The sequence below is a fragment of the Nocardia anaemiae NBRC 100462 genome (assembly GCF_001612725.1).
Lineage (GTDB): Bacteria > Actinomycetota > Actinomycetes > Mycobacteriales > Mycobacteriaceae > Nocardia > Nocardia anaemiae.
Map to the genome: position 1 here is coordinate 1 of NZ_BDAZ01000061.1, position 56502 is coordinate 56502.

The window sequence follows — 56502 nt, forward strand, 5'->3', positions numbered from 1 at the left end:
CGCAGACCGCGGCCGCCAGCGCTGCCGCGGCGGAATCCGCGCAGTTGGCGGCGAACAAGACCGCGCAAGCCGCGGAACAGTCGGTGGCGCAGCAGATCGCGGCCGGGTACGCGTTCGATGGAGCGGCACTGGAATTGGGCACCGTTGTCGTGGACGGGTCCGTGGATCCCACTGCGCGCGTGCGGATTCCGATGCGCACCATGAATCGGCACGGGCTGGTCGCCGGTGCGACCGGTACCGGCAAGACGAAGACGCTGCAGTGCATCGCCGAACAGCTCTCGCGGGCCGGGGTTCCGGTGGTGCTCGCCGATATCAAGGGTGACCTGTCCGGGCTCGCGCAGGAGGGGCAGGTCGATGAAAGGCTCAGCGCCAGGGCCGCCGAGACCGGTGCGCCGGATTGGGCGCCCACCGGTTATCCGACCGAATTCGTCTCGCTCGGTACCGGTGGTGTCGGGGTCCCGATCCGCGCGACCATCACCGCATTCGGGCCGGTGCTGCTCAGTAAGGTGTTGGAGCTCAACGAGACTCAGGAGTCCACGCTCGGACTGATTTTCCACTGGGCGGATAAGGCGGGTCTCGGTCTGCTGGATCTGAAGGATCTGCGCGCCGTTATCACCCATCTCACCAGCCCGGAGGGCAAGGAAGATCTGAAGGGCATCGGCGGGGTTTCGGCGGCGACCGCGGGTGTCATCTTGCGCGCGCTGGTCAATCTCGAGTCCGATGGCGGTGACACCTTCTTCGGTGAGCCCGAACTGGATCCGGCCGATCTGCTGCGGACCGAGGGCGGGCAAGGCGTGATCACGCTGTTCGAACTCGGTGCGCAGGCCGCGCGGCCGGTGATGTTCTCGACCTTCCTGATGTGGGTGCTCGCCGATCTGTTCCAGACGCTGCCCGAGGTCGGTGATGTCGAAAAGCCGGAGCTCGTCTTTATTTTCGACGAGGCGCATCTGCTGTTCGCGGATGCCTCGAAGGCATTCCTGGAGCAGGTGGAGCAGACAGTCAAGCTGATCCGATCCAAGGGGGTCGGCGTCTTCTTCTGCACTCAGCTGCCGACCGATATCCCGAATTCGGTACTCTCCCAATTGGGTGCGCGCATTCAACACGCACTGCGTGCCTTCACTCCCGACGATCAGCAGGCGCTGTCGAAGACGGTGCGGACCTACCCGAAGACCGGTGTCTACGACCTGGAGCAGGCGCTCACCTCGCTGGGAACCGGTGAGGCGATCGTGACGGTGCTTTCGGAGACCGGCGCCCCAACTCCCGTGGCGTGGACCAGGATTCAGCCGCCGCGCTCGCTGATGGATACCATCGGTGCGGATCAGATCAAATCACGGGCGCTGTCCAGCGCATTGGCCGCGAAGTACGGTCAGACCATCGATCGCGAGTCGGCCTACGAGATCATGGCCGCGAAAGTCGCTGCGGTAGAAGAGAAACCGGAGGCCGCTCCGGCGCCGGGGCGTTCGAAGGCCGCCCCCGAGGAGGAATCCGCCGTCGAACGCATCATGAAGAATCCGGCGGTGAAGAGCTTCCTGCGTTCGGCCGCGACCGCCGCGGGACGAGAGATCAGCCGCAGCATTTTCGGCACCCGTAAGCGCTGAGCGCGAGCACCGCCGAGCAGTGCCGGGCGGGCGCTGGTCTGCGGATAAGGAGACGGTGGACCTGCAAATGGGGCGCTGTGAGGATCAGGTAGCGCTGCGCAGCGAGTGCTCCACCATCGCGAAGCCGTAGGCCAGCATTTCGGTTTCGTAGGCGTGGACCGCGTCGCGCAGTGAACCGGTCCGTTCGGTAATGCGGCGGCACAGCAGTGCGGCGTCGCGCAGGGCTGTCCCCGCGCTGCTCCCGGCGGGGATCATGGTGTGGATGGCGTCGCCCATCAGCGTGACCGGACCGGTTTCCCAGTGCGGCAACGGTTTTGCCGTCCGGATCGTGGTGTTGTGGACGGATTCCGGATCGGCGTGGCGCACGAGTGCGGCGAGATTCTCGGGCCAGTCGGCGATCAGTTCGGTGGCGGTCTGCTGTAGTTGCTGCCTGGTCATTGTGGACAGGTCGGCCGGAATCGTCGCGGTCGGCGCGGCGACCACCCACATCAGGTAGTCATCGCCGTCGCCGGACGCGAATTCGTGGGCGGCCAGCGACATGAACCGGCCGTCGGTACCCGCGACCACGCTGAATCCGTCCAGTGCGGCGTCCGGGGTCAGCCCGCGGATCGCGCTGGTCAGCGCTGTCTTGCCATAGATCTCCGCCTGGCCGGTTTCGACCACCTCGGCGTCCGGCAGCCATTGGGTACGGATGCGGGAATGGGTGCCGTCGGCGGCGACCAGCAGATCCGCATCGGTGACCGTGCCGTCGTCGAAGTAGGTTCGGACCCGTCCGTCGTCGAGCAGCTCGAAGCGTTCGAAGGATGCGCCGTGATGGATGTCGATGCCGGTGAGCAGGATCTTGCGCAGTGTGAGCCGGTCGACGGTCAGATGCCGTCCGTGCACATCCTCATCGGCCGTCGGCGGCACCAGCATCTCTCGGACGACGCGCAGTTGCGGGTCGAGCCACCGCACCCCCGTACCGCGCTTGCCCGCGGTAGCCACGATGCGTTCGTAGCGGTCCGACGGCAGACAGGCGCGCAATGCGAGGTCGCCCTCCGGTTCGAGGGCGATCCGATAGCTCTGGCTGTGCTTACCCGCGGCTTCGCGTTCGTAGAGCTCGACGGTGATTCCGGCTTGGCGCAGTCCCTGGGCGAGCAAGGGTCCGGCCAGCCCGGCGCCCACGATGACAATCTTCATGTGTGCAAACTATCTGAATTCAGACGATCTGTCATCAGTTATAGTTTGCTCGTGGACACTTCGGAGCAGCTCGGCGCACAGATCGGTGGTCAGCTCTACCTCGCGCATCGCTATGCCCGCGCGGCGGCCAATCGTGCACTGCGCGAACAGCAGCTCGAACTGCGTCATCTCGGCGTGCTCGGTTGTCTTGCCGAAGCAGGGCCGCTCAGTCAGCGCGCATTGGTCGACCGACTGCAGCTGGACAAGTCGTCGATGGTCTACATCATTGATGAACTGGAGCGGCAGGGTCTGGCGGAGCGGCGCAAAGACGAGCGAGATCGGCGCAGCTATGCCGTGCACATCACACCCAGCGGGCGTGAGCGACTAGCGGCCGCCAATCGCACCGCCGATGCGGTGGTCGTCGAATTGCTCGCGCCGTTCTCGGCGGCCGAACGCCGACGGTTGCACGACCTGCTCGGCCGGTTCATCGAATACGCCGCCGGACAAGTCTGAGACCGTGCCCGTCAGTTGCCGATATCGCGGGCGAGTAGATCGGCGGTGGTTTCGCGGCGGATCAGCTGGCGGGCGCGTCCGTCGCGTACCGCGATAACCGGCGGGCGACCGACGCTGTTGTAGGACGAGGCGAGGCTGTGGTGGTAGGCGCCGGTGCATGGCACCGCGAGCACCTCTCCGGGGCGCAGATCGGCCGGGAGTTGGACGTCGGTGGCCAGCACATCGCCCGCCTCGCAGTAGCGACCCGCAACCGTCGCGGTCATCTGCGGGCCGCATGGATGCCGATTGGCAACGACCACTTCGTAATTCGCGCCGTAGAGCGCGACGCGCGCGTTATCGCCCATACCGCCGTCGACGGTGACGTAGGTGTGCCCGCCCTCGATGTGCTTGACCGAGAGGACGCGATACAGCGTCACGCCCGCGCGTGCGACGATGGCGCGACCCGGTTCCAGGGCGATATTCGGGCGCGGGAAGTGGTTTCGAGCGCAGGCCGCGTCCAGGGCATCGTCGATGATGTCGGCGAGTTCGTTCGGATTCATCTCGGCATCACCGCTGCGGTAGGCGACCGCATGACCGCCGCCGAGGTCGAGATCGGTGAGAATCCGGCCGTAATCGTCACGAATCCTCGCCATTTCGCCGATCATCCGGCGCACCGCCTCGCCGTAGTGGTCGGGATCGTGGATCTGGGAACCGAGGTGGCAGTGCAAGCCGATCAGCTCGAGGTTCGGTTGGCGCATAATGCGTTCGACCGCCTCGTCTGCCATTTTGCTGCCGAGCGGAAAGCCGAATTTCTGGTCCAGCACACCGGTTTTCACGGCCAGATGCCCGTGCACATCGATGCCGGGCGACAGTCGGAGCAGGACCTGCTGCGGTTTGGTGGCCAGTGCGGAGAGCAGGGTGATCTCGGTCAGCGAATCGACCACGATCCGGCCTACGCTGCTCTTCAGGGCGACTTCGAGTTCGTCGAAGGATTTGCCGTTGCCGTGTAACACGATTCGCTTCGGATCGACACCGGCCGCTGTCGCGATGGCGAGTTCGCCCGCTGAGCATACGTCGACCGAAAGTCCCTCCTGGGTAACCCATTCCGCGACCGCGCGGATCATCAGCGCCTTGCCCGCGTAGATGATCTCGGCCTCCGGAAAGGCCTTCCGGTAGGTGCGACAGCGGGTGCGGACCTCATGCTCGTCGAGCACATAGGTGGCGGTGCCGTACTGGTCGGCGATATCGGCGAGGGCGACCCCGCCGAGGGTGATTCTGCCGTCGTCGTCGTAGTGGGTATCCCGCGGCCAGACCGCGGAGTCGAGGCGCGAAGGCATTCCCGAGCGCAGCGACGGGAAGATTTCGAGCAGCGTCACGTGGTTCTCCTGGGTGCCCCCCGCTTTCTCGGCATGCGGGGCCGATATCAGGACTACGCCGCAGCCCGCAGCTCATGGGTGATGCTGACGGATCCTTGACACACCCGAGATGTTTCCTGACAGGTTGCTGACCGCGACTGTGATGCGCCCGCGCTCGCTGAATCCCGCGGATTCCGGCGTTGGCGGCTGTACTCAGCCGCCGAGCTTCTTGTAGAACGCGCCTGCTACGGGGGCGGTGAGGGCGCGGGGGCCGTATTGCCCCGCGACGCTCATGCCCTTGCTGATCAGGCCGGGGACCACGCGCATCTTGTTGCGGGCCAGGGCGTCGATGGAGATTTTGGCCGTGTACTCGGAGGTGACCCACATGAAGTCGGGCACCATGCGGTCGACGATGGAGGCATCGGCCGCGTCGGGGATTTCGGTGCGAACGGGCCCCGGGGCGAGCAGGGTGACGTGCACGCCGGAGCCCTTCAATTCGCCGCGCAGCGATTCGGAGAAGGTATTGGCGAACGCCTTGCTCGCCGCATAGGTCGCATTGTTCGGAATCGGCATATTGCCCGCCGCCGAACCGCTGATCAGGATGCCACCGGCACCCCGGGCGATCATGCCCGGCAGCACGGCCAGGGTGAGATCGTGCACCGCGACGGCATTGAGCTCCATCTGCGCCCGCTCATACGCCGGATCCAACTCGGCGACCGCACCGAACGTCGCGATACCGGCGTTATTGCACAGGATCGAAATATCGCGCGCCGCCAACTCCTCGACCAGCGCCGCCCGCGCCGTCCGATCGGCCAGATCAACCGCACGCACCTCCGCGGCAACCCCATGCGCCAACGTCAACCGCTGCGCAAGCTCGGTCAACACCTCACCCCGCCGCGCAACCAGGATCAACGAATACCCGCGCGCAGCAAGCTCAGCGGCAAGCGCAGTCCCGATGCCAGAAGAGGCACCGGTAACAACCGCACGATTCTCAGAGGTAGCAGACGGCAAACTCACAACAGCAGCCTAAGCGACCCACCCCACCCACCACCCCACACCCCACCGTCGAGTTGGATCGAGAATCTACCCCTCGGGGGCAGCTCTCGACATTCGCCTCCACCAGCACATTCTGATCAAGAGTCCAGGATCCCACCGCAGGTGCCGCGGGTCGAACGGCCACGCTCGCTCAGCACCTGCCGCCCCCTTTGCTGTGGCGTCGAGAACGCGCTGGTGGCGGGCACTCTCGAAATTTGCCTGCACCAGCGCATGGTGATCAACGGCCCAGGGCTGCGCTAGAGGCGCGCCGCTAGGCGGGTGCCTTGGTCGATGGCGCGCTTGGCGTCCAGTTCGGCGGCTAGGTCGGCGCCGCCGATCAGGTGGATGTTGGCGCCCGCGGCGCGCAGCGGTTCTTCGAGTTCGCGGACGGATTCCTGGCCTGCGCAGATGACAACGTTGTCGACCGGGATCAGTTGGGGGCGTTGGCGTTTCTCGCCGAAGCTGATGTGCAGGCCGTTGTCGTCGATACGTTCGTAGTTGACGCCGCCGACGTGCTCGACGCCTTTCGCCTTCAGCGCCGCCCGGTGCACCCAGCCGGAGGTCTTACCGAGGTCCTTGCCGAACGGGGTCGACTTGCGTTGCAGCAGAACGACTTCGCGGGCAGCCGGTGCGGGCTTGGGCTTGGTGAGCTGGCCGCGTGCCTGTTCGTCCGCGGAGTCGACGCCCCACTCTTCCTTCCACTCGTCGAGCTTGAGGGTGGGATGTCCCTCGACAGTGAGGAATTCGCTCACGTCGTAACCGATGCCGCCCGCACCGATAACGGCGACGCGCTTGCCGACCGGCCGTTCCTCGCGCACCAGTTCGGCATAGGACAGCACCATCGGGTGGTCGATGCCGGGAATACTCGGAATGCGCGGGCGCACGCCGGTGGCCAGCACGATCTCGTCGTAGCGCGCCTCGAGCAACTCCGCCGCGGTGACCCGCTTGTTCAGATGCACGGTCACGCCGGTGACCTCCAGCATCCTGGTGTAGTAGCGGATCGACTCGTTGAACTCCTCCTTGCCCGGAATCCGGCGCGCGATATCGAACTGCCCGCCGATCTTGTCGTCGGCCTCGAAAAGATCGACCCGGTGCCCACGTTCGGCGAGGTTCACCGCCGCCGACAGTCCGGCCGGGCCCGCGCCGACCACCGCGACGTGCTTGGTGCGCCGTGTCGGCAGCAGCTTCAGTTCGGTTTCGTGGCCAGCGCGCGGGTTCAGCAGGCAGGAGACGGTCTTGTGCTGGAAGGCGTGATCCAGGCACGCCTGGTTGCACGCGATGCAGGTATTGATCTCGTCGACCCGATCGGCGGCAGCCTTGTTCACCCATTCCGGATCGGTGAGGAACGGTCGCGCCAGCGAAACCAGTTGCGCTTCACCGCGAGTGAGGATCTCCTCGGCGATCTCGGGCATATTGATCCGGTTGGACGCGCAGACCGGAATGTTCACCTGCTCGGTGATCTTCGCGGTGAATTCGACGAAGGCGGCCCGCGGCACCGAGGTGACGATGGTCGGCACCCGCGCCTCATGCCAGCCGATATCGGTATTCAGAATGCTGGCGCCCGCTGCTTCGAGTTCCTTTGCCAGCGCGACGATTTCGTCGAAAGTCTGCCCGTTCTCGACCAATTCGGCCATGGATAAACGGAATATGATGATGAAGTCCGGCCCGACCGCCGCGCGGGTGCGCCGCACGATCTCCACCGCGAGCCTGCGCCGGTTCTCCGGCGAGCCGCCCCACTTGTCGGTGCGCTTATTCGTCCGCGGCGCGAGGAACTGGTTGATGAAATAGCCTTCACCGCCCATGATTTCACAACCGTCGTAGCCCGCGAACTGTGCCAACTTCGCGCAGCGGGCGTAGTCGTCGATGGTCTGCTCGACCCCGCGTGCGGACAGCTTGCGCGGCCGGAACGGATTGATCGGCGCCTTGATCGAGGATGCCGAAACACTGCCCGGCATATAGGAATAACGGCCCGCGTGCAGGATCTGGATGGCGATCTTGCCGCCCTCTTCGTGTACGGCCTTGGTGATCACCCGGTGCCGGTAGGCCTCGGACTTATTGGTGAGTTTCGCGCCGAACGGCAGCAGCCATCCGGTGCGGTTGGGGGCGTAGCCGCCGGTGATGATGAGACCGACACCGCCGCGGGCGCGCTCGGCGAAATAGGCGGCGAGCCGATTTGTATCCCAGGCGCGATCTTCCAGGCCGGTATGCATCGACCCCATGATCACGCGATTGCGCAGTGTGGTGAAGCCGAGATCGAGGGGCTCGAAAAGATGGGGGAACGAACTCATCGCTGAGTCTCACCTTTCTTCGTGTCCGCGTGCGGGGCTGTCGCACGTGGTTGCAGGGCTTGCAGTACTTCGTCGCACCATTCGACGAATCCGGACTCCACCCGGATGCCCGCGCGCAGCACGAGGTATTGGTGCAGTGGGGTACCGGAAAGCTGATCCGGAGCCCCGAAATCGCGTTTCTCGATGAGCCGGAACAGCTCCAGGCGCTGATTGTGCTGCTCGCGATGCCGGACGACCTCGTCGCAGAGCGCCGCGATATCGCCGTGCGCGGCGGCGCGGATCTTCACGCCGAGTTCGTTTCGCGGCATCGAGGTATCGGTCGGCGCGGCGATCCAGCGCGCCAGTTCTGCCCGGCCCGCCTCGTTCACCGAGTAGACCTTCTTATCCGGCCTGCCCTCCTGGGCCACCGCCTCGCTGCTGAGCCAGCCGGATTCCTCCATGCGCTTGAGCACGCGATAGATCTGCTGATGGGTTGCGCGCCAGAAGAAGCCGATGGACTTGTCGAAGCGGCGCGCCAGCTCATAGCCCGAACCGGCGCGCTCGGTCAGCGATACCAGCAGCGCGTGTTCGAGTGCCATGTCGCCAGGTTATCGTTACACTCGGTACTATGCAACTGAGTGCATAACCGCCTGAAGTGTTGGCCCGCCTGTCGAGGAGTTCCGCACTAGGCTGCGCCCATGAGCGCCGCAGCGATTCGATGAGGGTGGTGGCCAGGTGATGGATGAGCCGGAGATCGACGCGCGGGCGACTGTCGGGCAGGCCGCAGGGCGCGGCCAGGTGGTGGCTTGGGGATTGTGGGACTGGGGCTCATCGGCATTCAATGCCGTGATCCTGACCTTCGTATTCTCGGTGTACCTCACCGATAAGGTCGGCGACGATCTGCCGGGCGGGGTATCACCGAGCGCGTGGCTCGGCTGGGCCCTCGGCATCGCGGGTTTCGTGGTCGCGCTCACCGCGCCGATCAGCGGCCAGCGCTTCGATGCGAGCGCGAAACGTAAACGCTCACTGGGGATGTTGACCGCGCTGACCGTCCTGTCGATGGCGCTGATGTTCTTCGTGCACGACGACTACCACCACTTCTGGTTCGGCCTGGTCCTACTCGGCTTCGGTTCGGCATTCTTCGAATTGGCAGGCGTGCCCTACAACGCCATGCTGCGCCAGGTCTCCACCCCGGCCGATGTCGGCCGAGTCTCCGGATTGGGTTGGGCCATGGGCTACTTCGGTGGGATCTTCATCCTGCTCATCAGTTACTTCGGCTTCATCTCCGGCCACGGCGATAACCGCGGCCTACTGGCCGTGCCCATCGATGACGGTACGAATATCCGATTGGTCGCGATGCTGGCCGCGGTCTGGTTCGCCGCCTTCGCGCTGCCGGTGCTGTTCGCCGTACCAGAATTGCCGCACACCAATGCCGATCCCGGTGCGGCCAAGGCCGGATTCTTCGGCTCGTACCGGGTGCTGTGGCGGGATCTGCGGGAGCTGTGGGCGGTGGATCGGCGCACGGTCGGCTTCCTGATCGCCAGTGCGATCTTCCGCGACGGTCTGGCCGGGGTTTTCACCTTCGGTGCGATCCTGGCGGTGCGGGTCTACGGCATCGCCGACTCCGATGTGCTGCTGTTCGGCATTGCCGCGAATGTCGTTGCGGCACTCGGTGCGGTCACCGCTGGCCGGTTCGATGATCGCCTCGGTCCGAAGATCGTCATCGTGATATCGCTGGTCGCCATGGTGGTCTGCGGTATTGCGCTGCTGCTCGTGTCCGGTCCGGTCATGTTCTGGATCTTCGGCCTACTGCTCACCATCTTCGTCGGCCCCGCCCAATCCGCCGCCCGCTCGTTCCTCACCCGCCTGGCTCCACCCGGGCGCGAGGGCCAGATGTTCGGCCTCTACACCACCACCGGTCGCGCCGTATCCTTCCTCGCCCCAGCACTTTTCGGCTTCTTCGTCTGGACCTTCGACGCCGACCGCGCCGGAATTGTCGGCATAGTGCTGGTGCTATCCCTCGGTCTCGCGGCGCTATTGCCTGTCCGTAGCCCGGACGGCGTCGCCGAGCCGAAGGTAGGCCGCGCCGCCGACTGAGTCCGGTGCCTCCGCGCAGAAGTTTCGCCTGGTTTTCTTACTGGAATTCAAGGTAGAATTCCGGTAAATCACCGAGAGGGTTCTGCCATGAAGATCGACACCAATGACCTGATCAGTGTGACGGAGGCCAACGCCAAGGGCATCTCGCGGCTGATCACTGATGCAAGCGAAGGGCACGACATCGTCGTTATCCGGAACAACAAACCTGCCGCCGCGATCATCGGCATGGAGAAGCTGGAGCGGCTACAGCGAATCGAGGAGTGGGAGGAAGACATCAAGCTTCTTGCGCTCGCGGTTATTCGCTCTACTGCAGACACGGGGGAGCGAGTGAGCTTGGCCGATGCCGCAGCGCGGTTCGGCATCGATCTCGATGCACTCGATGACGAGGATGTCAACGGCTGATGGGGCAAGCGCGGGTCGAATTACTGCCCGAGGCCATCGAGGATCTCGAGGAGTTAGATGGTTCATCGCGCAAGTTGATCTTCAAGGCGCTGCGTAAGCTGCAGGTCGATCCCGACAAACGCGGCGGTCCATTGGGATCTGGACTGACCACTTTTCGTAAGTTGGTGGTCGCCGATCGGCAGTTCCGCATTGTCTACCGTGTCGATACCGATGGAACTGTTGTGGTCGTATGGGTCATCGCCAGCCGAGTCGACAGTCAGTGCTATGAGTTGGCCATGGCGCGCTTGGCGACTTATCGGGACCGCGAGATCAGCGGCGAGCTGCGGGCGTTGCTGGCAGACCTGTTCGGCCGCATGCAGAACCGGTAGTTGCTATGGCTTGTTCGGCCACCAGGCGGCCATGCCGAGTGCGATCAGGCGGACCTGTCGGATGGTGCGGTCGATGATCGCGGGCTGGTCGCGCGGGGTGGCGGCGACGTAGTCGGCAATGCAGTCGGCAACGGTGGAGACGATCAGGTCGGCGGCCAATTCGAGGTCGTCGGGGGACCAGGAGTCCAGGGCCGGAATGCGGGACAGGTCGACGACCAGTTCGCGGACGATCAATTGCAGTTCGAGCGCGATGGCATGTTGCAGGGCGGCCGAGCCGCCGCGGCGTTCGCGGGTGATGAAGCCGAAGAGTTCGCGCTTGGTGGCGACCTGATCGAAGACGAACCGCACGGTCTCCGAGAGTCGGGCATCGGGCGTGCGACGCAACTGGCGCAGGGCCAGACGCAGCGCGCGGATGCCCTCGTCGACCAGTGCCGCGCCGAGATCGTCGAGTGAGGCGAAATGCCGGTAGAACGCGGTCGGCACAATGCCCGCTGAGCGGGCGATCTCACGCAGGCTCAGCGCGCCGAAGCCGCGCTCGGCGGCCAATGCGAGCGTGCCGTCGAGCAGGGCCTGCCGGGTGCGCTCCTTGCGCTCGCCCCGGGTAGCTGCGGTCTCGGTCATCACAGTGAGCATACAGCCGTTCACCATTCGTTCTTTCCAAGGATGTAGTTCGGGTCACACCAGTTCCTGGTTGACACTGGACCCGGTCTATCGGTCACACTATTTGAGTGTACAGGCGTGCACTGAAATCTTCGCCGATGAGGGTTCAGGAGTACGCCGAGGCCCGAAAGCAGAGGCAATTTCCATGGTGGGACTCATCGACCTGGTGCAAACCCTGACCACACCACACCCGCTCGACCGCTACCTGGAACTCGTCCGCCCCACGCTGACGGTTCGGGAGTTGCGGGCGGAAATCACCCACGTCCGCCGCTCGGTGCCGGGCTCGGTGACGCTGACCCTGCGCCCGACCCGGCAGTGGCGCGGCCATATCGCGGGGCAATATGTGCAGATCGGCGTCGTGATCGACGGCGTCCGGCACACCAGGTGCTATTCACCGGTCAATCCGGCGGGTCGCCGCGACCGCCACCTGCAACTGACGGTCAAGGCGCATCCGGGCGGCCTGGTGTCGCAATACCTGTACCGCAATGCCGTACCCGGCATGGTGGTCAGCCTGGAACCGGCCGCCGGTGTCTTCCAGCTGCCCGAACCGCGTCCCGAACGGATCCTGCTGATCAGCGGCGGCAGCGGCATCACCCCGGTGCTGTCCATGCTGCGCACGCTGGCGCAGGAGGGCTATCCGGGCGACCTCGCCTTCCTGCACTATGCGAAAGCGCCGGAGGCGGTGCCGCATCGAGCGGAGCTGGAGGCGATTGCGCAGGCGCACAACAACTTCCGCATCGAACTGCGCTATCCCGGTGACGGCTCCGGCCATTTCGACTATGACCAACTCGAACGCGCCGCACCCTGGTTCGCCGACGGCGAGACCTATGTCTGCGGGCCGCAGGGCCTGATGGACGCGGTGCGCAAGGTCTTCGAGGCGGAACAGTTGGAGCAGCGGCTGCACACCGAGGAATTCACCCTGTCGACCACGCCGGTCGACGTCGAGGATGCCTTCGGCACGGTCAGCTTCTCGGCCAGCGGACGCAGCGCCGAGAACAACGGTGCCGTTCTGCTGGAGCAGGCCGAGGCCGCGGGGCTGACACCGGAGTACGGCTGCCGAATGGGTATCTGCTTCTCCTGCACCGCGGTTCGGCGCAGCGGCTGCACCCGCAATGTGCGAACCGGTGACATCGACAGCGATCCGGATCAGCCCATCCAGCTCTGCATCAATGCGCCCGTCGGCGACGTCGACATCGATATCTGACAAAGGGGACCCAGCAATGACAATTCTGACCGAAACGAATGACGGCCCGCTGGTACTGAGCCCGGACCAGGTCGAGGAACTCGGCCGGGCCCTCGACGACCTGCGTGCCCGTGTCGTCGCCGATCTCGGCGATGCCGACCGCGAGTACATCTACTCGATCATCAAGGCGCAGCGCGGTTTCGAGATCGCCGGGCGCGGTCTGATGTACCTCGGTTTCCTGCCGCCGTTCTGGCTGGCCGCGGTGGCCGCGCTGAGTGTGTCGAAGATCCTGGACAACATGGAGATCGGCCACAACGTCATGCACGGCCAGTACGACTGGATGCGCGAAAGCGGCGTGAATTCCCGTGAGTTCGAATGGGATACGGTCTGCCCGGCGGATCAGTGGAAGCATTCGCACAACTACATGCACCACACCTTCACCAATATCCACGGCATGGACCGCGATATCGGCTACGGCATTCTGCGCATGGACGAGGCCCAGCAGTGGAACCCGCTGCGACTCGGCCAGCCGCTCTACGCCTTCGCGCTGATGGTGCTGTTCGAATGGGGTGTGATGGGCCATGACCTGGAGGTGGAGAACATCCTCCGGGGCAAGAAGAGCTGGTCGGACGTCAAGCGGTTGCTGAAAGGCCAGTGGCGCAAGGCCGGTCGGCAGGTGCTCAAGGATTACATCGTCTTCCCGGCACTGACCGGTCCGCTGTTCGTCAGCACACTCGCCGGAAACGCCGCCGCGAATCTGGTGCGCAACCTGTGGGCCTTCTCCATCATCTTCTGCGGCCACTTCCCCACGGGCGTACAGACGTTCACCGAAGATGAGACCGCGGAGGAGACTCGCGGTGAATGGTATGTCCGGCAGATGCTCGGCTCGGCCAACATCACTGGCAGCAAGCTGTTCCACATCATGTCCGGCAATTTGTCGCACCAGATCGAGCACCACCTGTTCCCCGATCTGCCCGCGAATCGCTATCCGCAGATCGCGCCGGAGGTTCGCGAACTGTGTGAGAAGTATGGACTGCCGTACAACACCGGTTCGCTCGGTAAGCAAGTCGGGTCGGTGTGGCTGAAGATTTGCAAGCTTGCACTACCGCCTTTCTTGGTCGGGAAGGAGTCCACGCCCGGTGTTATCGTGATGCGACAGCGGAACACAACCGAAGTGGGCGTGTGAATGATCGGTAAATTCGAAAGCAACAAGGATCTGATTCAAGAATTGACTTCCTCTGGTGCGCGACATGTCGGAAATATTGCGAATATCATCACCGGCACTGTCGCGGAGGTCACCCGGGAGATCGGCGAGTGGATCACCGACGCCATCGAGATGAACGAGGCCGCGGCCGCCGCGCGCAAGGATGCCGCGGCACAGCGCCCGAACGATCTCGTCGAGGAGGCCGATGTGTCCTATGACGCGGAGGTCGAGCCGAGTACCTCGTTCGTCGAGGCGGAAGTGGTCGAGCCCGAGAATGATCGATAGCGGGGTCGAGAACTCCCGCTGATCACCACACCGGCAGCCTGCGCCGGTGTTCGGTCACATCGGTGACCAGGTCCTTGTACCCGTCGGCCAGCTCGGCCAACCGACTCCACTGCAGTTGGGCGTCATCGTCCAACTGCAGTGGATGCGGCGGCTGGACCGGTGCCGAGATACCCAATGCGTGTTGTGCCGCAACCCATTTCGCTGCCATTCGATCGATGACGGCGCCCAGCGTCTCGGTGTGCAGCGAGGCGCCCGCGCGGTGCTCCACATTGCCGGCGACCCAATTGTCGATATGGCCGATCAGTTCGGTTCGGTGTGCGTCGAGGTCTTCGACCAGTTGCAGGCACCGCGCGACGCATCCGCTCGACGCGTCCGGCGCATGCGCCGCCAGTAGGGCATCGCGCCTGTGTTCATGGCATTCGACCAGTTCGCGTGCCGCGGCCAGCACACGGTGCCGGTGTCGATTCGGGCCGTGGGGTTGACGAAATGCGCGCAGTAGCGCCGATGGCGATGGCAGCTCGTCGGCTTCGATACGACCCGCTGCGTATTCGGTAGGCATGATGCACGCCCCTGCGGTGGCGATGGGTGTGTATTTGGATGCGCCAGGGCCGAGGAGGATTTCGGGGAGGGGCACCCCTCGGCTCCGGCGCAGCCCCGCACCCGGATCGCCCTCCACACAGTCGACCAGCACGGCAAAGAAACCGGGAAATCCGCGACGATGCGATGAGGAAGACGGCCCGAGAAAATCGGGACCTTTTCAGGAAAGCGCGATAGTCGAATCGGCGCAATAGCATGGTGTAGAAACAGATGAGCTGCCGGGAAATCGTTATGATCCGTTACGGATCGGTCACATAACCGCCGACTTTCCTACCTTGGTGAAATCGTTGAGCGCATGGGCAGCAACCACTTCCGGCGAGGCGCGCCCACGACGCCGTTCGATCGACTAGCCTCGGTCTTTGTGCCCGCCTATGTGTCTTCACCCGAGCTGACGTTCGGGTTCATGTTCGCGCTGGAAGATCCGGAGCGAATCGCCGAGGTCGTGCGCACGCTCATCCTCCGCAAGACGGTGTCGGTGTTTCGACTCGCGCGCCTGTCCGACGACGACGGCCCACCCGAACGCTATGTCGTGAACTGGGCGGTGATTCCGCAGATCTCGATCACCACCAGCGCCCCGGACCCGGACGAGCTGGAAGCCGGGCAGATCATGCTGGTGAACGCCTTCCTCGGCGAGGAGGGCGAGGTCAGTCTGTACTCGGCGCAGGGCCAAGCGCCGAGCTGAGGTTACAGCAGGGCCATTGCGGCACTGGGGGATTCGCCACGACGGCGGCCACCTTTTCGTTGGCGTGTCGGTATCGGAACGTGGTCTGGGCCGGAGGTCTGGTACGGGACAATCAGGACATTCCACTCGTTGTCGAGGCATCGAAGCACCTGGAAGGAGCATCGATCATGGAGCCCGAGAACACCGTCGCCGCCCCTGGCCCGGCCAACCCGGTTCGTGTCCGAGGAGATCTCGATCCCGCGCTATCGCGCTGGATGTGGCTGGTCAAATGGATCCTGGCCATCCCACACGCCATTATTCTGGTATTCCTCTATATCGCGTACGCGATCGTCTCGGTGGTCGCATTCTTCGCGATTCTGATCACCGGCAACTATCCGCGCGCACTGTTCGACTTCAATGTCGGCGTCATGCGCTGGGGTTGGCGGGTCGGCTTCTACGCCTACTCGGTCCTCGGCACGGATAGGTATCCGCCGTTCAGTCTGAAGTCGGATCCGGATTACCCGGCGGATCTGGAGATCGACTATCCGACGCAGCTGAGTCGTGGTCTGGCGCTGGTGAAATGGTGGCTGCTGGCCATTCCACACTATCTGATCCTCGCCGCGATATTCAGTGCGGGTATGGGCGGCAAGTACGGGTGGGGCGGATTTACGCTGGCGAATGTGCTGGTGCTGGTCGCAGTGCTGGCACTGCTTTTCACGGCGGTATATCCCAAGGCCCTGTTCGATTTCCTGCTCGGCCTGCACCGGTGGTCGATCCGGGTGGGTGCCTACGCCTCGCTGATGCGTGACGAATATCCGCCGTTCCGACTTGACCAGGGCGCTCGCGAACCCGAAAATACCTGAATATCAATCGAATCGGAGCCGGACAGCTGCGTCGGTCACCAGGCGGACTCATAGATCCGCCGGACCACGTCCTCGATGTCCGGCTCCTCTATGGACAGGTCGCGAACCTCGGCGCGATCGGCGACGTCGGCGAGAACCTGTGCGGCGGTGGTAGTTTCGGCATCGAAGGCCAATCGCTGGCGCATGCCCCCGCCCTCGCTGGTCAACAGTTCGGCGCCGGGCAGATCGTCGAGATTGCGGGTCGGTTCGGCCAGATCGACCACCAGCACCCGCCGCGCGCCCACCCGCACCGCCAGGCCGGTCAGTGAACCGTCGTACACCAGAGAGCCGCGGTCGACGACGAGCACCCGATCACAGAGCCGCTCGATATCGCCCATATCGTGGGTGGTCAGCAACAGTGTGGTGCCGCGCTCGGTGCGTTCGGCACGCAGGAATTCACGTAGTCGCTGTTTCGAGAGCACATCGAGGCCGATGGTCGGCTCGTCGAGGATGACCAATTCGGGCGAGTGCAGCAGCGCCGCGGCGACCTCGGCTCGCATGCGCTGGCCGAGCGAGAGCTGGCGCACCGGAGTGTCCAACGTTTCGGCCATCTCCAGTTGTTCGACCAACTCGTAGGTACGTTTTTGCGCGATATCGGATTCCAGCCGGTGGATCGCCGCTAGAATCGAAAACGATTCGCGCAGTGGTAGATCCCACCACAGCTGAGAGCGCTGCCCGAACACCACCCCGATTCGGGCGGCGAGTTCGCGCCGCTGTCGCACCGGATCGAGGCCGCAGGTGCGCACGGTGCCCGAGGTGGGAACCAGGATGCCGGTCAGCATTTTGATCGTGGTCGACTTGCCCGCCCCATTCGCACCGATATAGCCCACCGCCGAACCGCGTTCGATGCGAAATGTCATCCGGTCCACCGCGGTGAGCGTTTCGCGGCTGCGTCGCCAGCGATGTCCGTTCCTGCGGTACAAAATGAATTGCCTTGTCAGATTCTCGATCTCGATGATCGAGTCCGATAGCTCGCTGTCCGCCACGCTTATCCGCCGCCTCCCTGATAGTGCCGAGTGCCTAGTCGCCACAAACCCAACGCGAGCAGCCACACCCACAGTGCCGCCAGCGGTGCGCACCAGGCCAGCCAGGGCGGCAACAGCGGCGGGCCGGGTAGGTGCAGCAGTGCGATGGTCGGTAGATACGCCGTGAACGCGACCGGGATGGCGAAGCCGAATACCAGCTTCAGCGACGTCGGAAACACCGAAGCCGGTTGCATGGCCGCGAAGGAGCCGCCGTAGGTGAAACTGTTGGTCAGTTCCGCACCGTCGATCAGGTAGAACTGCGCGCCTGCGGCGCAGACGAATACCCCGCCGAACAGGGCGATGCCGCTGAACAGGCTGATCACCAGCAGTGCGAGGGTTTGCGGACCCCAAGCGAGATCGTTGCGAACGAGACCGAGCCCGAGCACGATGATCGCCACCGAGGCGCGGGCGAATCGGCGCAGCGAGATGTCACTGGTGATGAGCTGCAACAGAAGTGGCTGGGGTCGGAGGTGGTAGGCGTCGAGCACTCCGAGCCGGATCAGGGTCGGCAGTGAATCCAGGTGGCCGAATAGGACCTGGGCCAGTGCGAATCCGGAATTGCTCAAGCCGAACAGCAGCAGTGCGCCGTCCAGATCGAGGCCGCCGAGCACCCGGACATTGTGGTAGATGACCCACACCTCGGCGAATTCGACGATGCCGATCAGGAAGGCGCTGAATACCTCACTGGCGAAGGACAATCGGTATGCGCGCTGGGCCCGCATCCGCGACCGCAGCACCGCCGCGTACGGGGAGAACCAGGTACCGGCCGGTACGGGCGTATACGGGGGCTCAGCCACCCTGCACCTCCAGCCTGCGCCGCCCGGCCACCAGCAGCGCCCGGCCCACCGCACCGACCGCGAGTACCCAGAACAGCTGTGCGGCAACGACTGTCACGGCATCCATCCCGATGACCCGACCCGACAGGATGTCGATCGGCGACTGCAGGATCGACGGAAACGGAGTGGCCTGCGCGACGGTGCGCAGCCATGCCGGGAACATGTGGACCGGCACGAACAGCCCGGCCAGAAACGTGCCGCAAATCTGGTATAGCACTCGCAGCCCGCGAGTTTCCACCACCCAGAATCCGATCAATCCGACGGCGAAAAGGCATAGAAATGACAACGCGACGGCCAATATCACGCTGACCAGCCCGAGCACGTAGGGCCCCGGCGTGCCCGGCATCACCAGCCCGAAGGTAAGCACGCCGACCAGTACGCTCGGCACCCCGCGCGGCAGGATCGTGCACGAGGCGCGGCCGAGATCAACAGCGAGATAACTGAATTGGACATCGACCGGCCGCAAGAAATCGATCGCGATATCGCCGCTCTTGACCCGATCCACCAATTCCAGTGGTGGTCCCATGAATTGGGTCGCACCGAGCAGTCCCTGGGACAGCCACACGTAGGCGCCGATCGATCCCGCGTCGTAACCACCGAACCCGCCGGAGGCGCGCACCGCCGACATCATCACCGCCGCGCGCACGAATCCGAAGACGCAGTTGGTGAACAGGCCCGCGAACATCGCGAGTTTGTACTGGGATTGGCGCCGGAAACCGGCCCGCACGAGGTAGAGGTACAGCCGCGCGGTCCGCAGTGGGTGCGCTACGGCGAGCTGCGATCTGTTGCCCTCCACTCTGCCGCGCACAAACGGTTGACTCTACGGTGCGTCGGGGGACGCGCGGTAGGCAAGCGCGCCATTTTTGGAAAAGTGCGACAAACCCGCTGCACCAATGTTAGAAACACAGTCACTTCAGATTTGCCCGTGGGCGCTCGCGCACGACAGGAAGGATCGTCGATGACGCTTGTCGAGATGACCGTTTTCGAGACGCTCGAATCGAATGTGCGCGGGTACTGCCGGGCTTGGCCGACCGTCTTCGACACCGCAAGCGGGGCCTGGCTGCGCGATGAGAACGGCAAGGACTACCTGGACTTCTTCGCGGGCGCGGGCGCACTCAACTACGGCCATAACAATCCGGTGCTGAAGCGGGCACTGCTGGATTACATCGTCGGTGACGGCATCACGCACAGCCTCGACATGTCGACAATCGCCAAGCGACGGCTGCTGGAGGCCTTGCGTGACACGATTTTCGAGCCGCGCGGACTGGACTACAAGGTGCAGTTTCCCGGTCCGTCCGGCGCGAATGCCGTCGAGGCCGCGTTGAAGTTGGCGCGCAAGGTCACCGGACGTCAGACGGTTCTCAACTTCACCAACGCTTTCCATGGGATGTCGCTCGGTGCGTTATCGGTGACCGGCAATGCCGCCAAACGCGCCGCTGCCGGTGTGCCGCTGCCGCATGCGATGCCCATGCCCTACGACGGTTTCCTCGACGCCGCCGACGACCTGCGCTGGATGCGGCGGGCCCTGGACGACTCGTCCTCGGGTTTGGACAAGCCCGCCGCGGTGATCGTGGAGACGATACAGGGCGAGGGCGGGGTGAATGTGGCCCGCTCGCAATGGCTGCGGCAGCTGGCCGAATTGTGCCGAGCGCGCGGAATTCTACTGATCGTCGACGATGTGCAGATGGGTTGCGGACGGACCGGTGGGTTTTTCTCCTTCGAGTTCGCTGGCATCACTCCCGACATCGTGACGCTGTCCAAATCCATCGGCGGGTACGGATTGCCCATGGCGCTGGTGCTTTTCAAGCCCGAACTCGATCAGTGGGCGCCCGGTGAGCACAACGGCACCTTTCGCGGCAACAATGCGGCATTCGTCACCGCACGGGTTGCGCTCGAGCACTACTGGTCCGATAGCGCCCTGGAGATTTCGACAGTGGCCAAAGGCGAGCGCACGGCACGCGCGCTCGCCGACATCGCGGCAGCGTTTCCCGGCGTCTCGACACGCGGGCGTGGGCTGGTGCACGGCATCGTGTTCGAGGAAGCCTCACGCGCGGGCAAGGTGTGCCAGCTCGCCTTCGAGCGCGGGCTGCTCGTGGAGACCTCGGGTTCGGCCGACGAAGTGGTAAAGCTATTGCCGCCGTTGACGATCAGCGAGGACGAATTGGATCGGGGGCTGTCGCTGCTCGCCGGTGCGGTGGCGGCGATCTGCGGATAGCTACCTGCTACCGATATTGATGACCGGGTGTGCGCTCGGATCCAGCCATCGCATGACGGCCTCGAGGTCGGCAGCCGGGATCGACACGCATCCAGCGGTCGGGCGCCCGGTTTCGACGTGCAGGAAGAAGGCCGAACCGGCGCCCGCGACGACGGGCTCGCGGTTGTAGTCGATCACGACGGCATATTCGTACGCCGGACCGGCTCGACCCAGGTTCTCGCTCGCGCTCTCGTTGAATTGACAAGTGCCAGTGGCACATTGCGCGTAGTGGTTGTAACTCGGTGAGCCGGTATCGGAGACCCACCAGTCCTGTGCGCCGACCTGCCGATAAGGCAGCCGGGTTCCGTCGTTCGGCGCGATCCCGAAGGCCTCGCTCAGCGTCCATACACCGGCGGGAGTGTGCGCCGAGTCCTCGCTGGCTCGGCCGATGCCATCGCGCCCGACATAGGCCAGCACCGGACCGATCTCGGCGCGCCAGCCACCTGAAGTGCGTTGCCACGCAGTCAGTGTCGCGGTCGTGTCGGCGGCGTGTTCGGCGACGACCGTGACGACCTGGCGGGCATCGCCGTGGTACGGCAGGGGCAGCTCGGACTTCGACGTGCTGGTGCATGCGGCCACGCCAGCCAACAGCACGATGAGCAGCACTATGCGTTTCGACAAAGGAAACCTCCCGACGGGCGTCGACCCTAATGCAGATTCCGCCCTTGTCGCGGCAGGCGGTTCGAGTGTCCGCGCGCGGGTACGCGATGAACATTGCCGCGACATACAGGAGGTCGAATGATGACGGAAGGCAAGGTCGGCAGTCTGCGCACTGTCGTATTGGATTGCCCGGATCCGCCGAAGCTCGCCGAGTTCTATGCCCGCCTGCTCGGCGCCGAACCGACCGAGACGTCGGATGACACCTGGGTCGTCATCGAAGAACCCGGCGGTAGGCGTCTGGCATTCCAATACGCGCCGCAATATCGACCACCGCGGTTCCCGGATCCGGAAGCATCCCAGCAGATACATTTCGATGTGCTGGTGGACGAGATCGAGGAGGCCGAGCCACGGGCGCTCGCGCTGGGCGCGCGGTTGGTGCAGGCCAATGACGACAACCAGTTCCGCGTCTATGCCGATCCCGTCGGACACACCTTCTGCCTCATCTGGCTGCACGGGCGGTCCTGAGCGCTGGACCTGCGGGTATCCCCGTTTGTCCGCACGTCGCGCGGGTATGACGCAGGTGACTGCCGCAACCGGCAGTCGTTGGAATCAGTCGCACGAAACGGGCGCCTGTTCGGACGCCTGGTTCGGGAGAGGCAGGCACCATGGCCGCGCATCACGCGCAAACCTCAATCGCGCATTGGAAGCCGTTGCGCATCGCGGCGGCGGCGGTCGGCGCGGTGTTCCTGGTGGTCGGCGTGCTCGGCTTCATACCGGGCGTCACCACGAATTACGACAGCATGGAATGGGCCGGACACACCTCGGACGCCCAACTTCTCGGGCTGTTCAATGTTTCGATCCTGCACAACGTGGTCCACCTGTTGTTCGGCGTAGTCGGCCTGCTGGCATCGCGCACAGCGCTCGCCTCCCGGGCGTTCCTGCTCGGCGGCGGTCTCATCTATCTGGTGCTGTGGTTGTACGGGTTGGTCACCGACCGGCACAGCAATGCGAACTTCATCCCGCTGAACACCGCCGACAACTGGCTGCACTTCGCACTCGGCGTCGGCATGGTCGCCGTCGGGGCCGCGCTCGGTTGGTCGGGCAGAGGCGTAACCGGGTCGGCGCGTCCGTCGATTCAATAGGCGTCGATGAAGCCCGCTCGGACGTGTGCCCGAGTGGGTTTGTCCGTGTTCCGGGTATCCGCCGCTGCATCAACCGGCGATACGGGGGAATGCCCGGGATAGGAGTCGCGGTGGTGTGCGGACCGTGGCTTGGTGGTAGGAGGTGATGAAGGTGTCGGAGTTGCCGACGTGGCCGGTGCGGAGCTGGCGGATGCAGCCCTGGAATCCCAGTCCGCTGATGCGAGTCTCCGATCGGGTGGAAGGGCTCGTTCGCATCATGGCCGTCCTGGTGCTGCTGATCGCCGTGCCCACTGCCGCCGCGGCAGGTACCGCGGCCTACAGCTCGGCATCCGAACGGATCCGCACCGAGAACGCGACGAAAGTCGTTGTGACAGGGACCATTATCGGTAACCCGGCCCGGGTCACCGCACCCATCTCGGACCGCAACGCGACAGTGCGCGACCACTTCGAGGCACAGGTGTCCTGGACCCACGATGGCAAATCCGGCACCGCGACCGTCGGCGTCCCGGATGCCGCCGAACGCGGTCAGCCCGCCCCCGTGTGGCTGGGCCCGGATGGCAGACCGACCACCCCGCCCGAACAGTCCAGTGCCGCCGCCGTGCACGGCATCGGTGTCGGCATCGCGGTCTTGCTCGAAATCTGGTGCGGCGCAGTAGCAGTCGTCTGGGCAACCAGCTGGGTACTGAACCGTCGCCGCCACATCCGCCTGGACCGGGAATGGCGTCAATTCAGCCATCCGACCGGTCAAGGCAGCCTGTGATGCGCTCGGCGGGTACCCCGGCAGCGGACTACGATCGCTCGCGTGAGCGCACCGATACTTCGAGCATTCGATGCGAGCGGACGGACGCTCGCTGACCCGACCGACACCGAGGTGCACGACCTGTTCGCGGACCTGAACGCACGCTGGCCGTTCGCGATCGTGGAACGACTCGATCGCGAGCCGTCGGAGCAATTCTATTTCCAGATCCACCTCGATTACGTCGGTGACCAGGACCCGGACCTCGACGAGGAGGTCGATGTCGATTACGACGTCGAGTTCCGCGACGGTGGTCCGGACAAGCACTACCGTGCCAGGATCACCGGCTTAAACGGCTTCGTCGGTATGGATCTCGTGAATAAGGTGTATCGGGCATGGCGGTCCGAAGATCCCGGACTGGCGAATCTGCTGCCGTGGGAATTGATGGAACTCGACGGCTGAGATACCCGAACGGACGTTGTCATCACTTGCTCAGGGCCTTGCCGCCGTTCGGGGCCACTGCGAACCAGGTTCCGCCGACGCCTTGGCCGAGCAGATCACCCGGCTTGGTGTCTTTCGAGAAGTAGTACACCGGCCAACCGCCGACGGTGATCTGGCAGGAGCCGTCGGCACGTTCGATGAATCCGACGAGTTGGGGGTCGACGCCCACGGCATAGAGCACTTGATCGCGGGTGACAGTCAGCGGCGGCCAGGTTACGGCGCACTGCCCGGCGCAGTTGGATACCGACGGATTCGCCGTATCCTTGTCGAACCGGTACAGCGACCGGCCGGTTCCGTCCGAAACATACTGTCCGACAGCAGGGTTGCTGGTCACCCGGAGTTGCACCGCATTCGCGGTTCCTGCCGGGGCCTGGCCCGCGTAGATCTTCAGCCAGCCTTGGGTTTTCGCTACCGCGGGTGCCTGTGCCGCGACGGGCACTGCTGCCGCAACCGCCGACGTCTGCGCCGTCGCCGCGGGGCTTTTCTCGCCACCGCATGCGCTGAGCAGGCCCGCGAGCACGACAGCGGCGGCCGAGACGGGCACAATGGCACGCTGAAAATGCTTGGCTGAATTCATCTTTCGAACCCTTCGTCGCTATTCGACAAGGTGCACACCGCATCTCGTCCCCGGTACCACGAGCGAGGGCAACCATTTGGTTCACGGGATTCGCCACTGTCGCGGTGTTCGCTATCTCACAGCGCGGGTTAGTTAACGATGTTCGGCGCTCGGATATGACAGCAGGTTCGGATCCGCCGATGAGCGGTCCGGTTGTGCTTACCTCCGCTCGGCTCACAGTGTGTCGATGAGCGCCGACACCTCGCGGGCGCAGCCGTGGGCGATCGTGATGCCGGAGCCGCCATGGCCGTAGTTGTGGATTACCGGAATCGATGAGGAGTCGGCTTCGGCGATCTCGAGCCGGACTTCGGCGCGGCCCGGCCGCAGCCCGACGACTGTTTCGATGACCTCGGCACCGGCCAACTGCGGTACGAGATCACGGCATCGGCGCAGAATCGACTGTGTCAGTTCCGGATCGGGTGTGCGATCCCATGCTCCCGGCTCCAGTGACCCGCCGAGAATGCAGTCGTGGCTGCGGGGGTGGACGTAGGCGCGCCCCAAGGGGTGTGCTTCGTCGCGCACCGACACCGAGACGCCCGGGTTGGTGGTGCGCACGATCTGGCCCCGGATCGGGTAGACCTCGGCGTCGTCGGCCAGCGAACCGGCGCGCAGGCCCGCACAGTTGACGATGACATCGGGCGCCAGATCGTCAAGTTCGTCCAGGCTCCGGACGGTCCGCCGAACCCAGTACGCGCCCGCCCGGCGAACCTGAGATGCCAACCACGGCAAGAAGATCGGCATCTCGAGCAGCGGAACGGCGAACCGGAACCCGAAGCGGTAGTTCGGCGGTAGCTCGTCCGGCCGGGCCAGCCGGAACGCTTGTACCGCCCCGGACCAGGAAGGCTTCGCCGGTTCGTCGCGATAAACGGCGAGCGATTCACACATGCGCGCACCAGGTGTACCGGCGTGCGCGAGTCGTTCCAGATGGGTGAACGTTTCGACGCTCCAGGCGGCCACCCGATCGGTCGGCCCCGCAGCGGTGGGGAACCACACCGCGGCGGCGAGGAACGATGTCGTCGAGTCGATGGGCTCCGCGCTCACCACCACGACATGGTGCCCGCCGCGCAGTAGCTCGAATGCCGTTGACAGGCCGATGATTCCGGATCCGACTACCACCGCTCGCACAGCGATTATTTTAACACCATTGAGTGTGCCGTTATTTGACGATACATTATTCAACGATACGCTTCGAAGCGCGGGAGGCACTGTGACTGACGTATTGCACGACGAGGACGTCGGGTATCACAAGAGTCTCCGGCCGCGTCAGCTACAGATGATCGCGATCGGCGGCGCCATCGGGACCGGACTGTTCCTCGGTGCGGGCGGTCGGTTGGCCAGCGCCGGTCCCGGGCTGGTCCTGGTCTACGCGGTGTGTGGCGTGTTCGTCTTCTTCGTGCTCCGCGCGTTGGGCGAGTTGGTGTTGCACCGTCCGTCGTCGGGATCATTCGTCTCCTACGCCCGCGAGTTCTACGGCGAGAAACTGGCCTATGCGGTCGGCTGGATGTATTTCTTCCACTGGTGCATGAGCGGCATCGTGGATATCACCGCCATCGCCACCTACGTCCACTACTGGTCCGCGTTCGGCGCGATCCCGCAGTGGGTCATCGCGCTGATCGCGCTTGCGATAGTGGTGGCCATCAATCTGGTGTCGGTGCGCTGGTTCGGCGAGCTGGAGTTCTGGGCCGCACTGATCAAAGTTATTGCGCTGGTGAGCTTTCTGGTGATCGGCACGGTGTTTCTCGTCGGCCGCTTCCGGATAGCGGGCGAGAGTACCGGGCCCGGTGTGCTGCGCGATCACGGCGGCCTGTTCCCGACCGGGTTGCTTCCCTTGGTGGTCGTCACCACTGGTGTCGTATTCGCCTATTCCGCAGTCGAATTGGTGGGCACCGCCGCCGGAGAGGCCGAAAATCCCGAGAAGATCATGCCGCGCGCCATCAACTCGGTGATCGCACGCATCGCCGTGTTCTATGTCGGTTCGCTGGTGCTGCTCAGCCTGCTGCTGCCCTACACCGCCTTCCGGGCGGGGCAAAGCCCGTTCGTTACCTTCTTCGCCAAAATCGGTGTGGAAGGGGCGGATTCGGTCATGAACCTGGTCGTGCTGACGGCGGCATTCTCCAGTCTCAATGCGGGCCTGTACTCGACCGGCCGAATCCTGCGCTCGATGTCGATGAGCGGCAGCGCCCCCGCCCGCGCGGCGAAACTGTCGGCGAATGGCGTTCCCTACGTTGGGATTCTGGCCACCGGTGCGATCGCCCTGACCGGCGTCGGACTCAACGCGGTGGTCCCCGAGCAGGCATACGAGATCGTGCTGAACATGTCGGCCCTCGGCGTCATCACCGCGTGGGCGGCAATCGTGCTGTGCCAATTGCAACTATGGCGCTGGTGGCGCGACGGCCGCGCGACCCGCCCCGCGTTCCGCCTGATCGGCACCCCTTACACCAGCATCGCCACCCTGGTCTTCCTTGCCGGTGTGGTAGCGCTGATGGCGAGCAGTGGCAGCACAGAACAGCGCAGCGCCATCGTCGCCGTCCCCCTGATCATGGTCCCAGTGCTGGTCGGTGGGTGGTTCCTCAGGCGACGAACAACCGATGCCGTCCAGACGGTGGAGGACACCGAATCGTCTCATTAGAACGCGGCGGCTGGACGTGACCGTCTCGAGCTCGGCCAAGATCCACTGTGCTACCGCGCATCTCAGCTATCAGCGTGGTGGGCGTTCGTAAGACAGGTGGGCGGTATCGCTCGGCGACCCAACCCTGTGGCACCGCAGCGGCTTCCCAGCCGGAGCACCACCGGGTTGATAGGTTCTCTCAGGACCGCACCGCTGTTCGGAGATAACGGCCTGTTGCGTGCGGCGGGGAGGAGCGTAGTGAGTTTGCAGCCGGGGACGCTATTCGCCGGGTTCACCATCGAGCGGGTGCTCGGTGCTGGCGGTATGGGCACCGTGTATCTGGCCGGGCATCCGCGATTGCAGCGCCGGGTGGCGTTGAAGGTGCTCGCCGACACGTTCACCGTGGATCCGAAGACGCGCTCCGCCTTCGACCGTGAAGCGACGCTCGCCGCCAAACTGGACCACCCGAATATCGTCTCGGTCTACGACCGCAGCGCTGCCGATGATCCGGCGCTGTGGCTGGCGATGCGATACATCGACGGCGGTGACGCGGCCGCATTGCTGAACGACCATCCGGACGGGCTGGCACCCGCACGGGCTGTGCGATTGCTCGCCGATGCGGCGCACGCATTGGATTACGCGTACGCACAGGGGGTACTGCATCGGGATGTGAAACCGGCGAATCTGCTGATCGAGAACGATCGCAGGCACGGCGAGCGTGCGGTGCTCACCGATTTCGGGATCGCGCGCACCCTCGACGACACCGTCACCCTGTCCGGTATCGCCGCCACCTTCGCCTATGCCGCGCCGGAACGGTTCAGCGGTGCGCCCGCCGACCACCGTGCCGATATCTATTCATTGGGTTGCACCCTGTTTCAATTGCTGACCGGGCAGCCGCCGTTCCCGCGCAAGGATCAGGCGGCCGTGGTCGGTGCCCACTTGGCCGCGCCACCGCCCGCGCCGCACGAACTGCGGCCGGAGCTGCCCGCCGAACTGGACGTCGTGATCGCCACCGCGCTGGCCAAGGCGCCGCACGATCGGTATCCCACCTGCACCGCCCTCGCCGAGGCAGCGGCACGTGCGGTGGCGGCGCGTCCCGAATTGCCACGGCCGGTTGCGGTTTCGAGCGGTACGGTGCCGGATCAAGCGGCCGTGCCGACCGTCGTTCGCCTCGCGGGCGCGCCGTTGCGTGGGCCGATCGATCCGAGCCCGCCGCAGTCGGCCGAGATCATCGCGGAGTCGACGGCCGATGCCGACAGTTCGGCTCGTCGGCGGTTGGCGTTGGTGTCGGGACTGTTGCTGGTCGGTGCGGGCCTGGCAATCGGTGCGGCGTTAATGGTGCGCGGCGATCCCGCATCATCTGGGACGGCGACATCGTCCACCGTTGTGCCACAACAAGTTACGTCGACAGCCGCACCGGTTACGAGCAGCGAGCAGGCCACCTCGACGCCGTCACCGGCCAGTATTCCGCCGCCGGACACCTCCGAACAGCCTGCCCGACAATCAGTGCCCACTTATACCGTCCAGCGGCCCTCGCCCCCCACCGTCGAGGCGCCGCAGGTGGTTCCCCAGACACGATCGCGCCAGTGGGGCGGGTGAACCGGGCCGGGCTCACCCGGCGTACGATCTGCACCTCGAACGCCGGGCTCACCCGGCGTTCGAGGTGCAGATCGTGTCCAAGACGAACGCTGGCTTGGTAATTTCGAGGAGCGGTGTGCCGAGGTCGGGGCCCGCCAGCCGTCTCGCCTCCTGTTCCGCCGCGGCGGCCGTGCGGCCGGTTCCGGTGAAGTACATGGGCGCGGTGCCGAACGGCGTCCGCCCGTCACGTTCGACCACCGCGCCGCACTCGTTGTGAATCCGTGCCACGATCCGGCAGCCGACCCCGTCACCGCACACTTCCATGGCCGCCTGGTCCGCGGCGAACGGGGTCGGATAGTCGGTCGCTTCGCCGACGCTGAAAACCGAGACAGAGATCGCGCCGTACAGATCCCCTGCCGCATGCGCGGTTCCGGCCGCGGTACCGATGATCGCCCCGACAACCGGAATCACCATGGCCAGTGCGGACTTCCCCAACAGTGACATGCCCATCAATCCTCACCCGGCGTTCGACGTACAGACGGTGTCCAAGACGAATGCCGCCTGTGGAATCGAGCTGCCCGACACCATGAGCAGCGGGTTGCCGAGCTGGTCTGGACCCGCAGCCCATCTGGCGCTCTGTTCCGCTTCGGCGGCCGTGGCACCGGTTCCGACGTAATAGAGGGGCGCGGAACCCCACAAACTCCGCATGTCGCGTTCGATCACCGCGCCGCACTCGTTGTGAATCCGCGCTTTGATAGTGCACGCGACGCTCATCCACGGTTCCAAGGTGTCCCCGCGACCGGCGCACGATTTGATGGCAGCCTCGTCCGCGGCGGCCTGGGTCGGATAGTCGGTCGCAACGCCGACCCGGTAGCCCCAGATGGCGATCGCGCCGTACAGATTTCCGGCCGCGTGTGCGGTCCCGGCTCCGGCGACGACCAGCGCCCCGCTAGCCGGAACCACCATGGCCAGAGCCAACTTTCGCAACAGCGACATGCAATGAACCCCCGAGCTGGAACAGCAATACCGGGGAGATCATTGCGGCAATCGCGTCGACTGTCCAGCCCCGCCCCTTTCCGTGGTGGAGAAGCCGACGCCCCGGAAAGTTCAGACGTTTCGTCTCCGTCCAGATGGCGGGTGACTCCGAATCGTCTCAGTGGAACCGCCGCAAAGATCTCGGCGAGTTGTTGAAGAAGTCTGATTTTCCCCGTTTAAGCGGTGGTCTGGGGTGGTACCTATCCCACGGCAGGCCGTGACCTCTGCATACTTCGGGCTACTCGGATGGGAAATCGGTCACAGACGTGACAACTGAATCGGTGAGTTTCCGAGTGTTACTCGGGGACGAACCCTCGAAATTGGATCCGCGTACGGCCGACAGAGGGTGAGACGACGTGCGCGGTACCCGTCTGCCCGCGTAAACGCGAACGGACGGGCTGCGTGGCGCCCCCGGCAGGAATCGAACCTGCGACCTAGGGATTAGAAGGCCCTTGCTCTATCCAACTGAGCTACGGAGGCAGTGGGTTCCACCATGGCCGACATTGGCCGTGCTGTCCAGCGCGCCAAGTATAGCGACCGTCCAGATCGCTAGGTTCTCAGCTTCAGCAACATTTCAGCCACCTGCGGTGTGCGGGCCAAGCGAGTCGCGGCATGATCGACATCGCACCTCCGATCCGTTAGCCACCATATCGGCCCAAACCCCGCCGGGCCACGCATTAAGGGCCGACTACGCTCAGTGCCATGTCGTCACCGCAGGACCAGCCCGTCGCACCCGAGCTCGAAGCGGGTAAGCCGGGCTCCCGGGCGAGCTTCGCGACATTGACCGTACTGGCCGGTGCGATCGCGGCGGTGGTCGCCGCGATGATCGTCGGACTGTCCGCGGCGCAGGCGTTGAGCCTGCTCGGCATTCCGGATCCGGGATCGCTGACCACCTATGGCCTGCCCGCGGTCCGCGCACTCGCCGATCTGTCCGCAGCGCTGACCGTTGGTTCGCTGCTGCTCGCCGCGTTCCTGGTGCCGCCGCAGTCCAATGGGCTGCTCGATGTCGGCGGATATCGCGCGGTGCGGCGCGCCTCGAACTTCGCGTTGACATGGGCGTGTTGTGCGGCACTGCTCATCCCGCTGACGGTCTCGGACACCACCGGGCAGCCGGTGCGGCAGATCTGGCGCCCGGAGCAGTTGTGGCGCGCGATCGATCAAGTGGAGCTGGCCCAGGCTTGGCGCACGACGGTGGTGCTCGCGCTGATCGTCGCGGTGGGTTGCCGACTCGCGCTGCGGTGGGGATGGGCCCCGGTGCTGTTCGGCGGCGCGATCGTGGCGATGATGCCGCTGGCACTGACCGGACATTCGTCCGCGGGCGGCGCGCATGACCTGGCCACCAACAGCCTGATCCTGCATCTGGTTTCGGCCGCGGTGTGGGTCGGTGGATTGTTCGCGGTGCTCGCGCACGCGATGCGTGGCGGGGAACACACCGATATCGCGGCCGGGCGGTTCTCGCTCACCGCCACCATCGCCTTCGTGGTGATCGGCGTCAGTGGTGTGATCAATTCCTGGGTGCGGGTGCCGTGGAGCGATCTGTTCACCACCACCTACGGCCGACTCGTGATCGCCAAGGCCGGTGCACTGGTGGTGCTCGGCGTATTCGGCTATATGCAGCGCCGCGCCAGCCTGCCCGCGCTCGCCGCGAATCCGCGCGACCGGGCCGCGCTCATCCGATTCGGTGGGCTGGAGGTGCTGATCTTCGCGGCGACCATGGGTCTGGCCGTCGGGTTGGGGCGCACGCCGCCACCGCCGCCGACCAGCGTGCCGACACCGGCCGAGGTGGAACTCGGCTACAACCTCGACGGCCCGCCGACGGCCGCGCGAATACTGTTCGACTGGCGCTTCGACTTGATCTTCGGCACGCTGGCCATCGTGCTTGCCGTGCTGTACCTGCTCGGGGTGCGGCGGTTGCGCGCGCGCGGCGATGCCTGGCCGATCGGGCGGACCATCGCCTGGCTCTCGGCCTGCGTGATCCTGCTTTTCGCCACCTCCTCCGGGGTGGGCCGGTATTCGCCAGCGGTCTTCAGCGTGCACATGGGACAGCACATGGCGTTATCGATGCTCGCGCCGATTCTGTTCGCGCTCGGCGGTGCGGTCACCCTGGCACTGCGGGCATTGCCAGCGGCTGGGCGTACCGGTGTTTCCGGGCCGCGGGAGTGGATTCTGGCCGCGGTGCACAATCCGGTCTCGCGTTTTCTGACCCATCCGATCGTCGCGTCGGTGATCTTCGTCGGCGGGTTCTACGCCCTGTACATGGGCGGCATCTACGACTCGTTCGTCGATTCCCACGCTGCGCATCTGCTGATGAATCTGCATTTCCTGCTCAGCGGCTATCTGTTCTATTGGGTGGTCATCGGCATCGACCCCAAACCGCGCCAAGTGCAGCCGCTGACGAAGCTGGGCATGGTGTTCGGTTCGCTGCCCTTCCACGCCTTCTTCGGCATCGCGCTGATGAGCATGACCACCGTGATGGGCGGCTGGTTCTTCCGCAGTCTTGCCCTCGGCTGGAACAGCGACCTGCTCGGTGATCAGCGCACCGGCGGTAGCCTGGCGTGGGCCAGTGGTGAGCTGCCGTTGGTCGTGGTGATGTTGGCACTGCTCATCCAGTGGTCACGCAGCGACGCGAAACTCGCGAAGCGGACCGACCGGGCCGCCGACCGCGACCACGACGCGGAGCTGGCCGCCCACAATGCCATGTTCGCCGAACTGGCCAAACGTGATCGAGGAATACGTCATTGAGCTCCCATCGAGGTGCAAGCGTGAGTGAGCGGGGTACCGCGGTGGTTGAGAACAGGCACGCCCGACGGGTATATCGGTCCGATGTGCGGGCGGCCCGCAGACGGCTGACCGGTCAGGTGCGCAAGACGCCGGTCTTCCATACCTCGATCATCGGACCGAACGGGCCGGTGCCGGTCACGCTGAAACTCGAATACCTGCAGCACGGTGGGACATTCAAGGTGCGCGGCAGTTTCAATGCGCTGCTGGAGTCCTCGGCTCAGGTCGACCACGTGGTGATCGCCTCCGGCGGGAACGCCGGAATCGCGGCCGCGCTGGCCTCGGCTCGTCTCGGTAAGACGTGCACGGTGGTGGTTCCGGAGTCGGCGCCGCATACCAAGGTGGCCGCGATGTGGTCCTACGGTGCCGAGGTGCTTTGGCACGGAACGACTTACGCCGAGGCCTACCAGTACGCGACCGAGCTCGCCGAAGAGCGGAGTGCGCTGCAGCTGCACGCCTACGACCTGCCCGCCGTGGTCGCCGGCGCCGGTGTCGTCGGGCTGGAGTTGGAGGAGCAGGTGCGCGGGCGGCCGCCAGTGCTGGTCGCGGTCGGTGGCGGCGGGTTGGTCGCCGGTATCGCGGCGGCGCTGGGGCGGCGGCAGCAGGTGGTCGGAATCGAACCCGAGGGCATTCCGACGCTGAACTCCGCGCTGCTCGCGGATCGGCCGGTGGATGTGAATGTCCGCAGCATCGCGGCGGATTCCTTGGGCGCCAATCGAATCGGGGATATCGCGCTGGATGTCGCGCGGCGCTATGAAGTCCGGTCGCTGCTGGTGACCGACGATGCCATCTCGACCGCGCGCGAATACCTGTGGCGCGAGTTCCGAGTCGTGGTGGAACTCGCGGGGGCGACGGCGTTGGCCGCCGTGCAGAGCGGTGCGTATGTACCTGCCGAGGGGGAGCGGCCCGTGATCGTGCTGTGTGGTGCCAATACCGATCTGTCGGTGCTCTAGCCCGCTCGGGATGTGAAGCGGTAACTGTCCACATGCGGCGAAGTTGTCCACATTCGGGAATCGGGGCGGCCGGAGGGGGTTCGGAACCGTCAGGCTGAAAGGGCATCTCGGTGCGGGACCGGGGAGCCTGACGGATCGAAATATAAAGGGGCGCAACAATGTATGAATCGATGGTTACCGTGGTCGGTACCGTGGTCACCCATCCGGTCAAGCGCGATCTGACCAATGGCGAGCAGGTGGTGACCTTCCGGATGGCGAGCAATTCGCGACGGTTCAATCCCGAGACGAGTGAGTGGGTCGACAGCGGGACCCTTTACCTCACCGTCAGCTGCTGGCGTCGTCTCGTGGTCGGTGTCGACGCTTCACTGCGGCGCGGCGATCCGGTGATCGCCTACGGCCAGCTGCGCACGCACGAGTATCGGGCCAGGGACGGCGTGGAGCGGCGTGATGTCGAGATGCGCGCCACCTCGATCGGCCCGGACCTGTCCCGCTGCACCGCGCAGGTGGTCCGGCGCGCGGTTTCGGGCGCGGCATCCGGACCCAGTACCCTGGCACGGAATAGTTGTGACCGATCCAGCGCTGATGACCGTGCACGCGTCGATGGGGAGGGACCGGGGGAGGACGCGACGTCCCTGACTTCCGCACCGCCCCGGCTCGCGGATACCGAGCCCGTCGACGCTTGATCGCACGGCCGGATACCCCGGCGACAGTGGTGGCTCTGCTGCATTCCATCGATACCCACACCGATAGGCTTTCCTCTATGGCTGAGTTCATTTATCAGATGAAGAAGGTTCGCAAGGCGCACGGCGACAAGGTCGTGCTCGACGATGTCACCTTGAACTTCCTTCCCGGCGCGAAGATCGGCGTCGTCGGCCCCAATGGCGCGGGTAAATCCAGCGTGCTGAAGATCATGGCCGGACTGGACCAGCCGAATAACGGAGACGCCTTCCTCGCGCCGGGTGCCACAGTGGGCATCCTGCAGCAGGAGCCGCCGCTGAACGAGGAGAAGACGGTCCGCGGCAATGTCGAGGAGGGCCTCGGCGAGGTCAAGGTGAAGCTGGATCGCTTCAACGAGATCGCCGAACTCATGGCCACCGACTACTCCGACGAGCTCATGGACGAAATGGGCAAACTGCAGGAGTACCTCGATCACGCCGATGCCTGGGATGTCGACTCCCAGCTCGAGCAGGCCATGGACGCGCTGCGCTGCCCGCCGCCGGACGAGCCGGTCACCAACCTCTCCGGTGGTGAGCGCCGCCGCGTCGCGCTGTGCAAGCTGCTGCTCAGCAAGCCCGACCTGCTGCTGCTCGACGAACCGACCAACCACCTCGATGCCGAGAGCGTGCTGTGGCTCGAGCAGCATCTGGCCTCCTACCAGGGCGCCGTCCTCGCCGTCACGCACGACCGCTACTTCCTCGACAATGTCGCCGAGTGGATCCTCGAACTCGACCGCGGTCGCGCCTACCCGTATGAGGGCAACTACTCCACCTACCTGGAGAAGAAGGCCCAGCGTCTCGAGGTCCAAGGCAAGAAGGATCAGAAGCTGCAGAAGCGGCTGAAGGAGGAGCTTGCCTGGGTGCGTTCCGGCGCCAAGGCTCGCCAGGCCAAGAACAAGGCTCGCCTCGGCCGGTACGAGGAGATGGCTGCCGAGGCCGAGAAGCACAGGAAGTTGGACTTCGAGGAGATCCAGATCCCGGCGGGTCCGCGCCTGGGCAGTGTGGTCGTCGAGGTCGCACATCTGGACAAGGGCTTCGGCGATCGTCAGCTCATCAAGGATCTGTCGTTCACCTTGCCGCGCAACGGCATTGTCGGTGTCATCGGTCCGAACGGCGTCGGTAAGACCACGCTGTTCAAGACGATCGTCGGGCTCGAGTCGCCGGACAGCGGCGAGGTGAAGGTCGGCGAGACGGTCAAGCTGAGCTACGTCGACCAGAACCGCGCGGGCATCGACCCGAAGAAGAATGTGTGGCAGGTGGTTTCCGAGGGGCTGGACTTCATCGAGGTCGGCAACCAGGAGATGCCCTCGCGCGCCTACGTCAGCGCATTCGGCTTCAAGGGTCCGGATCAGCAGAAGCCCGCCGGGGTGCTCTCCGGTGGTGAGCGCAACCGCCTGAACCTGGCGCTCACCCTCAAGCAGGGCGGCAATCTGATCCTGCTCGACGAGCCGACCAACGACCTCGACGTGGAAACGCTGAGCTCGCTGGAGAACGCGCTCGAGCAGTTCCCGGGCTGCGCCGTGGTCATCTCGCACGACCGCTGGTTCCTCGACCGCACCTGCACCCACATCCTGGCGTGGGAAGGTGACAACGACAACGAGGCCAAGTGGTTCTGGTTCGAGGGCAACTTCGAGGCATACGAGGCCAACAAGATCGAGCGCCTCGGCCCGGAGGCGGCCCGCCCGCACCGGGTGACACACCGCAAGCTCACCCGCGACTGAGTCCGGCGTCCCGCGGGGCGGTTGCCGTGTGCGACTGTCCCGTCGGGTGAGCCGAACGGGGTCGCTCTCTCGGGCCGCCCCACCATATTTCGGCGAAGGGGAAGCAGCGGATAGGGCCGGGTTGCATGCTCCTCGCGGAGGTAGCAGGCGCAGTCCGAGCTACCCATGATCCCTACTGCCCGGACACCCTCCGGCACCGAGCCGCCGCACCGGGTTGCGGACCGCGGCCGAGGCGATGACATCTGTGCATGACGACGTCGTACGGTCGTTCTGCCGAAGGAATTGCGGCGAAGGCGCACCGCGCGGCGTCTTCATCGAAGGAAATACGGTCGACACACGCCCTTCCAAAGATCTGACTATGGTGGGTTACGTGCATGCGCAGGCGCAGTCCGGGCATTGGGTCGCTACCACCGCGATTGCGTCTACCTGACGTCGCCGGTCCGATCGGGTGCTGTGCCGAGACCATCGACCTCGGCAATCAAGCGGCGAACGCTGCGGTTCGGTGAACACCCTGCATTTAGAAGGGATTTCACCCACGCGTCAGCATGGCACAGCTACTCTCGGACCGGCGTCACTTTGTTGCGGAACCGAATCCGAGGGAGTTGGCGAAAAAATGACGGTCTCGTCCGAATTGTCCAGCGCGGCGTGGGCCGCGAGTTTGCCGCAGTCGCTGCGCGGCGAACTCGCAACCCTCGAGGAGGCGTATTTCCGCCACGTCGACGCGGGCGATGTGGACTGCGCGATCACCGGGATCACCCAGATCTTCCGGCGGCATATGGAACTCGCGATGACTCGCCCGGTCGGGCGGGCGCTGGTGCGGGTCTACCACCCCGACGACGGCTCCGGGCTCGGCGCCGCGGTGCAGTTGGTCACCGACGATATGTCGCTATTGGTGGAGTCGATCACCTCGTCGCTGAGCCGAATGGGCGTCAGCGTGAGCGAGGTAATCCACCCGATCTTCGAGGTGACGCGCGATCCGGACGGACGGCTGACCAGCGCGGCACCGCACGAGGTCGACAGCAACGGCACCGACGGCATGCGCGAATCGTGGATGCACCTGCAACTGCACCCGTCGACCAGTGCGGCCCTGCTGGACCGGATCGAGCAGTCCATGCCGGATGTGGTCGCGGATGTGCGTCAGGTGATCGGCGATACCGAGGCCATCAAGCAGGTGCAGAGCAAGCTGGCCGATGAGCTGGAGATGGCGGCGAAATCCGGGCATGCGCCGTTCTCCGATACCGATCTGATCGATACCGCGAATCTGTTGCGCTGGTTGGCCAGTGGCAATTTCACCGTGCTCGGCTATGCGCGTTATCAGCTCAGCGCCGATGAGGGCCAGACGCTCTCGAACCCGCTGCCCGGTACCTGCCTCGGCGTGCTGCGCCCTGATGTCGGCACCGACTTCCGGGTGCCGATCAACGCAGGCGACGGCCCGCTGCTCATGCTCACCCAGGGCCTGGTGCCCGCCACCGTGCACCGCTCGGTATACCCGTACTTCGTCGGCGTCGCCGACTTCGACGAGTCCGGCACCATCGTCGGCGAGCACCTGTTCATCGGTGTCTTCACGGTTACCGCGGTGCACGAGAACGTCTTGGATATACCGGTGATCGAGCGTCGGGTGCGCTCGGTGATCGAGGAGAGCGGCTTCGATCTGGATTCGTTCTCCGGGCAGGCCATGCTCGAGGTGATCCAGTCGTTCCCGCGCACCGAACTGTTCTCCTCCGATGCCGAGACCATGCGTCGCACCGCGACCGCGGTGCTGAATGTCGGTCTGCGCCGACAGGTTCGGCTGTTCCTGCGCTCGGACAGCTACGGCCGGTTCGTCGCGTGCCTGGTCTATCTGCCCCGGGATCGCTACACCACGCGGGTGCGGCTGGAGATGCAGGAAATCCTGGTGCGCGAACTGGGCGGTGTCTCCATCGACTACTCGGCGCGGGTCAGCGAAAGTGAGCTGGCCAGTGTGTATTTCACGGTGCGCATGCCGGAGTCCGAGCTCGGGGTGCCACGCGAGTCGATGGCCCAGGCCGATACCTCAGAGGCCAATCGGCTGCGCATCCAGAACCTGCTCGCCGAGGCGACGCACACCTGGGACGACCGCCTCAACGATGCGGTGAACACCTCGACCGTGCTGGATCCCGGCGTCGTACAGCGCTACGGCGATGCCTTCCCGGAGGCGTACAAACAGGATTTCGCCGCCGAGCGCGCACTGGCCGACGTGGTCCGGCTGGAGGGCCTCGCAGCGGGCTCCATCGACCAATACTTGTATCGCCGTGCTGATTCGGTGCCGGGTTCGTGGCGGTTCACCCTCTACATCGGCGGCAGCGGCATCTCGCTGAGCCAGGTGCTGCCGGTGCTGCAGAGCCTCGGTGTCGAGGTGGTCGACGAGCGGCCATATCAGATTCTGTTGGATCCGGTAGTCGGTGATGAGGGCGGGGAACGCTGGATCTACGACTTCGGCCTGCTGGCCCGCCCGGAGCTGCTGCGCAGCTCGCTGGACCGGGATCTGGACGCGGAACTGCTGGAGTCCTCGGCCAGAGCCGATGCGCTGGAATCGGAGGAGCGTGGGCTGCACGATCGGTTCACCGAGGCCTTCGAAGCGGTCTGGTTCGGCCGTGCCGAAGCCGACGGGCTCAATGAACTCGTGCTGCGCGCCCGGCTGACCTGGCGCACGGTATCGATCCTGCGGATGTACGCGAAGTACCTGCAGCAGGCCGACTTCCCGTACAGCCAGGCGAATATCACCAGGGTGCTGCTCGCCTACCCGGATATCGCGCGGCTGTTCGTCGATCTGTTCGCGGCGCGGTTCGATCCGGATACCGAATCGGCCGAGCATGCCGCGGAATTGGAGACCCGGGTGCGCGGCCGCATCGATGAGGTCGTCAGCTTGGATGCCGACCGGATTCTGCGTGCCATCCTGTCGCTGGTCAAGGCGACGCTGCGGACGAACTACTACGTGACCGATGCCAAGGGCAATCCGCGCGGATACATCTCGGTAAAGGTGGAACCGCGCGAAATCGCCGAATTGCCCAAGCCGAAGCCGCAATTCGAGATCTTCGTGTACTCGCCGCGGGTCGAAGGTGTGCATCTGCGCTTCGGTCCGGTGGCCCGAGGCGGGTTGCGCTGGTCGGACCGGCTGGAGGATTTCCGCACCGAGATCCTGGGCCTGGTGAAGGCGCAGGCGGTGAAGAACGCGGTCATCGTGCCGGTCGGTGCCAAGGGGGGATTCGTGGTGAAGCAGCCGCCCGCGGCCACCGGTGATCCGACCGCGGATCGGCAGGCGCTCGGCGCGGAGGGCGTCGAGTGCTATCGGACCTTCATTTCCGGCCTGCTCGATGTCACCGACAACGTCGACCGCGCGACCGGTGCGGTACTGCCGCCCGCGCGGGTGATCCGTCGCGACGGCGATGACACCTACCTGGTGGTCGCCGCCGATAAGGGCACCGCGACCTTCTCCGATATCGCCAATGATGTGGCCCAGCGCTACGGGTTCTGGCTCGGTGACGCATTCGCCTCGGGTGGTTCGGCGGGCTACGACCACAAGGCGATGGGTATTACCGCCAAGGGCGCGTGGGAGAGCGTGAAACGCCACTTCCAGGAAATGGATATCGACACCCAGACCACCGATTTCACCGTGGTCGGCGTCGGCGATATGAGTGGCGATGTGTTCGGCAACGGCATGCTGCTGTCCGAGCACATCCGACTGGTCGCGGCCTTCGACCACCGGCACATCTTCCTGGATCCGGAACCCGATTCGGCGACCTCGTTCCGGGAGCGGCAGCGGATGTTCGCACTGCCGCGCTCGTCCTGGGCCGATTACGACACCTCGCTGATCAGCACCGGCGGTGGCGTCTGGGATCGCACCGTGAAGTCGGTGCCGATCAGTCCGCAGGCCCGAAAGGCCTTGGGGCTGGCCGACGATGTGGTCGCGCTGTCGCCGCCGGAACTGGTGCGGGCGATCCTGCTCGCGCCGGTGCAGCTGCTGTGGAACGGCGGCATCGGCACCTACATCAAGGCGAGTACCGAGACCAATGCCGAGGTCGGCGACAAGTCCAATGACGCGGTGCGCGTCAATGGAAATCAGCTGCGGGTCAAGGTGATCGGTGAGGGCGGCAATCTGGGTGCGACCGCGCTCGGCCGAATCGAGTTCTGCCGCAACGGCGGCAAGATGAACACCGACGCACTGGACAACTCGGCCGGTGTCGATTGCTCCGACCACGAGGTCAATATCAAGGTGCTGCTCGACGGCGTGGTCAGCGCGGGCGTGCTGCCCGAGGCCGAACGCAATCCGCTGCTCGCCTCGATGACCGATGAAGTCGCCCAGATGGTGTTGCAGGACAACGTCTCCCAGAACTTCCTGATGGGCATCTCCCGGGCCGAGGCACCCCGGATGCTGAATGTGCACCAGCGGCTCATCGAAGATCTGGAGGCGCGGCGCGGGGTGGATCGCGAGCTCGAGGCGCTGCCCTCGGACGTGGAGATCAAGCACAGGCTCGAGGAGGGCACCGGCCTCGCCTCGCCGGAATTGTCCAATCTCATGGCGCATGTGAAGCTTTCGCTCAAGGCCGATCTGCTCGAAACCGATCTGCCGGATATCGCCTACTTCGCCACCCGGCTGTCGGAGTACTTCCCGACGCCGTTGCGCGAGCGTTTCGGCACCGCCATCAAGCGGCACCGGCTGCGTCGAGAGATCACCACCACCATGGTGGTGAACGAGATGGTCGACTACGGCGGCATCTCCTACGCCCATCGGCTGAACGAGGAGATCGGCGCCAGTTCGACCGACGCGGTGCGCGCATTCGCGGCCGCCAGCGAGATCTTCGATCTGCACGAGATGTGGGCGCGGATCCGGGCCACCGATGTCGCGGTGTCGGTGCGCGACGAACTCGAGCTGGAGACCAAGCGGACACTGGACCGCGCCTCGCGCTGGTTGCTGAGCAACCGCCCGCAGCCGATCGCGGTCGGCGCGGAGATCAATCGATACAGCCGGGGCGTGCGGGAACTGGCGCCGAAGGTGCCCGGCTGGCTGCGCGGCCATCACGTCTCGACGCTGACCGATCAGTCGGCCGAAGTGATCGCCCGTGGCGCGCCGACCGACCTCGCCACCGAGGTCTTCGGGCTGCTGAATCTGTTCCCGCTGCTCGATGTGTTGGATATCGCAGATATCACCGATCGCGACGGTGACGAGGTCGGCTCGCTGTACTACGCGCTCAACGATCACCTCAAGATCGATTGGCTGTTGCAGGCGGTCAGCCACCTGGAACGCGGCGATCGCTGGCATGCGCTGGCCCGGCTCGCACTGCGCGACGATATGTACGGATCGCTGCGCTCGCTGACCCTCGACGTGCTCTCCGCGGGCGACCCCGAGGAGACAGCGGACGAGAAGATTGCATACTGGGAGTCGAAAAACCAGTCCCGGCTCGGGCGCGCTCGGGCCGCGCTGTCGGAGTTGTTCGAGTCCGGAACCCACGATCTCGCCACGCTGTCGGTTGCGGCGCGGCAAGTGCGAAGCATGGTGAGCGGGGTGGGCGCTCAATCGGAGGTACCGCGTTGACCAGTTCGCTGAACGGTAATGGCAGAGCGCTTGGTGGCAGTCTGCTGCTGCCCAAGCGCTTCCACGCCAAGGTAGACGTCAGGTGGTCGGACATGGACGTGTTCCAGCACGTCAACCATGCCCGCATGGTGACGCTGCTGGAGGAGGCGCGGATTCCGTGGCTGTTCGAGGACGGACGCCCGACCGCGCCATTGCGCGAGGGCTGTGTGCTGGCGGACCTGCGGGTCCGCTACCGCGGCCAGCTGCGTCACGAGGACACGCCGCTCGATATCGCCATGTGGATCGAGCAGCTGCGCGCGGTCGACTTCACCATCGGTTACGAGGTCCGCGCCAATGGCGCGGACCCGGACTCGCCGCCCGCGGTGGTCGCCTCGACTCAGATCGCGGCCTTCGATATGCGCTCGCAGCGGCTGCGTCGGCTCACCGACTCCGAACGTGATTACCTCGCCGAGTGGAGAGAGTGACAGCGGGGCGAATCGACTCGCCGAGTTGTGGTGGCCGATCGGGCGGGCGTGTCGGGCTCGATCGGTGGCCGTGGTGGAATGGTCGTGTGGTGGCTGAATCCGGTTGCGGCGCAAAGATGGTGGCGCGTTGATGTCGGGGCAGCGGGTGCTCGATGTTTCCGATCCCGCCGAGCGGGAGAATCTCGCGACGTTTCTGACTCGGGCGGTGCGCTTGGACCCCGCGGCGGTGGTGCGTATGCGCCGTCGCGGGGAGCGCTATGTATCCGCTTGGGTGGCAACGGGTTTCGAGGCGCTCGCGGTGCGCACCGTGGTCGCCGAACTCGGCGTCGACGATGTCACCGTCGGTGCCGATCTGGTGCTGGCCGGGTTGCCCTCCGGTAGTCCGATCGATCTCGGCTACTCGATGGATTCGGCATGGCGCGGTGCGCTGCCGCCGGATGTCGGTTTCGAACATGTCGACGATGTGCCCGCGCGCACCCTGGTCGAACTCGCCGAACAGGGCGCGGCACTGGCCAAGGAGCACGGCAGCAATCACGGCCCGCCCGCCTCGCTGCTGGACCAGACGGTGCTCACGGTGTCCGCGGCGCAGGTTCAGGTGCAGGTCCCGATGCGGGTCGTATTCGCCCTCACCGCAATGGATTTCATTCCGCACTCCGGCGATAAGGCCGATCCGCGCCGCATCCCGGCCACCGAGATCGTCCGGGTCCGCGCCACCAAGACCTGGCTGCGAATCGATGCCCGGTACGGATCCGTCGCTCGCCGTCAAGGTGGCGGCATCCCGCTCACTCCCAGCTAGTGCCGTGCCCAGATAGCTTCTGCCGTATTGCTGTGTGGGGCCTGGGTTCCGTCGAACGTAGTCGAATGGTCTCGACGGTGGCGTGGGAGTCAGGTCACGCCGAGCAGACGCAGGACGGCTGTGGTGGCTGCGGCGGCGAGGATCACCACGAGCATGGGCTGGTTGCGCCAGGCCAGCAGTCCGCCGACGAGAACGCCTGCGGGGAGGGCGAATCCGATATTGCCGGAGCCGGTGGGCAGGGTCGTGATGGCGACCATGGCGGCTAGTAGGACCACCGCGCCGATTTCCAGGAGCTTGGTCGCCCGCTCCGGGAAGCGAATGCGGTTGCGCAGGGCGGGGCCCGACGAACGGAAGGCGTACGTTCCCGCGGAGAGTGCCGACATGGCCACCAGCAGGATCGGGGTATTCACACCTGCGCCCCTCTCGGTTCTTTCCGGACTGTTTTCGTGTTTCGCCCGATCATGCGGTTTGCGTTCCGGAGGAGCCCGGCTCCTCGTCGTGCTGTTCGGTCGACATCGCGAACAAGAGCCCGGAAAGGGCAACCAGCACAGGCATTCCCGCGGGTAGAAACGGTGCGCTCGCCACGGCGGCGACGGCCCCGATGAGTGCGGCGCGCAATGTGCCGCGTGCCCGGAGTGCGGGCATGATCAGCGCCAACAGCACCGCCGGGAATACCGCGTCCAGCCCGATCGCACCGGTATCGGGCACCACCGTGCCGATCAGCGCGCCGATCGCCGCACCACCCGGCCAGGCGACGAGCACACCCAACCCGCTCACCCAATACGCGGCCCGCCGACGGGCCACGTCGGGTTGGGCCAGCGCCAGCGCGACGGATTCGTCGTTCATCACGTGCACGCCGATGCGCCGCCGCCATCCGGTGCCGACCACATCGGGCACCGACAGCCCATACGGCAGATGCCGGGCATTGACCAGCAGTCCGGCCAGTACCGCGGCGATCGGGCTACCACCGGCGGCCATGATCCCGATGAACAGGAACTCCGCACCGCCCGCGAGCACCACGATGCCGAGCACAATCGGTACCCAGAGCGGAAATCCGGAGGTGACCGCGGTCGCGCCGTAGGAAACACCGATCAGCCCGACCGCGAGCAGTACCGCCGCGATCCCGGCGAGTGTGTCCCGATCGAGTGTTCGCCATATCGAACGCATGTAGCTTATAGTGAACATGGCGGGACGATTCGTCAATATGGTTCTCTGTTGAGCAGCTACTCGACGGGAGCGGAAATGGAGCAGAGTTCGACGACGCCACAGGCGGTGATCGCCGCTGCCCTGCGCCGCGAGCGCACCCGCGCCGGGCTATCGCTGACCGAGGTCGCCAACCGGGCGGGCGTAGCGAAATCCACACTGTCCCAACTGGAATCGGGTACGGGCAATCCGAGCCTGGAGACTTTATGGGCGCTGTGCGTCGCCCTGGATATGCCCTTCTCGCGGCTGCTCGATCCGCCGCGTCCCACCGTTCACGTGATCCGCGCGGGGGAGGGCCCGGTGGTGGCCGCCGCTGAGTCCGAGTACCGCGCAACACTGCTGGCGGCCGGTCCGGCCAACTCCCGCCGCGACCTCTTCCGCATCACCTCCGAGCCGGGTCATGCGCGCAAATCGGAGCCGCATATCCCAGGTGTGGTCGAGCACGTGCTCCTCGCCAGTGGTCGTGCGCTCGTCGGCCCGATCGACGCACCGGTCGAGCTGGTGCCCGGCGACTACATCGCCTACCCGGGCGACGCACCGCACGTCTTCGAGGCCCTCGAACCGGACACCTGGGCGACGCTGGTCGTCGAATACACGTGAAGGTCAGGCAGCGCCTTCGCCGAGATACTGCAACCACACCGGATCCAGCTCGGCGGTCGTGGACAACAGTCGCCAATGCGGGCCCTTCGGCGAAACCAGCGGCGAACGCAACGTCCACCCGAGCTCGCTGAGTAGCTTGTCGGCCTTGCGGTGGTTGCACGGCGCGCAGCTCGCGACGCAGTTCTCCCAGGAATGTTCACCGCCGCGGCTGCGCGGGATGACGTGATCGATGGTTTCCGCCTTTCCACCGCAATAGCCGCAGCGGTAGCGGTCGCGGTGCATGAGGGCGGCGCGGGTCATCGGGACACGCGCGCGATAGGGCACGTGCACATAGCTGCGCAGCCGGATGACCGATGGAATCGTGACGGCGGATTCGGCGGAATGCACCACCGAGCCATCGGGGTCGTGGTGGACGGTGTCGGCTTTATCGCAGATGAGAAGTACGACGGCGCGGCGCGCGGACAAGGCGGTGAGCGGCTCGTAGGTGGCATTCAGAAGCAGCACCCGGCGCTTCAACCAGTTGGCGGCCTCGTTCTGGACGGGCGTGAGGTGTGGAATGTGGTGAGCGGGCTCACCGGTGCGATGGGCACCCGGATGGTGGTCGGACAAGATGTGCAGCGGAGTAGCCCCCGACCCACGATTGTGGACGTCGGCGGGCTGGAGTTGTCGGTGCGTCCTGGCCTCATGTGATCGGCCGTGCCGCTGCTTCATGGTGACCCCGGTTTCTTTATCATCAAGATCATGTGGTATCTCGGCAGAGACTGCCACCCAGTTGACCATGGAACGCCTGGTATTGCACGGTGATTTCGCACAATGTCGGATGAACTGTGGTTGAAGGGCCGCCGGTTCGTAACGCGGGCACAATGGACGGCGGCCGCTGGCGATCGCTTATGGGTCGCTCGAGACACTACGGCCCGGCCCCGATCGAGAGGATTCGATGACTTCCGGCGAGCAGACAGCCACGTCGTTCTACGAGGCGATCGGCGGGGCGCAGACGTTCCAGCGCATCGTCGCGGCGTTCTATCGCGAGGTGGCCGATGACGAGGTGCTGCGCCCGCTGTACCCGGAGCAGGACCTCGGACCGGCCGAGCGACGCCTGCGCATGTTCCTGGAGCAGTACTGGGGCGGCCCGCGCACCTACTCCGACGAACGCGGGCACCCGCGGCTGAGGATGCGGCATATGCCGTTCAAAATCGGTCCGGTGGAGCGCGACGCCTGGCTGCGCTGCATGCGCATCGGCGTGGCGGAAATCGAACCGGAAATCCTGGACGATGAGCATCGCAAGGCATTGCTCGACTATTTGGAGATGGCGGCAAATTCGCTGATGAATGCGGCTTGGTGAGATCATTTCGTCCAATTCCGGGTCGGCGCCAGGGTTTCGGCCCGGGTTGGGCAAACGCTGAAAATTTGCCGGATGTCATAGAACACAGTTGAGCCTGGGCGAATTTACCGAAAATCTTTGGCACTATTGCGGATGTGACTGATACACCTGCCACACCGGCGCCGGTGGATCGCACCGACCAACCTTGGTGGCGGTCGGCCGTGTTCTACCAGGTCTATCCGAGATCGTTCGCGGACTCCAACGGTGACGGGATCGGCGACCTCGGCGGAATTCGCGAGAAGCTCGGCTACCTCGAACTGCTCGGGGTGGACGCGCTCTGGATCTGTCCGGTGATGCGTTCGCCGATGGCCGACGGCGGCTACGACGTCGCCGATCCGCGCGATATCGACGCGCTGTTCGGCGGTATGGCGGCGATGGACGAGCTGATTGCCGAGGCGCACGACCGCAATCTCAAGGTCACCATGGACCTGGTACCCAACCACACCAGTGACCAGCATCCGTGGTTCGCCGCGGCACTGGCTGCCGCACCGGGCAGCCACGAACGCGAGCGCTACATCTTCCGCGACGGCCGCGGACCCGACGGCGCCACGCCGCCGAACAACTGGCCGAGCATCTTCGGTGGACCCGCCTGGACCCGTATCACCGAGCCCGACGGCACCCCCGGGCAGTGGTACCTGCACATCTTCGCGCGCGAGCAACCCGATCTGAACTGGCAGAATCCCGAGGTCGCCGCCGATTTCGAGCAGACGCTGCGGTTCTGGCTCGACCGCGGCGTCGACGGCTTCCGCCTCGATGTCGCGCACGGCATGGCCAAACCTGACGGCCTGCCCGATATGGCGCGCGTCGACACCAAGATGCTCGTGCACGACGACAGCGATCCGCGCTTCAACAATCCGCATGTGCACGAGATCCACCGCCGCATCCGCAAGGTGCTCGACGAGTATCCGAATGCGGTCTCGATCGGTGAGGTGTGGGTCGACGACAACACCCGCTTCGGCGAATACGTCCGACCGGATGAACTGCACCTTGCCTTCAATTTCCGCCTCGCCGAGGCGGAGTTCACCGCCGATCTCGTGCGGGCCGCCATAGACAATTCGCTCGCGGCGGTCGCGCCGGTCGGCGCATCGCCCACCTGGACCCTGTCCAACCACGACATCGAGCGCGAGGTCACCCGCTACGGCGGCGGTCCGGTGGGGGTGGCGCGGGCCAGGGCGATGATCATGGTGGAGTTGGCGCTGCCCGGTGCGGTCTTCATCTACAACGGCGCCGAACTGGGACTGCCGAATGTGGACGATCTGCCCGATGCGGTGCTGCAGGATCCGGTCTGGGAACGTTCCGGACATACCGAGCGCGGACGCGACGGCTGCCGGGTGCCGATTCCGTGGGAGGGCGCGGCACCGCCGTTCGGCTTCACCACGGCCGAACAGTCCTGGCTGCCGATACCACCGGAGTGGGCGTCGTCGTCTGTCGAGGCGCAGCTGGAGGCGCTTGGCTCCACGCTGTCGCTGTATCGCCTGGCGATCGAATTACGCGGTGTCCGACCGGAATTCGCTGGTCCACGGATCGAGTGGTACGGCAGTCCGGCGGGTTGTCTGGCCTTCCGGCGACCCGGTGGACTGGTGTGTGTATTGAATGCCTCGCCCGAGCCGATCTCGCTGCCGCCGGGTGATGTACTGCTCACCAGCGCCCCGCCGGTGAACGGACAGTTGCCCGCGAATGCCGCCGCCTGGCTGGTGTGAGGGGACAACACGAGTTCGACCAGAGCGCGAACTACTACAGGGGATCGTCTACCTTTAGTCCGTGAGCATTCTCGAGACAGTGCTGATCTTCCTCGGCATCCCGCTGGTGATCTACGGCGCGATCGCCGGATTGTCGTATCTCGGCAAGCCACTGCCCGGCGAGAAGCCGGTCCACTTCGACCTCGGGCAGAAGTGGACCCAGCCTGCCGTGCTGTGGAGTGCGACCGACGAGGTGACCGGATTGGGTCATTACGACGATCCTGAGTCGTCGTCGCATGGGCACCATGCGGCAATCGAATCCACCCCGGTGGAGCTGATCGGAGGACGGGCAAGTGGCAAGTTCTAATTGGCCCGCGGTAGTCGAATCCGAACTGCCGCACGGATCGGTGGTCACCAGCAGCGGCCGGGTCTCGGGTGTGCACGAGGCCGGTGCGGTGTTCAAGGAAGCCCCCTTCAGCGATGACGAGCGGCTCGCCATGGACAATGTGCTCACCGAGGCGACCCGCGCGACCAAGGTGCGCTTCAACATCTACATCGGCGATCTCGGCGCTGATCCGGCCGCCGGTGCGGACGCGGTCTTCCCCGCGACTCCCGAGGCCGCGCGTTCGGTGCTCATCGCGGTTTCGCCCAATGACAAGGCCATCGAGGTGCGCTCCGGCCATGAGGTCGCCGATCGCGCCAATGACCGCGTCTGCCAGCTCGGCGTCACCGCCGCGCTGAGCTCGTTCCGGCAGGGCCAGCTCATCGACGGCCTGGTCTCCGCGGTTCGCGTGATGGCCGCGGCCATCGGTCGCTGATCCAATACCGCGTGCTCCGGCGCGTTCACCGCTGAGGTGGACGCGCCGGTTGCGTTTCCGCTGCCGAAATGCGGACGGGGCGTGCGCATCAACGCACGCCCCGCCTCGGTGACATTCAGTCCTGGGCGTCGAAGGCGCGGGCGCGCAGCGAGCGTTCGATGCCCGCCTTGCCCTCGCTCACCAGGCGGCGCAGCGCAGGCGGATGGTCATCGGCGAGGAATTTGTCCGCCGTCGCGACGGCTTCCTCGCTGATCGCCCAGGCCGGGTAGAGCCCGACGACCACGGTCTGCGCGACCTCGCTGGAGCGGCGCTCCCAGACGCCGGGAACCTCGGCGAAATAGCGCTCCACGTAGGGTGTCAGCAGCTCACCCTGTCCATTGGGCGCGAAGCCGCCGACGATCGAGCGGGCGGTGATATTCGGGACCGAATCGTCGGACATCACCGTCGTCCAGGCCTGCTCCTTCACCTCGGCGATCGGACGGGCCGTCGCGGCGGCCGCGGCATGGCGCTTACCGGCGGCGGTCGGATCGTTGGCCAACTCTTGATCGATCGTGGGTGTGGCGAGACCGTCGACGTCGATCTCACCGGCGGCGGCGAGCGCGGTCACGAGCCGCCAGCGCAGATCGGTATCGACGATGAGGCCGGGGAGGCCGACCTTCGTCGGATCACCGTCGAGCAGTTCGCGCAGCACCTCGGTATGCCAGGCCGACAGCTTCGCGCCGGTGAGTGCGTTGACGAAGGCGAGTTGGTGATCCGAACCGGCTTCGGCCTCGCGCGCGAGTTCCAGCAGCCGGTTGGCGTATTCCGGCCAGCCGGTGGTGTTGGCCCATTCCGGATCTGCGTAGCTGCCGATCGCGGTGTTCGCCTGCATCAGGAGTCGTTGCACCACACCGATTTCGGATTCGGCGCCGATGCCGCGGTGGACCAGTGCGACGAAATCGCGGGCCCGGAACTCGGCCTGCCTGGTCATCTCCCAGGCGGCCGACCAGGCCAGCGTGCGGGGCAGCGGTTCGGCGATATCGGCGATGCGGTTCACCAGCACGTCGAGCGAGTCGGCATCCAGGCGCACCGAGCAGTAGGTGAGGTCGTCATCGTTGACCAGCACGAACTTGCCGCGCGGCACGCCGACCAACTCCGGGACGTCGGTGCGCTCGGCCGCATCGAGATCGAGTTCGACGCGCTTGGTGCGCACCAGCTTGCCGTCCTGATCGTCGTAGACGCCGACGGCGAGGCGATGGACGCGACGTTCGCCCGCACCGGGTGCGGCGCCCTCCTGCACCACGGCGAACGAGGTGAACTTGCCCTCGGTGTCGACCTCGAAATCCGGGCGCAGGATATTCAAGCCGGTGGTCTTGAGCCACTGCGCGCCCCAGCCGGACAGATCGCGGCCCGAGGACTGCTCCAGCGCCGCGAGCAGATCGTCGAAAGTGGCGTTGCCGTAGGCATGTTCGGTGAAGTAGGCGCGCAGACCGGCGAGGAACGGCTCCAGCCCGACATAGGCGACCAGCTGCTTGAGCACGGAAGCGCCCTTGGCATAGGTGATCCCGTCGAAGTTGACCTCCACCGCATGCAGGTCCGGGATGTCGGCGGCAATCGGGTGGGTGGATGGCAGTTGGTCCTGCCGGTAGGCCCAGGACTTCTCCACATTCGCGAAAGTGGTCCAGGCACTGGTGTATTCGGTCGCCTCGGACTGGCACAGCACCGAGGCGAAGGTCGCGAACGACTCGTTCAGCCACAGGTCGTCCCACCACTTCATGGTGACCAGGTCGCCGAACCACATATGCGCCATTTCGTGCAGTACCGTCTCGGCGCGGCGCTCGTAGGACGCCCGGGTCACCTTGGACCGGAAGACGTAGTCCTCCAAGAACGTAACGGCGCCCGCGTTCTCCATCGCGCCCGCGTTGAACTCCGGGACGAACAGCTGGTCGTACTTGCCGAAGGCGTAGGGCACACCGAAGTTGTTGTGGTAGAAGCCGAATCCCTGCTTGGTCTCGGTGAACAGGCGCTCGGCGTCCATGTGTTCGGCGAGCGAGGCCCGGCAGTAGATGCCGAGTGGGATGGTGCCGTGATCGTCGGTGTAGGCGTCGGTCCATTCCGCGTACGGGCCCGCGATGAGCGCGACCAGATAGGTGCTCATCCGCGGGGTGGTGCGGAACAGGTGCTTACCGGGCTCGGCGATGAGCGTATCGACCGCGGCGGCGTTGGAGATGACCTTCCAGTTCGGTGCGGCGGTGACGCTGATATCGAAGGTGGCCTTGAGATCGGGCTGATCGAAGCAGGCGAACATGCGCTTGGCATCGGCGGTCTCGAACTGCGAGTACAGGTAGACCGCGTCATCGGTGGGGTCGACGAAGCGGTGCAGGCCCTCACCGGTATTGGAGTATTCACAGTCGGCCTCGACGACGAGTTCGTTGCGCTCGGCCAGACCGGTGAGAGTGATGCCCTTGGCTTCGTCGTAGTCGGCGACGTCGATCGGCGTGCCGTTGAGCACGGCGGAGCGGACGCCGCGGGCGACGATATCGATGAACGTGCTCGCGCCCGCGGTCGCGGTGAAAGTGACCGTGCTGCGGGAGAAGAAGGTCTGCTCGCCCGGCTGGCCCGCTCCGTCGGTCAGGTCGAGTTCGATGCGATAGTTCTCGACCTGCACTGTCGAGGCGCGTTCGATCGCCTGGTCGCGAGTCAGGTTGGGTGCGGACATTGGACTCCTTCGTGGTTCGAAGAACATGCACGGGCGGCCCCCCGGCGGGCACAGCACTCACCACAATGCCACCTCGGTAAGGTTGCCCGCGCGGGACTTTTTCCCACAAACCCTACGACCAGGATCGGAGCTGCGACGTGAAGCACATACACGCCGGAAAGGTGCGCGACCTCTACGAGGACGGCGACACCCTGCTGCTCGTGGCGTCGGACCGGGTATCGGTCTACGACGTTGTGCTGCCGACGCCGATCCCGGATAAGGGCGCACTGCTGACCCAGCTGTCGAACTGGTGGTTCGAATACTTCACCGACGTGCCCAATCATGTGGTATCCGCGATCGATGTGCCCGCGGAATTCGCCGGTCGCGGCATCCGGGTCAAGCCGCTGAAGATGCTGCAGGTCGAATGCATCGCGCGCGGCTATCTGACCGGGTCGGGGCTGAAGGAATACGAGCGCACCGGGACTGTTTCCGGCATCGCATTGCCGCCCGGACTGCGTGATGGCGACATACTGCCCGAGCCGATCTTCACTCCGACCAGCAAGGCCTCCGAGGGCCACGATGAGCCCATCACCTTCGCGGATGTGGTGAATCAGGAGGGCCGCGAGGTCGCCGAGCAGTTGCGGGACCTGACTCTGAAGATCTACACCCGGGGTGCCGCACACGCTGCCGTGCGCGGCGTCATCGTCGCCGACACCAAGGTCGAATTCGGTTGGGACGGTGACGTTCTCACCCTCGGCGACGAAGTACTGACTTCCGACTCCTCGCGTTTTTGGCCCGGTGCCGAATGGGAACCCGGACGTCCCCAGCGCTCCTTCGACAAGCAGTTCGTCCGCGACTGGTCCACCTCCACCGGCTGGAACAAGGAGTACCCGGGCCCGGAGATCCCCGCCGAGATCGTCGAAGCCACTCGGCAGAAGTACATCGAGGCGTATGAACTGATTACCGGGCAGACCTGGGGTGGCATGCCGCGCTGACCATTGGGATGGCGCACCCGCTAGCCACCGGGCACCGCGTCCCAAGGCCGGGCGTCCGCTGTGCGGGGGCCCGGTTGCGGTACGGGCGCCGGGTGCCTAGCCAGGGGTGCCCGGTGGTAGCAGGGTGTTTCGGTCAGGCGAGGTATTCGGCCAGCCGGTCGAGGTAGGGCCGCTGGCCCGCGCCCAGTTTGTCGTGCGCGGTGGCGAGGTCCAACCATTCGACGCGGTCGATTTCCGGGAACGTGGCGAGGCGGCCGGATTTGGGCGGCCACTCCATTTCGAAGGTGCCGGGGACAACGGCGGATGCGTCCAGATCGCCCTCGACGGCCCAGACGGTGAGGTTCTTGGCGGATTTGCCACTGCCGTAGCGGACCTCTCCCAACGGCACCCGCTCGCCCTCGGGCACCGGCAGCCCGAGCTCCTCGAGGAACTCGCGCGCCGCGGCCACCTCGGCACTCTCGTACCCCGGCTCGTACTCCCCCTTCGGAATCGACCAGGCCCCCGCATCTTTCCGCGCCCAGAACGGCCCACCCATATGCCCGATCAACACCTCGGTCTCACCGGAGCCCCGACGGAACAACAAAATCCCAGCACTGAATTTGCCTGCCACACCGAGCAGTCTGCCGCCTAGCGCCTACCAGCTGCGCACCGGACACGGCCACCACGACTTCTGCTCGTCGATTCATCCGATAGGCCGTGGTCCAGAAGTCGCGGTGCAGACGGGGTGGCCGGTCCGTCAGACCCGATCTCGCCTGCGTGCCGATCAGCGATGCTGCTCGCGCTCGCTGGGCGCTCGTCTGGCGTACTGCCATCGAGACCGGCCTCATCCGTGCCTGCGCCGAGACCGCCCGCTACATCGGCACCATCACGCTGTGAGACTGCCACCGATTGTCACGGAGCTCAGGCGCCCATCCGCTCGGCGCGAAACTGTCAAGCGTGGCGGAGGTGGGCGGCGCGCAGGGTCAGGTAGTCGCGTTCGGGGATGCTGGTGGTGTGGTTGGCGGCGTGGGTGTAGCAGGTGATGGCGGCGGGGAAATCGCCTGCCATTTCGTGTAGGTGGCCGCGGACTGCGTCGAGGCGGTGGTTGCCCGCCAACTGGTCTTCGAGGGTGTCGGCGAGTTCGAGACCGGCCGCCGGGCCGTGCACCATGGCGGTGGCGACGGCGCGGTTGAGGGTGACCATCGGATTCTTCGAGATGCGCTCGATCATGTTGTACAGGGCCAGGATTCGATGCCAGTCGGTGTCCTCGGCGCGCAGTGCCTGCGCGTGCAGTACGGCGATCGCGGCTTGGATCTGGTAGGGGCCGGTGAGGCCCGAGGCGAGTGTGCTGGTGGTCAACGTGATGCCTTCGGTGATCAGCTTGCGATCCCACAGCGCGCGGTTCTGTTCGGCGAGCGGGATCAATTCACCGTGCGCTCCGGTGCGTGCGGCCCGCCGGGAGTCGGTGAGCAGCATGAGCGCGAGCAGTCCGGTGACCTCGGTGTCGTCGGGCAGCAGCCGATGGATCGACCTGGTCAGGCGGATCGCCTCGTTCGAGAGGTCGGTCCGCTGTAGGTCGGGTCCGACGGTGGTGGTGTGGCCCTCGTTGAAGATCAGGTACAGCACGTGCAGCACCGCACCGAGCCGCTCGTGCCATTGCGCATCACCGGGCCTGGCGAATGGGCGGTCGATGGTGGCCAGCTTCTTCTTCGCACGCGTAATCCGTTGCGCCATGGTCGCTTCCGGCAGCAGGAAGGCATTGGCGATCTCGGCCGTGCCGAGCCCGCCGACCGCGCGCAAGGTCAGTGCTATGGCACTCGCGGACGACAGCGCCGGATGGCAGCAGAGGAAGAACATGGCCAGCGTATCGTCGCGATCGACGGTCTCCGCATCGGGCACATCGCGCTCGAAAACCGTTGTCTCCCTGCGCCGCCGAGCGACTTCGACGCGCACGGCATCGGCCATCCGCCGCTGCGCGACCTGGATCAACCACCCGCGCGGATTGTCCGGCAACCCGTCGGCGGGCCATTGCGTCGCCGCCGCCAGCATGGCCTCCTGCATGGCGTCCTCGGCGGTGTCGAAATCGCCGAATCGGCGTACCAATGTGCCGAGGACCTGCGGCGCGAGTTCGCGCAACAGGTCCTCGATGGGCAGTGCTTCGGGCATGGACAATTATTGTTCGGTCGCCGGAGCACCCATTACCGCGCGCACCTCGATGTACTCACCGATCGGCTTGCCACCCGGTCCGGGGCCCGCCGAGGCTTGTGCGGCGATCTCCAGCGCACGCTCCGGACTTTCCACGTCGACTAGCCAATATCCGGCCAAGAACTCCTTGGTCTCCGGGAACGGCCCATCGGTGATCACCGGCGCGGAGCGCCCGTCCGAGCTGACCAGCCGTGCCTCGTCCGGCCCGGCCAAGCCCTGCGCGTCGACCAGCTCGCCGGTCTTGGCCAGCTCCGCGCCGAGGGCCCGCTGGAAGTCGATATGCGCCTGGATTTCCTCCGGCGTCCACTCGGTGATCGGTACGTCGCAGTTGGCGGCGGGTCCATAGGTCTTGAGCAGCATGTACTTCATATCCGGTCTCCTAGCCTTCGATGCGCCCGATGGCGCGCTCGCGATCAGGTCGGAGCCGTGCACACCGATCCGACACATCCTCGATGGTGATCTGCATCACAGCGGCGCGGAGGTGTCGGCGAGCCGTTCCGGATCGACCTGCTGGCCGATCAACTCCTTGATCCGGTCGGTCACATCCCAGATATTCACATTCATCCCCGCCAGCACCCGGTTATCGGCATCGAGCCAGAATGCGACGAACTCGCGCTTCGCCAGATCACCGCGCACCACCACCCGCGCGTACTCACCGATCGCGGCATATCCGGTGTACTCCATGCCCAGGTCGTATTGGTCGGTGAAGAAGTACGGCAGCCGGTCGTAGAAAGCCGATTTGCCGAGCATGGTCTGCGCCGCGACGGCGGGTTGGTTGAGCGCATTCGCCCAGTGCTCCACCCGAATTCGACGACCGAGCACCGGATGCTGCGCGTCCGCGATATCGCCGACGGCCACGATATTCGGATCACTGGTGGCCAAGCTCGCATCGACGAGGACGCCACCGTCGGTCGCCAGCCCCGCGTTCGCGGCCAGTTCGATATTCGGCCGCGCGCCGATCGCGACGAGTACCGCGTCGCCCTCGATCACAGTGCCGTCGGTGAGCCGGACACCGGCCGCCACATCCGGCTCCCCGTCACGCGTGGTGATCGCCTCGACCTGCGCACCGAATCGCAGGTCGACGCCGTGGTCGCGATGCAGGTCCGCGAAGACCCGACCCATCTCGGGGCCGAGCGCCGCCAAGAGCGGCAATTCGGCGGATTCGACAATGGTGACCTCGACCCCGGCGCCGCGCGCGGCCGAGGCGACTTCGAGCCCGATCCAGCCCGCCCCGATGATGACCAGCCGCTGCGCCGAGCCGAACAGATCGATCAGGCTGTCGGAATCGTCGATGGTGCGCAGCGTGTACACCTCGCGCGCATCCATGCCCGGAATCGGCAGGCGGCGCGGTGTCGAGCCGGTCGCGAGTGCGAGCTTGTCGTAGCCGAGCGTCGAACCATCCGGCAGCGTCACGGTTTTCGCGCCCGTATCGATCGCGCCGACCTCGGTGCCGAGCAATAGGTCGATGTGGTGATCGCGGTACCACTGGCTCGGATCGACGGTGAATTCTTCGAGCGATTTCTTACCGGTCAGGTGTTCCTTCGACAGCGGTGGTCGCTCGTAGGGCAGATATTCCTCGGCGCTGATCAGCGTCACGGTTCCGGCGAAATCGTTGGCGCGCAGCGCTTCCGCCAGTTTGGCCGCGGCCAGCCCACCGCCGACGATGACGAAATGCTGATCAGAGGTCATAACGGACTCCTTTTCGGGAGGGAACCGGACGCCTGCGTGTCACCCTACTGGGACCCGAGGCCGCCTTTTCGGAAAATCGGCGTCCGGTCCGGGAACGAATCGCGCGCCCGCGTGGTTGGCCACGGATAGTGGCGCGGCGAATCCGCGCGTTACGAGCGTGCGATGGAGAGGAACAGGTCTGTGAGCGAGACGACCACCAAGAACGTTGCCGATTTCTGGTTCGACCCGCTGTGCCCCTGGTGTTGGATCACCTCCCGCTGGATTCTCGAGGTCGAGCAGGTCCGCGATATCGAGGCCCGTTTTCACGTGATGAGTCTGTCGGTGCTGAACGAAGGCAGGGAGGGCCTGCCGCCGCAGTACGAGGAGCTGCTCGCCACCGGCTGGGGGCCGGTCCGGGTCGCCATCGCCGCCGCACAGGAGCACGGCGACAAGGTGCTCTCCCCGCTCTACACCGCGATGGGCACCCGCATCCACAACCGTCGCGAGGAGTACACGCGCGACTCCCGCAAGGAATCCCTCGCCGCGGTGATCGCGGATTCGCTCGCCGAGGTCGGCCTGCCCGCCGAACTCGCGGCGGCCGCGGAGAGCACCGACTTCGACGAGGCGCTGCGCAAGAGCCATCACGAGGGCATGGACAAGGTCGGTCCGGATGTCGGCACCCCGACCATCCATATCAACGGCAAGGCCTTCTTCGGCCCGGTGCTGTCGCGGATCCCGCGCGGCGAGCAGGCGGGCAAGCTGTGGGATGCGGCGGTCACGCTTGCCGACTACCCGCACTTCTTCGAGTTGAAGCGGACCAGGACCGAGGATCCGTCCTTCGACTGACCTACGGCACGGTCTTCGGCGGCAACGCCGGAACCTCGCCGTAGCTGCTCGGGTAGGGACCGGCCGGTGGCGCACCGGCCGGTCGGCTCGGTCGCCAGAACAGCTTGCCGTGCCTGCTGCGGTCGCGCAGCGCCCACATCCGCCAGGTCAGCACCGGATGCGAGGACATGGCATTGCTGATCCAGACGAAAAAGCCCTTCTCGACCGCGGCCCGATCGGCCATTTCGTCGAAGCCGACCAATTTGTTCAGGTACTTGCCCGCGGCGAGGGTGCCCAT

The 56502-nt window shown here is 65.4% G+C and carries 55 protein-coding genes and 1 tRNA gene (1 of these 56 only partly in view); 31 read left to right on the forward strand and 25 right to left on the reverse strand.

The features are described 5' to 3' along the window. On the forward strand, window positions 1–1598 hold a 1598-nt coding region (locus tag NA5_RS29665), incomplete at its 5' end, for a helicase HerA-like domain-containing protein (RefSeq protein WP_062991963.1). Between the two features lie 84 nt (window positions 1599–1682). On the opposite strand, the gene NA5_RS29670 is transcribed toward NA5_RS29665, so the two are convergent. Then, window positions 1683–2777 carry an FAD-dependent oxidoreductase gene (locus NA5_RS29670; protein WP_062991965.1) on the reverse strand — a complete coding sequence of 365 codons (1095 nt, stop codon included), beginning with the start codon at window positions 2775–2777 and terminating at the stop codon, window positions 1683–1685. A gap of 51 nt (window positions 2778–2828) precedes the next feature. On the opposite strand from NA5_RS29670, the gene NA5_RS41445 reads away from it, so the two are divergent. Next, complete coding sequence (locus tag NA5_RS41445; protein WP_062991967.1) at window positions 2829–3269, forward strand: MarR family winged helix-turn-helix transcriptional regulator; 441 nt, start codon at window positions 2829–2831, stop codon at window positions 3267–3269. Between the two features lie 11 nt (window positions 3270–3280). Here the strand turns inward: NA5_RS41445 and lysA are convergent, their stop codons facing one another. The 4 genes from lysA to NA5_RS29695 all read right to left on the reverse strand — a co-directional run bounded on the left by lysA (window position 3281) and on the right by NA5_RS29695 (window position 8504). Next, window positions 3281–4624 (reverse strand): diaminopimelate decarboxylase, encoded by a 1344-nt coding sequence (gene lysA / locus NA5_RS29680; RefSeq protein ID WP_062991969.1) that lies wholly within the window; start codon window positions 4622–4624, stop codon window positions 3281–3283. 192 nt (window positions 4625–4816) lie between these two features. After that, window positions 4817–5620 (reverse strand): mycolate reductase, encoded by an 804-nt coding sequence (gene cmrA / locus NA5_RS29685; RefSeq protein ID WP_062991971.1) that lies wholly within the window; start codon window positions 5618–5620, stop codon window positions 4817–4819. A gap of 275 nt (window positions 5621–5895) precedes the next feature. Further along, the gene (locus NA5_RS29690) at window positions 5896–7926 is read right to left on the reverse strand and encodes an NADPH-dependent 2,4-dienoyl-CoA reductase (RefSeq protein ID WP_062991973.1); all 2031 of its coding nucleotides are present in this window, start codon (window positions 7924–7926) and stop codon (window positions 5896–5898) included. Next, the gene (locus NA5_RS29695) at window positions 7923–8504 is read right to left on the reverse strand and encodes a PadR family transcriptional regulator (protein ID WP_062991975.1); all 582 of its coding nucleotides are present in this window, start codon (window positions 8502–8504) and stop codon (window positions 7923–7925) included. Before NA5_RS29695 ends, NA5_RS29690 begins: the two co-directional genes overlap by 4 nt. A gap of 139 nt (window positions 8505–8643) precedes the next feature. Between NA5_RS29695 and NA5_RS29700 the strand changes: the two genes are divergently transcribed. The 3 genes from NA5_RS29700 (at window position 8644) to NA5_RS29710 (ending at window position 10772) form a co-directional block, all read left to right on the forward strand. Next, window positions 8644–10002 (forward strand): MFS transporter, encoded by a 1359-nt coding sequence (locus NA5_RS29700; RefSeq protein WP_062991976.1) that lies wholly within the window; start codon window positions 8644–8646, stop codon window positions 10000–10002. 87 nt (window positions 10003–10089) lie between these two features. Beyond that, complete coding sequence (locus NA5_RS29705) at window positions 10090–10404, forward strand: type II toxin-antitoxin system Phd/YefM family antitoxin (RefSeq protein WP_062991978.1); 315 nt, start codon at window positions 10090–10092, stop codon at window positions 10402–10404. Further along, complete coding sequence (locus tag NA5_RS29710) at window positions 10404–10772, forward strand: type II toxin-antitoxin system RelE family toxin (RefSeq protein WP_062991980.1); 369 nt, start codon at window positions 10404–10406, stop codon at window positions 10770–10772. Before NA5_RS29705 ends, NA5_RS29710 begins: the two co-directional genes overlap by 1 nt. Window positions 10773–10775: 3 nt before the next feature. Here NA5_RS29710 and NA5_RS29715 read toward each other — a convergent pair whose 3' ends face one another. After that, window positions 10776–11393 (reverse strand): TetR family transcriptional regulator, encoded by a 618-nt coding sequence (locus NA5_RS29715; RefSeq protein ID WP_245672456.1) that lies wholly within the window; start codon window positions 11391–11393, stop codon window positions 10776–10778. Between the two features lie 184 nt (window positions 11394–11577). Between NA5_RS29715 and NA5_RS29720 the strand changes: the two genes are divergently transcribed. The 3 genes from NA5_RS29720 to NA5_RS29730 are packed head-to-tail and all read left to right on the forward strand — an operon-like array spanning window position 11578 to window position 14104. Beyond that, entirely contained in the window at window positions 11578–12636 is a 1059-nt protein-coding gene (locus tag NA5_RS29720) for a ferredoxin reductase (protein ID WP_062991984.1), read from the forward strand. 16 nt (window positions 12637–12652) lie between these two features. After that, a complete protein-coding gene (locus tag NA5_RS29725) occupies window positions 12653–13801 on the forward strand; it encodes a fatty acid desaturase family protein (RefSeq protein ID WP_062991986.1) in 1149 nt (382 codons plus the stop codon). Beyond that, a complete protein-coding gene (locus NA5_RS29730; RefSeq protein ID WP_062991988.1) occupies window positions 13802–14104 on the forward strand; it encodes a hypothetical protein in 303 nt (100 codons plus the stop codon). It begins immediately after the preceding gene. 22 nt (window positions 14105–14126) lie between these two features. Here the strand turns inward: NA5_RS29730 and NA5_RS29735 are convergent, their stop codons facing one another. Further along, the gene (locus NA5_RS29735) at window positions 14127–14663 is read right to left on the reverse strand and encodes a DUF4254 domain-containing protein (protein WP_062992117.1); all 537 of its coding nucleotides are present in this window, start codon (window positions 14661–14663) and stop codon (window positions 14127–14129) included. 333 nt (window positions 14664–14996) lie between these two features. On the opposite strand from NA5_RS29735, the gene NA5_RS29740 reads away from it, so the two are divergent. Both NA5_RS29740 and NA5_RS29745 read left to right on the forward strand, forming a co-directional pair. After that, a complete protein-coding gene (locus NA5_RS29740; protein WP_245672457.1) occupies window positions 14997–15383 on the forward strand; it encodes a hypothetical protein in 387 nt (128 codons plus the stop codon). A 167-nt stretch (window positions 15384–15550) separates the two neighbouring features. Continuing rightward, complete coding sequence (locus NA5_RS29745; protein WP_062992121.1) at window positions 15551–16225, forward strand: DUF4389 domain-containing protein; 675 nt, start codon at window positions 15551–15553, stop codon at window positions 16223–16225. Window positions 16226–16260: 35 nt separating this feature from the next. Here the strand turns inward: NA5_RS29745 and NA5_RS29750 are convergent, their stop codons facing one another. The 3 genes from NA5_RS29750 to NA5_RS29760 form a co-directional block, all read right to left on the reverse strand. Then, the gene (locus tag NA5_RS29750) at window positions 16261–17124 is read right to left on the reverse strand and encodes an ABC transporter ATP-binding protein (protein ID WP_245672458.1); all 864 of its coding nucleotides are present in this window, start codon (window positions 17122–17124) and stop codon (window positions 16261–16263) included. 128 nt (window positions 17125–17252) lie between these two features. Continuing rightward, window positions 17253–18086: an ABC transporter permease gene (locus NA5_RS29755; RefSeq protein ID WP_062991992.1), complete on the reverse strand. Its 834-nt coding sequence runs from the start codon at window positions 18084–18086 to the stop codon at window positions 17253–17255. Beyond that, a complete protein-coding gene (locus tag NA5_RS29760; protein WP_245672459.1) occupies window positions 18079–18933 on the reverse strand; it encodes an ABC transporter permease in 855 nt (284 codons plus the stop codon). The genes NA5_RS29755 and NA5_RS29760 overlap by 8 nt, the downstream gene beginning before the upstream one ends. A gap of 150 nt (window positions 18934–19083) precedes the next feature. Here NA5_RS29760 and ectB point away from each other — a divergent pair, with 150 nt between their 5' ends. Beyond that, window positions 19084–20340 carry a diaminobutyrate--2-oxoglutarate transaminase gene (ectB, locus tag NA5_RS29765; RefSeq protein ID WP_062991994.1) on the forward strand — a complete coding sequence of 419 codons (1257 nt, stop codon included), beginning with the start codon at window positions 19084–19086 and terminating at the stop codon, window positions 20338–20340. On the opposite strand, the gene NA5_RS29770 is transcribed toward ectB, so the two are convergent. Then, window positions 20341–21000 carry a L,D-transpeptidase family protein gene (locus NA5_RS29770; protein WP_063813669.1) on the reverse strand — a complete coding sequence of 220 codons (660 nt, stop codon included), beginning with the start codon at window positions 20998–21000 and terminating at the stop codon, window positions 20341–20343. 120 nt (window positions 21001–21120) lie between these two features. On the opposite strand from NA5_RS29770, the gene NA5_RS29775 reads away from it, so the two are divergent. The 4 genes from NA5_RS29775 (at window position 21121) to NA5_RS29790 (ending at window position 23319) form a co-directional block, all read left to right on the forward strand. Continuing rightward, the gene (locus NA5_RS29775; RefSeq protein WP_062992127.1) at window positions 21121–21504 is read left to right on the forward strand and encodes a VOC family protein; all 384 of its coding nucleotides are present in this window, start codon (window positions 21121–21123) and stop codon (window positions 21502–21504) included. A gap of 140 nt (window positions 21505–21644) precedes the next feature. Beyond that, window positions 21645–22121: a DUF4383 domain-containing protein gene (locus NA5_RS29780; RefSeq protein WP_062991996.1), complete on the forward strand. Its 477-nt coding sequence runs from the start codon at window positions 21645–21647 to the stop codon at window positions 22119–22121. 151 nt (window positions 22122–22272) lie between these two features. Next, a complete protein-coding gene (locus tag NA5_RS29785) occupies window positions 22273–22881 on the forward strand; it encodes an Rv1733c family protein (RefSeq protein ID WP_157110701.1) in 609 nt (202 codons plus the stop codon). 42 nt (window positions 22882–22923) lie between these two features. Then, the gene (locus tag NA5_RS29790) at window positions 22924–23319 is read left to right on the forward strand and encodes a hypothetical protein (protein WP_062992000.1); all 396 of its coding nucleotides are present in this window, start codon (window positions 22924–22926) and stop codon (window positions 23317–23319) included. Window positions 23320–23341: 22 nt separating this feature from the next. Here the strand turns inward: NA5_RS29790 and NA5_RS29795 are convergent, their stop codons facing one another. Beyond that, window positions 23342–23935 (reverse strand): hypothetical protein, encoded by a 594-nt coding sequence (locus tag NA5_RS29795; protein WP_062992002.1) that lies wholly within the window; start codon window positions 23933–23935, stop codon window positions 23342–23344. A gap of 213 nt (window positions 23936–24148) precedes the next feature. Next, window positions 24149–25099, reverse strand: a complete 951-nt coding sequence (locus tag NA5_RS29800) for an NAD(P)/FAD-dependent oxidoreductase (protein WP_062992004.1) — start codon at window positions 25097–25099, stop codon at window positions 24149–24151. On the opposite strand from NA5_RS29800, the gene NA5_RS29805 reads away from it, so the two are divergent. Continuing rightward, window positions 25068–26603 carry an amino acid permease gene (locus NA5_RS29805; RefSeq protein ID WP_084484522.1) on the forward strand — a complete coding sequence of 512 codons (1536 nt, stop codon included), beginning with the start codon at window positions 25068–25070 and terminating at the stop codon, window positions 26601–26603. The two genes, NA5_RS29800 and NA5_RS29805, sit on opposite strands and share 32 nt — an antisense overlap. A 237-nt stretch (window positions 26604–26840) precedes the next feature. Continuing rightward, window positions 26841–28181 carry a serine/threonine-protein kinase gene (locus tag NA5_RS29810; RefSeq protein WP_062992008.1) on the forward strand — a complete coding sequence of 447 codons (1341 nt, stop codon included), beginning with the start codon at window positions 26841–26843 and terminating at the stop codon, window positions 28179–28181. A 48-nt stretch (window positions 28182–28229) separates the two neighbouring features. Here NA5_RS29810 and NA5_RS29815 read toward each other — a convergent pair whose 3' ends face one another. From NA5_RS29815 to NA5_RS29825, 3 genes are all read right to left on the reverse strand, one after another. Beyond that, complete coding sequence (locus NA5_RS29815; RefSeq protein WP_169811377.1) at window positions 28230–28664, reverse strand: DUF4189 domain-containing protein; 435 nt, start codon at window positions 28662–28664, stop codon at window positions 28230–28232. 12 nt (window positions 28665–28676) lie between these two features. Continuing rightward, complete coding sequence (locus tag NA5_RS29820; RefSeq protein WP_062992012.1) at window positions 28677–29156, reverse strand: DUF4189 domain-containing protein; 480 nt, start codon at window positions 29154–29156, stop codon at window positions 28677–28679. A gap of 442 nt (window positions 29157–29598) precedes the next feature. Continuing rightward, window positions 29599–29675, reverse strand: a tRNA-Arg gene (locus NA5_RS29825). A gap of 222 nt (window positions 29676–29897) precedes the next feature. Between NA5_RS29825 and NA5_RS29830 the strand changes: the two genes are divergently transcribed. The 7 genes from NA5_RS29830 (at window position 29898) to NA5_RS29860 (ending at window position 42174) form a co-directional block, all read left to right on the forward strand. After that, on the forward strand, window positions 29898–31937 hold the full coding sequence (locus NA5_RS29830) for a bifunctional copper resistance protein CopD/cytochrome c oxidase assembly protein (protein WP_062992014.1): 2040 nt from the start codon (window positions 29898–29900) through the stop codon (window positions 31935–31937). 20 nt (window positions 31938–31957) lie between these two features. After that, a complete protein-coding gene (locus tag NA5_RS29835) occupies window positions 31958–32926 on the forward strand; it encodes a threonine/serine dehydratase (RefSeq protein ID WP_084484523.1) in 969 nt (322 codons plus the stop codon). 158 nt (window positions 32927–33084) lie between these two features. After that, a complete protein-coding gene (locus NA5_RS29840; RefSeq protein ID WP_062992017.1) occupies window positions 33085–33609 on the forward strand; it encodes a single-stranded DNA-binding protein in 525 nt (174 codons plus the stop codon). 77 nt (window positions 33610–33686) lie between these two features. Then, complete coding sequence (gene ettA, locus NA5_RS29845) at window positions 33687–35363, forward strand: energy-dependent translational throttle protein EttA (RefSeq protein ID WP_062992129.1); 1677 nt, start codon at window positions 33687–33689, stop codon at window positions 35361–35363. 613 nt (window positions 35364–35976) lie between these two features. Continuing rightward, window positions 35977–40914, forward strand: coding sequence for an NAD-glutamate dehydrogenase (locus tag NA5_RS29850; RefSeq protein ID WP_062992019.1), 4938 nt, complete (start codon window positions 35977–35979; stop codon window positions 40912–40914). 8 nt (window positions 40915–40922) lie between these two features. Further along, window positions 40923–41378: an acyl-CoA thioesterase gene (locus NA5_RS29855; RefSeq protein ID WP_443093749.1), complete on the forward strand. Its 456-nt coding sequence runs from the start codon at window positions 40923–40925 to the stop codon at window positions 41376–41378. Window positions 41379–41508: 130 nt separating this feature from the next. After that, window positions 41509–42174, forward strand: coding sequence for a DUF8185 domain-containing protein (locus tag NA5_RS29860; protein WP_062992024.1), 666 nt, complete (start codon window positions 41509–41511; stop codon window positions 42172–42174). Between the two features lie 89 nt (window positions 42175–42263). Here NA5_RS29860 and NA5_RS29865 read toward each other — a convergent pair whose 3' ends face one another. Together NA5_RS29865 and NA5_RS29870 are read right to left on the reverse strand one after the other, a co-directional pair. Further along, complete coding sequence (locus NA5_RS29865; protein ID WP_063813670.1) at window positions 42264–42584, reverse strand: AzlD domain-containing protein; 321 nt, start codon at window positions 42582–42584, stop codon at window positions 42264–42266. 49 nt (window positions 42585–42633) lie between these two features. Continuing rightward, window positions 42634–43341, reverse strand: coding sequence for an AzlC family ABC transporter permease (locus NA5_RS29870; protein WP_062992026.1), 708 nt, complete (start codon window positions 43339–43341; stop codon window positions 42634–42636). 75 nt (window positions 43342–43416) lie between these two features. Between NA5_RS29870 and NA5_RS29875 the strand changes: the two genes are divergently transcribed. Further along, a complete protein-coding gene (locus NA5_RS29875) occupies window positions 43417–43977 on the forward strand; it encodes a helix-turn-helix domain-containing protein (protein ID WP_062992028.1) in 561 nt (186 codons plus the stop codon). Window positions 43978–43980: 3 nt separating this feature from the next. Here the strand turns inward: NA5_RS29875 and NA5_RS29880 are convergent, their stop codons facing one another. Next, entirely contained in the window at window positions 43981–44586 is a 606-nt protein-coding gene (locus NA5_RS29880; RefSeq protein ID WP_371856469.1) for an HNH endonuclease, read from the reverse strand. 328 nt (window positions 44587–44914) lie between these two features. Between NA5_RS29880 and NA5_RS29885 the strand changes: the two genes are divergently transcribed. The 4 genes from NA5_RS29885 to NA5_RS29900 all read left to right on the forward strand — a co-directional run bounded on the left by NA5_RS29885 (window position 44915) and on the right by NA5_RS29900 (window position 47855). Next, window positions 44915–45319 carry a globin gene (locus NA5_RS29885; protein ID WP_062992030.1) on the forward strand — a complete coding sequence of 135 codons (405 nt, stop codon included), beginning with the start codon at window positions 44915–44917 and terminating at the stop codon, window positions 45317–45319. A gap of 134 nt (window positions 45320–45453) precedes the next feature. Next, the gene (locus NA5_RS29890; RefSeq protein WP_084484524.1) at window positions 45454–47058 is read left to right on the forward strand and encodes a glycoside hydrolase family 13 protein; all 1605 of its coding nucleotides are present in this window, start codon (window positions 45454–45456) and stop codon (window positions 47056–47058) included. A 61-nt stretch (window positions 47059–47119) separates the two neighbouring features. Next, the gene (gene ctaJ, locus NA5_RS29895; protein ID WP_062992032.1) at window positions 47120–47404 is read left to right on the forward strand and encodes an aa3-type cytochrome oxidase subunit CtaJ; all 285 of its coding nucleotides are present in this window, start codon (window positions 47120–47122) and stop codon (window positions 47402–47404) included. After that, window positions 47391–47855, forward strand: coding sequence for a DUF5130 domain-containing protein (locus tag NA5_RS29900; protein WP_062992034.1), 465 nt, complete (start codon window positions 47391–47393; stop codon window positions 47853–47855). Before ctaJ ends, NA5_RS29900 begins: the two co-directional genes overlap by 14 nt. Window positions 47856–47970: 115 nt before the next feature. On the opposite strand, the gene pepN is transcribed toward NA5_RS29900, so the two are convergent. Then, window positions 47971–50553: an aminopeptidase N gene (pepN, locus tag NA5_RS29905; RefSeq protein WP_062992036.1), complete on the reverse strand. Its 2583-nt coding sequence runs from the start codon at window positions 50551–50553 to the stop codon at window positions 47971–47973. A gap of 137 nt (window positions 50554–50690) precedes the next feature. Between pepN and NA5_RS29910 the strand changes: the two genes are divergently transcribed. Next, window positions 50691–51527, forward strand: coding sequence for a phosphoribosylaminoimidazolesuccinocarboxamide synthase (locus tag NA5_RS29910; protein WP_062992039.1), 837 nt, complete (start codon window positions 50691–50693; stop codon window positions 51525–51527). A 133-nt stretch (window positions 51528–51660) separates the two neighbouring features. Here NA5_RS29910 and NA5_RS29915 read toward each other — a convergent pair whose 3' ends face one another. From NA5_RS29915 to NA5_RS29930, 4 genes are all read right to left on the reverse strand, one after another. Then, window positions 51661–52137 (reverse strand): NUDIX hydrolase, encoded by a 477-nt coding sequence (locus NA5_RS29915; RefSeq protein WP_062992041.1) that lies wholly within the window; start codon window positions 52135–52137, stop codon window positions 51661–51663. A gap of 320 nt (window positions 52138–52457) precedes the next feature. Next, window positions 52458–53672 carry an RNA polymerase sigma factor gene (locus NA5_RS29920; RefSeq protein WP_062992043.1) on the reverse strand — a complete coding sequence of 405 codons (1215 nt, stop codon included), beginning with the start codon at window positions 53670–53672 and terminating at the stop codon, window positions 52458–52460. Between the two features lie 6 nt (window positions 53673–53678). Beyond that, the gene (locus tag NA5_RS29925) at window positions 53679–54080 is read right to left on the reverse strand and encodes a YciI family protein (protein ID WP_062992045.1); all 402 of its coding nucleotides are present in this window, start codon (window positions 54078–54080) and stop codon (window positions 53679–53681) included. A 96-nt stretch (window positions 54081–54176) separates the two neighbouring features. Next, window positions 54177–55400, reverse strand: a complete 1224-nt coding sequence (locus NA5_RS29930) for an NAD(P)/FAD-dependent oxidoreductase (RefSeq protein WP_062992047.1) — start codon at window positions 55398–55400, stop codon at window positions 54177–54179. Between the two features lie 162 nt (window positions 55401–55562). Here NA5_RS29930 and NA5_RS29935 point away from each other — a divergent pair, with 162 nt between their 5' ends. Beyond that, window positions 55563–56225 (forward strand): mycothiol-dependent nitroreductase Rv2466c family protein, encoded by a 663-nt coding sequence (locus NA5_RS29935; RefSeq protein WP_062992049.1) that lies wholly within the window; start codon window positions 55563–55565, stop codon window positions 56223–56225. 1 nt (window position 56226) lies between these two features. On the opposite strand, the gene NA5_RS29940 is transcribed toward NA5_RS29935, so the two are convergent. After that, a protein-coding gene (locus NA5_RS29940) for a M48 family metallopeptidase (protein WP_062992051.1) crosses the window boundary here: on the reverse strand, window positions 56227–56502 show its end. 843 nt of this gene lie beyond the right edge of the window; only the last 276 of its 1119 coding nucleotides appear in the window; its start codon lies beyond the right edge, outside the window; it ends in the stop codon at window positions 56227–56229.

Excerpts from the sequence above, each read along its gene's own strand:
- NA5_RS29670 (WP_062991965.1), bottom strand. The coding sequence starts at position 2,777 with ATGAAGATTGTCATCGTGGGCGCCGGGCTGGCCGGACCCTTGCTCGCC.
- NA5_RS29690 (WP_062991973.1), bottom strand. The coding sequence starts at position 7,926 with ATGAGTTCGTTCCCCCATCTTTTCGAGCCCCTCGATCTCGGCTTCACC.
- NA5_RS29695 (WP_062991975.1), bottom strand. The coding sequence starts at position 8,504 with ATGGCACTCGAACACGCGCTGCTGGTATCGCTGACCGAGCGCGCCGGT.
- NA5_RS29700 (WP_062991976.1), top strand. The coding sequence starts at position 8,644 with ATGGATGAGCCGGAGATCGACGCGCGGGCGACTGTCGGGCAGGCCGCA.
- NA5_RS29705 (WP_062991978.1), top strand. The coding sequence starts at position 10,090 with ATGAAGATCGACACCAATGACCTGATCAGTGTGACGGAGGCCAACGCC.
- NA5_RS29710 (WP_062991980.1), top strand. The coding sequence starts at position 10,404 with ATGGGGCAAGCGCGGGTCGAATTACTGCCCGAGGCCATCGAGGATCTC.
- NA5_RS29715 (WP_245672456.1), bottom strand. The coding sequence starts at position 11,393 with ATGACCGAGACCGCAGCTACCCGGGGCGAGCGCAAGGAGCGCACCCGG.
- NA5_RS29720 (WP_062991984.1), top strand. The coding sequence starts at position 11,578 with ATGGTGGGACTCATCGACCTGGTGCAAACCCTGACCACACCACACCCG.
- NA5_RS29725 (WP_062991986.1), top strand. The coding sequence starts at position 12,653 with ATGACAATTCTGACCGAAACGAATGACGGCCCGCTGGTACTGAGCCCG.
- NA5_RS29730 (WP_062991988.1), top strand. The coding sequence starts at position 13,802 with ATGATCGGTAAATTCGAAAGCAACAAGGATCTGATTCAAGAATTGACT.
- NA5_RS29735 (WP_062992117.1), bottom strand. The coding sequence starts at position 14,663 with ATGCCTACCGAATACGCAGCGGGTCGTATCGAAGCCGACGAGCTGCCA.
- NA5_RS29740 (WP_245672457.1), top strand. The coding sequence starts at position 14,997 with ATGGGCAGCAACCACTTCCGGCGAGGCGCGCCCACGACGCCGTTCGAT.
- NA5_RS29745 (WP_062992121.1), top strand. The coding sequence starts at position 15,551 with ATGGAGCCCGAGAACACCGTCGCCGCCCCTGGCCCGGCCAACCCGGTT.
- NA5_RS29750 (WP_245672458.1), bottom strand. The coding sequence starts at position 17,124 with ATGACATTTCGCATCGAACGCGGTTCGGCGGTGGGCTATATCGGTGCG.
- ectB (WP_062991994.1), top strand. The coding sequence starts at position 19,084 with ATGACGCTTGTCGAGATGACCGTTTTCGAGACGCTCGAATCGAATGTG.
- NA5_RS29775 (WP_062992127.1), top strand. The coding sequence starts at position 21,121 with ATGACGGAAGGCAAGGTCGGCAGTCTGCGCACTGTCGTATTGGATTGC.
- NA5_RS29780 (WP_062991996.1), top strand. The coding sequence starts at position 21,645 with ATGGCCGCGCATCACGCGCAAACCTCAATCGCGCATTGGAAGCCGTTG.
- NA5_RS29795 (WP_062992002.1), bottom strand. The coding sequence starts at position 23,935 with ATGAATTCAGCCAAGCATTTTCAGCGTGCCATTGTGCCCGTCTCGGCC.
- NA5_RS29805 (WP_084484522.1), top strand. The coding sequence starts at position 25,068 with ATGATTCCGGATCCGACTACCACCGCTCGCACAGCGATTATTTTAACA.
- NA5_RS29815 (WP_169811377.1), bottom strand. The coding sequence starts at position 28,664 with ATGTCACTGTTGGGGAAGTCCGCACTGGCCATGGTGATTCCGGTTGTC.
- NA5_RS29820 (WP_062992012.1), bottom strand. The coding sequence starts at position 29,156 with ATGTCGCTGTTGCGAAAGTTGGCTCTGGCCATGGTGGTTCCGGCTAGC.
- NA5_RS29830 (WP_062992014.1), top strand. The coding sequence starts at position 29,898 with ATGTCGTCACCGCAGGACCAGCCCGTCGCACCCGAGCTCGAAGCGGGT.
- NA5_RS29840 (WP_062992017.1), top strand. The coding sequence starts at position 33,085 with ATGTATGAATCGATGGTTACCGTGGTCGGTACCGTGGTCACCCATCCG.
- ettA (WP_062992129.1), top strand. The coding sequence starts at position 33,687 with ATGGCTGAGTTCATTTATCAGATGAAGAAGGTTCGCAAGGCGCACGGC.
- NA5_RS29850 (WP_062992019.1), top strand. The coding sequence starts at position 35,977 with ATGACGGTCTCGTCCGAATTGTCCAGCGCGGCGTGGGCCGCGAGTTTG.
- NA5_RS29860 (WP_062992024.1), top strand. The coding sequence starts at position 41,509 with ATGTCGGGGCAGCGGGTGCTCGATGTTTCCGATCCCGCCGAGCGGGAG.
- NA5_RS29870 (WP_062992026.1), bottom strand. The coding sequence starts at position 43,341 with ATGCGTTCGATATGGCGAACACTCGATCGGGACACACTCGCCGGGATC.
- NA5_RS29875 (WP_062992028.1), top strand. The coding sequence starts at position 43,417 with ATGGAGCAGAGTTCGACGACGCCACAGGCGGTGATCGCCGCTGCCCTG.
- NA5_RS29885 (WP_062992030.1), top strand. The coding sequence starts at position 44,915 with ATGACTTCCGGCGAGCAGACAGCCACGTCGTTCTACGAGGCGATCGGC.
- pepN (WP_062992036.1), bottom strand. The coding sequence starts at position 50,553 with ATGTCCGCACCCAACCTGACTCGCGACCAGGCGATCGAACGCGCCTCG.
- NA5_RS29920 (WP_062992043.1), bottom strand. The coding sequence starts at position 53,672 with ATGCCCGAAGCACTGCCCATCGAGGACCTGTTGCGCGAACTCGCGCCG.
- NA5_RS29925 (WP_062992045.1), bottom strand. The coding sequence starts at position 54,080 with ATGAAGTACATGCTGCTCAAGACCTATGGACCCGCCGCCAACTGCGAC.
- NA5_RS29930 (WP_062992047.1), bottom strand. The coding sequence starts at position 55,400 with ATGACCTCTGATCAGCATTTCGTCATCGTCGGCGGTGGGCTGGCCGCG.
- NA5_RS29935 (WP_062992049.1), top strand. The coding sequence starts at position 55,563 with ATGGAGAGGAACAGGTCTGTGAGCGAGACGACCACCAAGAACGTTGCC.